At 74.0% G+C, this 56684-nt stretch carries 54 protein-coding genes and 1 tRNA gene (1 of these 55 cut by a window edge); 18 read left to right on the top strand and 37 right to left on the bottom strand.

The features are described from left to right. The 9 genes from BJ983_RS14870 to rpmE form a co-directional block, all read right to left on the bottom strand. Positions 1-119, bottom strand: the start of a protein-coding gene (locus tag BJ983_RS14870; RefSeq protein ID WP_179794497.1) for an MraY family glycosyltransferase. The gene continues 1036 nt to the left of window position 1, outside the view; the window shows 119 of its 1155 coding nt (coding positions 1-119); it begins with the start codon at positions 117-119; the stop codon falls past the left edge of the window. A 14-nt stretch (positions 120-133) separates the two neighbouring features. Next, entirely contained in the window at positions 134-1420 is a 1287-nt protein-coding gene (locus tag BJ983_RS14875; protein ID WP_343054175.1) for a serine hydroxymethyltransferase, read from the bottom strand. 89 nt (positions 1421-1509) lie between these two features. Continuing rightward, positions 1510-2502, bottom strand: a complete 993-nt coding sequence (tsaD, locus tag BJ983_RS14880; RefSeq protein WP_179794498.1) for a tRNA (adenosine(37)-N6)-threonylcarbamoyltransferase complex transferase subunit TsaD — start codon at positions 2500-2502, stop codon at positions 1510-1512. Then, entirely contained in the window at positions 2495-3754 is a 1260-nt protein-coding gene (locus BJ983_RS14885; RefSeq protein ID WP_179794499.1) for an L-threonylcarbamoyladenylate synthase, read from the bottom strand. Before BJ983_RS14885 ends, tsaD begins: the two co-directional genes overlap by 8 nt. Continuing rightward, complete coding sequence (gene tsaE, locus BJ983_RS14890; RefSeq protein WP_179794500.1) at positions 3751-4212, bottom strand: tRNA (adenosine(37)-N6)-threonylcarbamoyltransferase complex ATPase subunit type 1 TsaE; 462 nt, start codon at positions 4210-4212, stop codon at positions 3751-3753. Before tsaE ends, BJ983_RS14885 begins: the two co-directional genes overlap by 4 nt. 66 nt (positions 4213-4278) lie before the next feature. Next, a complete protein-coding gene (locus BJ983_RS14895) occupies positions 4279-4923 on the bottom strand; it encodes an L-threonylcarbamoyladenylate synthase (protein WP_179794501.1) in 645 nt (214 codons plus the stop codon). A 98-nt stretch (positions 4924-5021) separates the two neighbouring features. Next, complete coding sequence (gene prmC / locus BJ983_RS14900) at positions 5022-5873, bottom strand: peptide chain release factor N(5)-glutamine methyltransferase (RefSeq protein ID WP_179794502.1); 852 nt, start codon at positions 5871-5873, stop codon at positions 5022-5024. Continuing rightward, positions 5870-6967 carry a peptide chain release factor 1 gene (gene prfA, locus BJ983_RS14905; protein WP_218890286.1) on the bottom strand — a complete coding sequence of 366 codons (1098 nt, stop codon included), beginning with the start codon at positions 6965-6967 and terminating at the stop codon, positions 5870-5872. Before prfA ends, prmC begins: the two co-directional genes overlap by 4 nt. 87 nt (positions 6968-7054) lie before the next feature. Beyond that, the gene (gene rpmE, locus BJ983_RS14910; RefSeq protein WP_179794503.1) at positions 7055-7267 is read right to left on the bottom strand and encodes a 50S ribosomal protein L31; all 213 of its coding nucleotides are present in this window, start codon (positions 7265-7267) and stop codon (positions 7055-7057) included. A gap of 285 nt (positions 7268-7552) precedes the next feature. Here rpmE and BJ983_RS14915 point away from each other — a divergent pair, with 285 nt between their 5' ends. Together BJ983_RS14915 and BJ983_RS14920 are read left to right on the top strand one after the other, a co-directional pair. Continuing rightward, positions 7553-8359, top strand: a complete 807-nt coding sequence (locus tag BJ983_RS14915) for a hypothetical protein (protein ID WP_179794504.1) — start codon at positions 7553-7555, stop codon at positions 8357-8359. 145 nt (positions 8360-8504) lie between these two features. Beyond that, positions 8505-9182 carry a class F sortase gene (locus BJ983_RS14920; protein ID WP_179794505.1) on the top strand — a complete coding sequence of 226 codons (678 nt, stop codon included), beginning with the start codon at positions 8505-8507 and terminating at the stop codon, positions 9180-9182. Between the two features lie 108 nt (positions 9183-9290). Here BJ983_RS14920 and rho read toward each other — a convergent pair whose 3' ends face one another. The 6 genes from rho to argS form a co-directional block, all read right to left on the bottom strand. Then, the gene (gene rho, locus BJ983_RS14925) at positions 9291-11630 is read right to left on the bottom strand and encodes a transcription termination factor Rho (RefSeq protein WP_343054179.1); all 2340 of its coding nucleotides are present in this window, start codon (positions 11628-11630) and stop codon (positions 9291-9293) included. Between the two features lie 324 nt (positions 11631-11954). After that, on the bottom strand, positions 11955-12839 hold the full coding sequence (gene thrB / locus BJ983_RS14930) for a homoserine kinase (RefSeq protein WP_343054180.1): 885 nt from the start codon (positions 12837-12839) through the stop codon (positions 11955-11957). A 12-nt stretch (positions 12840-12851) separates the two neighbouring features. After that, positions 12852-13868: a threonine synthase gene (thrC, locus tag BJ983_RS14935; RefSeq protein ID WP_218891158.1), complete on the bottom strand. Its 1017-nt coding sequence runs from the start codon at positions 13866-13868 to the stop codon at positions 12852-12854. A gap of 56 nt (positions 13869-13924) precedes the next feature. After that, a complete protein-coding gene (locus BJ983_RS14940) occupies positions 13925-15343 on the bottom strand; it encodes a homoserine dehydrogenase (RefSeq protein WP_246326206.1) in 1419 nt (472 codons plus the stop codon). A gap of 5 nt (positions 15344-15348) precedes the next feature. Further along, positions 15349-16818 (bottom strand): diaminopimelate decarboxylase, encoded by a 1470-nt coding sequence (lysA, locus tag BJ983_RS14945; RefSeq protein WP_179794508.1) that lies wholly within the window; start codon positions 16816-16818, stop codon positions 15349-15351. Positions 16819-16822: 4 nt separating this feature from the next. Continuing rightward, positions 16823-18475 (bottom strand): arginine--tRNA ligase, encoded by a 1653-nt coding sequence (gene argS / locus BJ983_RS14950; protein ID WP_179794509.1) that lies wholly within the window; start codon positions 18473-18475, stop codon positions 16823-16825. Between the two features lie 239 nt (positions 18476-18714). Here argS and BJ983_RS14955 point away from each other — a divergent pair, with 239 nt between their 5' ends. The 4 genes from BJ983_RS14955 (at position 18715) to BJ983_RS14970 (ending at position 21587) form a co-directional block, all read left to right on the top strand. Beyond that, on the top strand, positions 18715-19410 hold the full coding sequence (locus tag BJ983_RS14955; protein ID WP_179797843.1) for a thioredoxin-like domain-containing protein: 696 nt from the start codon (positions 18715-18717) through the stop codon (positions 19408-19410). Then, complete coding sequence (locus BJ983_RS14960) at positions 19407-20111, top strand: DUF305 domain-containing protein (protein WP_179794510.1); 705 nt, start codon at positions 19407-19409, stop codon at positions 20109-20111. Before BJ983_RS14955 ends, BJ983_RS14960 begins: the two co-directional genes overlap by 4 nt. 34 nt (positions 20112-20145) lie before the next feature. After that, positions 20146-20217 (top strand) — tRNA-Arg (locus BJ983_RS14965). 29 nt (positions 20218-20246) lie between these two features. Beyond that, a complete protein-coding gene (locus tag BJ983_RS14970) occupies positions 20247-21587 on the top strand; it encodes a glycosyltransferase (RefSeq protein ID WP_179794511.1) in 1341 nt (446 codons plus the stop codon). Positions 21588-21652: 65 nt separating this feature from the next. Here BJ983_RS14970 and BJ983_RS14975 read toward each other — a convergent pair whose 3' ends face one another. Then, a complete protein-coding gene (locus BJ983_RS14975; protein ID WP_179794512.1) occupies positions 21653-22087 on the bottom strand; it encodes a PPOX class F420-dependent oxidoreductase in 435 nt (144 codons plus the stop codon). Positions 22088-22117: 30 nt separating this feature from the next. Further along, entirely contained in the window at positions 22118-23086 is a 969-nt protein-coding gene (locus BJ983_RS14980; RefSeq protein ID WP_179794513.1) for an alpha/beta fold hydrolase, read from the bottom strand. A gap of 61 nt (positions 23087-23147) precedes the next feature. On the opposite strand from BJ983_RS14980, the gene BJ983_RS14985 reads away from it, so the two are divergent. Continuing rightward, a complete protein-coding gene (locus tag BJ983_RS14985) occupies positions 23148-24050 on the top strand; it encodes an SAM-dependent methyltransferase (RefSeq protein WP_179794514.1) in 903 nt (300 codons plus the stop codon). Position 24051: 1 nt separating this feature from the next. On the opposite strand, the gene BJ983_RS14990 is transcribed toward BJ983_RS14985, so the two are convergent. The 3 genes from BJ983_RS14990 to BJ983_RS32295 are packed head-to-tail and all read right to left on the bottom strand — an operon-like array spanning position 24052 to position 26330. Next, positions 24052-24249: a hypothetical protein gene (locus BJ983_RS14990; RefSeq protein ID WP_179794515.1), complete on the bottom strand. Its 198-nt coding sequence runs from the start codon at positions 24247-24249 to the stop codon at positions 24052-24054. A gap of 60 nt (positions 24250-24309) precedes the next feature. Further along, on the bottom strand, positions 24310-25266 hold the full coding sequence (locus BJ983_RS14995) for a DNA polymerase domain-containing protein (protein ID WP_343054182.1): 957 nt from the start codon (positions 25264-25266) through the stop codon (positions 24310-24312). Positions 25267-25298: 32 nt separating this feature from the next. Further along, positions 25299-26330 (bottom strand): GTP-binding protein, encoded by a 1032-nt coding sequence (locus tag BJ983_RS32295; RefSeq protein WP_179794517.1) that lies wholly within the window; start codon positions 26328-26330, stop codon positions 25299-25301. Between the two features lie 26 nt (positions 26331-26356). On the opposite strand from BJ983_RS32295, the gene BJ983_RS15005 reads away from it, so the two are divergent. Beyond that, complete coding sequence (locus tag BJ983_RS15005; RefSeq protein ID WP_179794518.1) at positions 26357-27541, top strand: CoA transferase; 1185 nt, start codon at positions 26357-26359, stop codon at positions 27539-27541. On the opposite strand, the gene BJ983_RS15010 is transcribed toward BJ983_RS15005, so the two are convergent. Both BJ983_RS15010 and BJ983_RS15015 read right to left on the bottom strand, forming a co-directional pair. Then, the gene (locus BJ983_RS15010; RefSeq protein ID WP_218890287.1) at positions 27511-28821 is read right to left on the bottom strand and encodes an MFS transporter; all 1311 of its coding nucleotides are present in this window, start codon (positions 28819-28821) and stop codon (positions 27511-27513) included. The two genes, BJ983_RS15005 and BJ983_RS15010, sit on opposite strands and share 31 nt — an antisense overlap. A gap of 58 nt (positions 28822-28879) precedes the next feature. After that, on the bottom strand, positions 28880-29743 hold the full coding sequence (locus tag BJ983_RS15015; RefSeq protein ID WP_179794520.1) for an amidohydrolase family protein: 864 nt from the start codon (positions 29741-29743) through the stop codon (positions 28880-28882). A 63-nt stretch (positions 29744-29806) separates the two neighbouring features. Here BJ983_RS15015 and BJ983_RS15020 point away from each other — a divergent pair, with 63 nt between their 5' ends. Then, positions 29807-30622: an IclR family transcriptional regulator gene (locus BJ983_RS15020; RefSeq protein ID WP_179794521.1), complete on the top strand. Its 816-nt coding sequence runs from the start codon at positions 29807-29809 to the stop codon at positions 30620-30622. On the opposite strand, the gene BJ983_RS15025 is transcribed toward BJ983_RS15020, so the two are convergent. Next, complete coding sequence (locus tag BJ983_RS15025) at positions 30623-30772, bottom strand: hypothetical protein (RefSeq protein ID WP_179794522.1); 150 nt, start codon at positions 30770-30772, stop codon at positions 30623-30625. Positions 30773-30898: 126 nt separating this feature from the next. Beyond that, positions 30899-32578: a P-loop domain-containing protein gene (locus BJ983_RS15030; RefSeq protein ID WP_179794523.1), complete on the bottom strand. Its 1680-nt coding sequence runs from the start codon at positions 32576-32578 to the stop codon at positions 30899-30901. A 44-nt stretch (positions 32579-32622) separates the two neighbouring features. On the opposite strand from BJ983_RS15030, the gene BJ983_RS15035 reads away from it, so the two are divergent. The 3 genes from BJ983_RS15035 to BJ983_RS15045 are packed head-to-tail and all read left to right on the top strand — an operon-like array spanning position 32623 to position 34237. Beyond that, a complete protein-coding gene (locus BJ983_RS15035) occupies positions 32623-32994 on the top strand; it encodes a hypothetical protein (RefSeq protein ID WP_179794524.1) in 372 nt (123 codons plus the stop codon). After that, positions 32987-33376: a hypothetical protein gene (locus tag BJ983_RS15040; protein ID WP_179794525.1), complete on the top strand. Its 390-nt coding sequence runs from the start codon at positions 32987-32989 to the stop codon at positions 33374-33376. Before BJ983_RS15035 ends, BJ983_RS15040 begins: the two co-directional genes overlap by 8 nt. Positions 33377-33388: 12 nt before the next feature. After that, complete coding sequence (locus tag BJ983_RS15045; protein ID WP_179794526.1) at positions 33389-34237, top strand: alpha/beta fold hydrolase; 849 nt, start codon at positions 33389-33391, stop codon at positions 34235-34237. 320 nt (positions 34238-34557) lie between these two features. On the opposite strand, the gene BJ983_RS15050 is transcribed toward BJ983_RS15045, so the two are convergent. Beyond that, positions 34558-35343 (bottom strand): siderophore-interacting protein, encoded by a 786-nt coding sequence (locus BJ983_RS15050; RefSeq protein WP_179794527.1) that lies wholly within the window; start codon positions 35341-35343, stop codon positions 34558-34560. A 63-nt stretch (positions 35344-35406) separates the two neighbouring features. Between BJ983_RS15050 and BJ983_RS30865 the strand changes: the two genes are divergently transcribed. Both BJ983_RS30865 and BJ983_RS15055 read left to right on the top strand, forming a co-directional pair. Next, positions 35407-35769: a trehalase-like domain-containing protein gene (locus tag BJ983_RS30865; protein ID WP_246325595.1), complete on the top strand. Its 363-nt coding sequence runs from the start codon at positions 35407-35409 to the stop codon at positions 35767-35769. Between the two features lie 58 nt (positions 35770-35827). Continuing rightward, entirely contained in the window at positions 35828-37273 is a 1446-nt protein-coding gene (locus BJ983_RS15055) for a glycoside hydrolase family 15 protein (protein WP_246325596.1), read from the top strand. Between the two features lie 75 nt (positions 37274-37348). On the opposite strand, the gene BJ983_RS15060 is transcribed toward BJ983_RS15055, so the two are convergent. After that, complete coding sequence (locus BJ983_RS15060) at positions 37349-38602, bottom strand: CoA transferase (protein ID WP_343054183.1); 1254 nt, start codon at positions 38600-38602, stop codon at positions 37349-37351. Between the two features lie 71 nt (positions 38603-38673). Here BJ983_RS15060 and BJ983_RS15065 point away from each other — a divergent pair, with 71 nt between their 5' ends. Then, complete coding sequence (locus BJ983_RS15065) at positions 38674-40047, top strand: FAD-binding oxidoreductase (RefSeq protein WP_179794528.1); 1374 nt, start codon at positions 38674-38676, stop codon at positions 40045-40047. A gap of 58 nt (positions 40048-40105) precedes the next feature. Here BJ983_RS15065 and BJ983_RS15070 read toward each other — a convergent pair whose 3' ends face one another. The 6 genes from BJ983_RS15070 to BJ983_RS15095 form a co-directional block, all read right to left on the bottom strand. Continuing rightward, on the bottom strand, positions 40106-40768 hold the full coding sequence (locus BJ983_RS15070) for a nucleoside/nucleotide kinase family protein (protein ID WP_179794529.1): 663 nt from the start codon (positions 40766-40768) through the stop codon (positions 40106-40108). An 85-nt stretch (positions 40769-40853) separates the two neighbouring features. Further along, positions 40854-42206 (bottom strand): MFS transporter, encoded by a 1353-nt coding sequence (locus tag BJ983_RS15075; RefSeq protein ID WP_246325597.1) that lies wholly within the window; start codon positions 42204-42206, stop codon positions 40854-40856. Positions 42207-42268: 62 nt separating this feature from the next. Next, positions 42269-42892 carry a hypothetical protein gene (locus BJ983_RS15080; protein ID WP_179794530.1) on the bottom strand — a complete coding sequence of 208 codons (624 nt, stop codon included), beginning with the start codon at positions 42890-42892 and terminating at the stop codon, positions 42269-42271. Continuing rightward, positions 42838-43389 (bottom strand): hypothetical protein, encoded by a 552-nt coding sequence (locus BJ983_RS15085; protein WP_179794531.1) that lies wholly within the window; start codon positions 43387-43389, stop codon positions 42838-42840. Before BJ983_RS15085 ends, BJ983_RS15080 begins: the two co-directional genes overlap by 55 nt. Positions 43390-43529: 140 nt before the next feature. Continuing rightward, the gene (locus tag BJ983_RS15090; protein ID WP_179794532.1) at positions 43530-45188 is read right to left on the bottom strand and encodes an acyl--CoA ligase family protein; all 1659 of its coding nucleotides are present in this window, start codon (positions 45186-45188) and stop codon (positions 43530-43532) included. Then, on the bottom strand, positions 45185-45646 hold the full coding sequence (locus tag BJ983_RS15095; protein ID WP_179794533.1) for an Lrp/AsnC ligand binding domain-containing protein: 462 nt from the start codon (positions 45644-45646) through the stop codon (positions 45185-45187). Before BJ983_RS15095 ends, BJ983_RS15090 begins: the two co-directional genes overlap by 4 nt. A 208-nt stretch (positions 45647-45854) precedes the next feature. Here BJ983_RS15095 and BJ983_RS15100 point away from each other — a divergent pair, with 208 nt between their 5' ends. Then, entirely contained in the window at positions 45855-48179 is a 2325-nt protein-coding gene (locus BJ983_RS15100; RefSeq protein WP_179794534.1) for a transketolase-like TK C-terminal-containing protein, read from the top strand. Between the two features lie 13 nt (positions 48180-48192). On the opposite strand, the gene BJ983_RS15105 is transcribed toward BJ983_RS15100, so the two are convergent. Then, positions 48193-48798: a TetR family transcriptional regulator gene (locus BJ983_RS15105; protein WP_179794535.1), complete on the bottom strand. Its 606-nt coding sequence runs from the start codon at positions 48796-48798 to the stop codon at positions 48193-48195. Between the two features lie 53 nt (positions 48799-48851). Between BJ983_RS15105 and BJ983_RS15110 the strand changes: the two genes are divergently transcribed. Next, positions 48852-50249 carry an FAD-dependent oxidoreductase gene (locus BJ983_RS15110; protein ID WP_179794536.1) on the top strand — a complete coding sequence of 466 codons (1398 nt, stop codon included), beginning with the start codon at positions 48852-48854 and terminating at the stop codon, positions 50247-50249. Between the two features lie 13 nt (positions 50250-50262). On the opposite strand, the gene BJ983_RS15115 is transcribed toward BJ983_RS15110, so the two are convergent. Together BJ983_RS15115 and BJ983_RS15120 are read right to left on the bottom strand one after the other, a co-directional pair. After that, positions 50263-50697 carry a rhodanese-like domain-containing protein gene (locus BJ983_RS15115; RefSeq protein ID WP_179794537.1) on the bottom strand — a complete coding sequence of 145 codons (435 nt, stop codon included), beginning with the start codon at positions 50695-50697 and terminating at the stop codon, positions 50263-50265. Continuing rightward, complete coding sequence (locus tag BJ983_RS15120) at positions 50694-51284, bottom strand: cysteine dioxygenase (RefSeq protein WP_246325598.1); 591 nt, start codon at positions 51282-51284, stop codon at positions 50694-50696. Before BJ983_RS15120 ends, BJ983_RS15115 begins: the two co-directional genes overlap by 4 nt. Before the next feature lie 273 nt (positions 51285-51557). Here BJ983_RS15120 and BJ983_RS15125 point away from each other — a divergent pair, with 273 nt between their 5' ends. Continuing rightward, positions 51558-55292 (top strand): ABC transporter ATP-binding protein, encoded by a 3735-nt coding sequence (locus tag BJ983_RS15125; RefSeq protein ID WP_343054185.1) that lies wholly within the window; start codon positions 51558-51560, stop codon positions 55290-55292. Between the two features lie 59 nt (positions 55293-55351). Here BJ983_RS15125 and BJ983_RS15130 read toward each other — a convergent pair whose 3' ends face one another. Further along, a complete protein-coding gene (locus BJ983_RS15130) occupies positions 55352-55939 on the bottom strand; it encodes a sortase domain-containing protein (protein ID WP_218890288.1) in 588 nt (195 codons plus the stop codon). Positions 55940-55941: 2 nt separating this feature from the next. Then, complete coding sequence (locus BJ983_RS15135) at positions 55942-56631, bottom strand: CHRD domain-containing protein (RefSeq protein ID WP_343054186.1); 690 nt, start codon at positions 56629-56631, stop codon at positions 55942-55944. Between the last annotated feature and the right edge of the window lie 53 nt (positions 56632-56684).

Consider the following 56684-nt stretch of genomic DNA (forward strand, 5'->3'; position numbering starts at 1 on the left):
ATGGCGAGCCGCCGGACGACGCCGGTGACCAGGAACGTCACCACCGCCGCGCAGAGCGCCACCAGGAGGTACTCCCGGATCGGCAGGCCCTGCGGGGCAAACGGTGGCGACGGGTCCACACCGTCAGACTAGGTCAGCCCCGCGGGTAGGCCGGGAAGCGCCCCACCAGCGAGGACACGGCGTCGCGGGTGTCGGCCAGCGTGCGCTTGCCGTCCTCGGTCGTCTCGTCCGCGGTCACCGCGGTCGCGATGAGGCGCGCGACCTCCGGCATCTCGGCCGGCGTCATCCCCTGCGTGGTGATCGACGGGGAGCCGACGCGGATGCCCGAGGCCACCATCGGCGGCTGCGTGTCGTACGGGATCGCGTTCTTGTTCAGCGTGATGGCCGCGAGCCCGCTGCGGGCCTCGGCCTCCTTGCCGGTGACGCCGAGCGGGGACAGGTCGAGCAGCGCGAGGTGGGTGTCGGTGCCGCCGGAGATCGCGCGCATCCCGTGCTCCACCAGGCCCGACGTCAGGGCCTGCGCGTTCTCGATGACGGTGCGCGCGTACTGCTGGTACTCCGGCGTCGCGGCCTCGGCCAGCGCCACCGCCTTGCCGGCGACCGCGTGCATCAGCGGCCCGCCCTGCAGGAACGGGAAGACGGCCTTGTCGAGGGCCTTGGCGTGCTCGGCCTTCGAGACGAGCATGCCGCCGCGCGGGCCGCGCAGGACCTTGTGCGTGGTGAAGGTGACGACGTCGGCGTAGGGCACCGGGCTGGGGATGGCCTGCCCGGCGACGAGGCCGATGAAGTGCGCCGCGTCGACCCAGAGGATCGCGCCGACCTCGTCGGCGATCTCGCGGAAGCGCGCGAAGTCGATGAGGCGCGGGTAGGCGGTGGCGCCCGCGACGATCATCTTCGGGCGGTGCTCGAGGGCGAGGTCGCGCACCTGGTCGTAGTCGATGCGGTGGTCGTCCTCGCGCACGGTGTAGGGCACCGGCTCGAACCACTTGCCCGAGAAGCTGACCTTGGCGCCGTGGGTGAGGTGGCCGCCGTGCGGCAGCGACATGGCGAGCACCTTGTCGCCCGGCTGGCAGAACGCCGCGTAGACCGCGAGGTTCGCATTCGCGCCGGAGTGCGGCTGCAGGTTCGCGTGCTCGGCGCCGAACAGGGCCTTGGCCCGCTCGATGCCGATCTCCTCGGCGCGGTCGACGACCTCGCAGCCGCCGTAGTAGCGGCGGCCGGGGTAGCCCTCGGCGTACTTGTTCGACAGCGTCGAGCCGAGCGCCGCGAGGACCGCGGGACTGGTCAGGTTCTCGCTGGCGATGAGCTGGAGACCGCCGCGGAGCCGACCGAGCTCGTCGTCGAGGACCTGCGCGATCTCGGGGTCGACGGCGGACAGGGCCTGGTAGTCCGGGCCCCAGAAGTGGTCGGTGCTTGCCACGATGCAGAACCTCACTCAGGTCGGGATGTCGGGCGTGGATCGACGCTACCCGCCGTTCGGCGGAGGCACCGGGTGCTTTGTGCGCCCTGTCACCAGTCGGCGATCGTCAGTGACGTGGTCGGTCTCGGGCGTTCCTGCAGGCCACGGGCCCGGTAGTCCCAGGCCGCGAGCCCGATCATCGCGCCGTTGTCGGTGGACCAGCGCAGGGGCGGCAGGCAGAGCTCGACGCCCGTCTCCGCGCACAGCGCCGCGGCCCGCTCCCGCAGCTGCGGGCTGGCCGCGACCCCGCCCACGACGACGAGGCAGCGGCTCGGGTGCTGCTCCAGCGCCCGGCGGCACTTCGTCAGGAGCACGTCGAGGCAGGCCTCGACGAAGCTCGCCGCCACGTTCTCCGGCGGGTGGTCCGGGTTCGCCGCGAGGAACCGCGACACCGCCGACTTGAGCCCGGAGAACGAGAAGTCGAGCTCCAGGTCCTTCGCCGGGCGCGGGAAGTCGACGTCGGGCGTGCCGGTCTTCGCGAGCCGGTCGATCGCGGGCCCGCCGGGGTAGCCGAGACCGAGCATCCGGGCGACCTTGTCGTAGGCCTCCCCCACCGAGTCGTCCCGCGTCGACCCGACGAGCGTGACGTCGCCGTTCTCCTGCACGTGCGCGAGCAGCGTGTGGCCGCCGGAGACGAGCAGGACCATCGCCGGGTACGTCACGCGCTTCTCGTCGAGGTCCGCGGACCGCAGGTGCCCGCGCAGGTGGTTCACGCCGTACACCGGCAGGCCCCAGCCGTCGCCCAGCCCCACCGCGGAGTTCGTCCCGACGACGAGGCTGCCGATCAGCCCGGGCCCGCGGGTCACGCCGATGGCGGTGAGGTCCTCGGGCGCGAGCCCCGCGTCGTCGAGCACCTTGCGCACCGTCGGCAGGATCGCGTCGACGTGCGCGCGGCTCGCCATCTCCGGGTAGACGCCGCCGTAGCGGTCGTGCAGCTCGACCTGGCTCGCGACGGCGGACGCGACGACCGTGCCGTCGGGCCGGACGATCGCGACGCCGGTGTCGTCGCACGAGGTCTCGATGCCCAACATGAGGTCAGCCATGCAGCACTCTCTCGATCTCGGCCGCCGGGATCGCGCCCTCGCGCTCGATGCGTGGCGTGTCCAGGTGGCAGTTGACGACCGTCGAGGGGACACCGGAGCGGGTGCCCCCGTCCACGACCGCGTCGGGGTGCCCGGCGAGCTGCGCGAGGATGGGGTCGACCGCCTGGGCGGTGGGTTCGCCGTGGGCGTTCGCGCTGGTCACGAGCAGGGCGCCGACGTCGGAGAGCAGCGCACGCAGGTCGGGGTCGGACGGCACGCGCACGCCGACCTCCTCCCGACCGGCCAGCCACGCCGGCGCAGTGTCGTCGACGCCGAGCGCGACCGTGATCGGCCCCGGGGAGAAGGCACCCAACAGGCGCCGCGCGGTGTCGGGCACCTGCACGCCCAGGCTGGGCAGCTCGTCCGGCGTGGCCACCATGATCGGCAGCTCCCGGGTGCGCGGCCGGGCCTTGAGCGCGAACAGCGCGTCGATCGCCTCCCGACGACGGGGATGGACGGCCAGCCCGTACACCGTGTCGGTCGGCAGCAGCGCCACCCCGCCGTCGAGCAGCGCCTCCCGGGCGGCCGCCCACGCGTCGCCGCGGAACCGCACGCTCGACTCGGTCAACGGGGCGGCGCTGACCACCGCCGGGTCGTGGTCCCCGCGGCGCAGCGCGGCGACGACGTCGTCGATGTCCGGCGCGTCGGTCCCGGCGTCGGTCGCATCGACCCCGAGGCCGGCCAGCAGCTCCAGGGCCTGCGGCCGCTTGGCGCCCGCGACGCGGAGGGGGGTGCCTCCGGAGGTGACCGGACCGGCGGAGGTGACCGCACCCGGCGTCGGGAAGAGGTCCTTGAGCACGACGGCGAGGTCGCCGTGCCGGGTGGCGACGGTGCCGTCCGCCTTGGTCAGCGCCGCGTACACGGCGGTACCGCCGGCCATCCGCAGGGCGAGGGCCGGCCCGTCGTGGTGGTTCAGCAGCGCGAGGGCGTCGAGCCCGATGACGGGGATGCCGCGGGCGAAGGCCACGGCGTTCACGTAGGCGATGCCGGCGCGCACCGAGGCGAGGTTGCCGGGGCCGACGTCGACGGCGAGGCGGTCGAGGTCGGCGACCGTGCGGCCGCCCTCGGCGATGACCGAGCCCGCGAGCACGCCGACGTCGACGAACCCGGGGTCGGAGCGGTCGGCGCTCGCCTGCGCCAGGACCACGTCGTCGTCGAGCAGTGCGGCGCCGTAGGTGCGGGACGAGGTCTCGACGGCGAGGGTGAGGATCACGCGTGCACCGCCAGCTCGGTCAGCACCGCGTCCCAGCGGCCGTCGCCAGAGAGCGTGATCGTCCGTCCGCTCTCCCCCGTCTTCGTGAAGGTGAGGCGCAGTGGCTCGGGGAACTCCGAGGCGACGAGACCGGCCCACTCGATCACGGCGATCACCTCGTCGAGGTACTCGTCGAGCCCGAGGTCGCGGAACTCGGCGACGTCGTCGAGCCGGTAGGTGTCGACGTGCAGCACCCGCGGGCCGGGGGTGTCGTAGAAGTTGGCGAGCGAGAAGGTCGGGCTGGTCACCGCCGCCGCCGACCCCAGGGCGGCCACCAGGGCACGCGTGAAGGTCGTCTTGCCGGCCGCCAGGTCACCGGTCAGCAGCAGCGCGTCGCCCGCCCGCAGGTGGGGGGCGATGGCCGTCGCCACCCGGGCCGTGTCGTCCGGCCCCCCGCTCGAGAAAGTCACCTCGTCCATCGCGGTTCCATGATAGGAGCCACCGGTGACCGTCCGGACGGGGATCCGGCAGCGCGAGCACCTGGGTCAGGCGACGACCGGCTGACGCCCGAGCACCTCGGCGATCTGGGCGGCGCTGACGGCACCCTCGCGGCGGACGGTCGGCTCCGCGCCGGTGAGGTCGACGATGGTCGAGCCGGCGTCGGCGGTGAGCGGCCCGCCGTCGAGGTAGACCTCCACCAGGTCGCCGAGCTGGGAGTACGCGTCGGCGGTGGTGTGCGGCACCGATCCCCCGGCGGCGTTCGCCCCGGTGATCGCCATCGGGCCGCACTCGCGCAGCAGCTCCAGCGCCACCGGGTGCAGCGGCATGCGCAGGACCACGGTGCCCCGGGTACGGCCGAGGTCCCAGGACAGCGACGGGGCGTGCGGGAGGACCAGGCTCAGCCCGCCGGGCCAGAACGCCTCGATGAGGTCGCGCGCAGCGCTCGGGACGACCGGCACCAGGCCGTCGATCGTCGACCAGCTGCCCACCAGCACCGGCACCGGCGTCTCGGGTCCGCGCCGTTTCGCCGCGAGCAGTTCGCGCACGGCGTCCTGGTCGAACGCGTCCGCCCCGATCCCGTAGGAGGTGTCGGTGGGGACGACGACGAGCCGGCCCGCCCGCACCGCCGACGTGGCCGCCGCGAGGCCGGCCGCTCGGGTGTCGGGGACGCGGCAGTCGAACGTGGTCACGGACCGACCCTAGCGATCACCGCCGGTGTGGCGCCCTGCTGACCCTGGTCGTCGGCCGTGTGCCACCGCTGACGTCGGGCCCCCGGATCAGGCCCACGTCAGGCGCGCGTCGCCACCGCGACCCGCGGCCGACCGGCCAGGTCGACCCGTGTGCCGCGGTCGGTGAACCCCGCGTGCGCGAGCACCGTGAGCACCTCCGCGGCGTGCGACTCGTCGTGCTCCACGGCCAGCCGGCCGCCCGGGCGGAGCAGCCGCGCGGCGGTGCCGGCGAGGGGGCGGATCACGTCCAGCCCGTCCGGGCCGGCGAAGACGGCGTGCGCCGGGTCGTGACCGACCTCGGCGGACACCGGGGTGTCGGCCGGGACGTAGGGCGGGTTCGCGACCAGCAGGTCCACCGTGCCGTCGAGCGCCGCCAGCGTGGCGGGGGCCGTCACGTCGCCCTCGACGAGCTCGACCCCGGAGCCGGCGAGGTTGCGGGCGGCCCAGGCGAGCGCGTCCGGATCGGCCTCGACCGCCCACACCCGGGCGTCCGGCCGGGCGACGGCCAGGGCGAGGGCCAGCGCGCCGGAGCCGGTGCAGAGATCGACGACGACCGGGGCCGCCGTCCCGCGCAGGCTCGCGACGCCCTCGGTGAGCAGCAGCTCGGTCTCCGGACGGGGCACGAACACGCCGGGTCCGACGGCGACCGACACCGGTCCGAGCACCGCCGACCCCACGAGGTGCTGCAGCGGTTCGCGGGCCGCCCGGCGCTCCACCAGCTCGTCGAGGCGCCGGGAGGCCTCGTCGTCGAGATCGGGGGCGAGGACCAGCCGCGTGCGGGGGACGCCGAGCACGTGGGCGGCGAGCAGTTCGGCGTCCACTCGTGGGCTGTCGACACCCGCGTCCGCCAGGCGCCGCGCGGCCGCGGCCACCCGCGTGCGGGTCGTCCGCGTCCCCGTCGAGGGGGTCACCCCCGGGCCTCCTCGCTCGCGGCCGTGGCGAGCCGTTCGGCGCGGTCGGCGGCCCGCAGCGCGTCGAGGACCCCGCCGAGTTCGCCGTCGAGCACGCGGTCGAGGTCGTGGGACTTGTAGCCGATGCGGTGGTCGGAGATGCGGTTCTCCGGGAAGTTGTAGGTGCGCACCCGCTCGGAGCGGTCGACGGTGCGGACCTGGCTGCGGCGGTCGGCGGAGGCCGCCTCGGCCTGCTGCTCGTCGGCGATCGCCTGCAGCCGGGAGCGCAGCACGTCCATCGCGCGCGCCTTGTTCTGCAGCTGGGAGCGCTCGTTCTGGCAGCTCACGACCACGCCCGTGGGCAGGTGGGTGATCCGGACGGCGGAGTCGGTGGTGTTGACGCCCTGGCCGCCCTTGCCCGACGAGCGGAAGACGTCGATGCGCAGGTCCTTGTCGTCGATCTCGACGTCGGGGGCCTCCTCGGCCTCCGGGTACACGAGGACGCCGGCGGCGGAGGTGTGGATGCGGCCCTGTGACTCGGTGACCGGCACCCGCTGGACGCGGTGCACGCCGCCCTCGTACTTGAACCAGGCCCAGACGCCGTCGGGCTCGTTGCCCGGGGCGGTGACGGTGACGGTGACGTCCTTGAACCCGCCGAGGTCGGACTCGGTGGCGGAGAGGACCGCGACCTTCCAGCCGCGCCGCTCCGCATACCGCGAGTACATCCGCAGCAGGTCGCCCGCGAACAGCGCGGACTCCTCCCCGCCCTCCCCGGACTTCACCTCGACGACGACGTCGTGCGCGTCGGCGGGGTCGCGCGGAACGAGCAGCTCGGAGAGCCGGTCGCGCAGCGACCCGACCGTGGCCGCGAGGCTGTCGGCCTCCGCCTCGAACGCCGGGTCCTCCCCGGCGAGCTCGCGGGCGTCGGCGAGGTCGGCCTCGGCGCGCTCCAGCTCACCGGCGGTGGTGACGATGGGGGCCAGCTCGGCGTAGCGCCGCCCGAGCCGCCGGGCCAGGGCCTGATCGGCGTGCACGTCGGGATCGGCGAGGCGCGCCTCCAGCCCGGCGTGCTCCTCCACGAGCGCCCGCACCGAGTTCTCGGCCACCGAGGTCATCGTCGTCTCCTGCTCCGTCGGATCGTCAGAACGCACGAACGCCCGCCGCCGTCCGCGCGAGGCGGACGACGACGGGCGTCGGTGGAGCTACTTGGAGCGCTTGCCGTAGCGCGCCTCGAACCGGGCGATGCGACCGCCGGTGTCCAGGATGCGCTGCTTGCCGGTGTAGAAGGGGTGGCAGGCCGAGCAGGTCTCGACGGTGATGTTCCCGCCGGACTTGGTGCTGCGCGTGGTGAACGAGCTCCCACAGCTGCAGAGCACCGAGGTCTCGACGTACTCGGGGTGGATCCCGGACTTCATGTGGCTGGTCCTCTCATCGTGGGCCGCCGGGTCCCCGTCGTGCTGGTGGGGTGAACCGGAGGCATCTGTGCCACCGGGCATTCTCTCAGGACTGCCCGCTGGTCCGTGTAACCGGCCCGCCCCCGACGTTGTTCCCGCTCCGACCGCCGTCCTTGGAGCGTCTTCGCCGGAGGGAGTGAAGTCCCTGTTTGGCGGAAAATATTGGTCTGAACAGATCAGCGTCCGCTCACGGAGGTGGGGTCAGATCCGGCAATTCGGCCGGTCGACACCAGAGGGAGCACCTCCATGAAGCTGCGCATGATGGCGGTGGCCGGCGCGGCCGCGCTGGCCCTGACCGGGGTCGGTGTGGGCACGGCACTCGCCCAGACGCCCCCGCCGGTCGCCACGATCCCGAGCCTCACCGGGCAGAGCACGTCGGTGAAGCTCGACAGCGGGTTCACCGACGCCCTGAAGTCGCTCGACGTCACCCCGGCGCCGACCGGCGAGGCGACCGTCACCGACGGCACCGCGAAGTTCCCGATCACCGGCGGCAACGTCACCGTCTACAAGCCGGGCGAGGTCACCCCCTACGTCCAGGGCACGATCATGCACGACGGGTCGGGCCTGTCCCTGACCAAGGGCGACACCAAGGTCACCCTCGAGAACTTCGTGATCGACCCGGGTCAGCCGGCCACGCTCAAGGGCAAGGTCTCGGCCAACGGCTCCGTCGTCGCCGACTCGGTGACCCTGTTCGACCTCGACGGCTCGACCCTCAAGCCGATCACCACCGACGCCTCGGCCGGCACCGCGACGCTGACCGGCACCACGGTGAAGCTCTCGAACGACGCCGCGGCAGCGCTCAACAAGGCGTTCTCCACCGACGCGCTCAAGGGCGGCACCACCGTCGGCATCGCGACGATCGTCGTGAACCTGCCCGGCCAGGGTGGTAGCGCGATGCCCGGCACCATGCCGAAGGGCGGCGCCGAGACCGGCGCCGGCAGCACCGCCACCGGTGGCATCGACGGCACCCTCGTCGGCGCCGGTGTCCTCGCCCTCGCCCTCGCGGGTGGCGCGCTCGTGGTCGTCCGGCGACGCGCCGGCGCCCGCGGCTGATCGTTCCCGACGACGGGCGCTCCGGCCGGGGCGCCCGTCCTCCTGTTCATGATCAACGAGCACCTGCGGAGGTCTCCGGGGTCGTCCCGGCACCGAGGGTGCTCGTTGATCATGGCGGGTCCTCCGACCTCCTCGAGGAGCACCGATGACGGCACCACCGACCCGGCCGAGTGCGACCGGCCGGTCCCGGAGTCGGTCGCTACTGCTGGTCGGGATCGCCCTGGTCGCGGCGGTCGGCGTGGTCCTGGTCGTCCTCGGGCTCGCGGGCACCGGCGGGACCCGCTCCGCCGCCCCGATCGCCGCCCCGGACGCCCGTCCCCCGGTCACCGTGTCGGCGACCCCGGCGCCGGCCGCGCCCGGCGTGCCGCCCTCGCCTCCCGTGAGCATCGACATCCCGGCCATCGGGGTGCGCTCGGTGGTCAACGCGAGCGGGCTCAACCCCGACGGGACCATCGCGGTCCCGGCGCCGGGGCCGCAGTACGACCAGGCGTCCTGGTACACCGGGTCGGCGCAGGCGGGCCAGGACGGTCCCTCGGTCATCCTGGGCCACATCGACTCGGCGAAGAACGGTCCCTCGGTGTTCTACCGGCTCTCCGCACTCCGGCCGCTCGACGAGTTCACCGTCACCGCCGCCGACGGCCGGACCCTGGTCTACAAGGTGAACTCCGTGCAGACCTATCCGAAGGACGCGTTCCCCTCCGAGGCCGTCTACGGGCCGACCACGCGACCCGAGATGCGACTGATCACGTGCGGCGGGCCGTTCGACGACAGCGCGCGCTCCTATCGCGACAACACGGTGGTCTTCGCGAACCAGATCGCCTGATCACGTCGGCCACGACGTGGCGTTCCTGCCACTGGACGACGCTTTCCTGCCACATGAGAACGGGCCCTGCCGCAGCTGCGGCAGGGCCCGTCGTCGTGATCGGGACGGTCAGTCGTCGTCCTTCGTCGGCATCGTCTTCGCGACCGACATGAGGAACTCGATGTTGGTGCGCGTCTTGCGGAGTCGGTCGAGGATCAGCTCGATCGCCTGCTGCGAGTCCAGCGCGGCCAGCACCCGACGCAGCTTGTGCGTCACGGCGCGCTCGTCCGGCGAGAGGAGCAGCTCCTCCTTGCGCGTGGACGAGGCGTCGGCGTCGATCGCCGGGAAGATCCGCTTGTCGGCGAGCTTCCGGTCGAGCTTGAGCTCGGCGTTGCCGGTGCCCTTGAACTCCTCGAAGATCACCGTGTCCATCGTCGAGCCGGTCTCGACCAGCGCCGTCGCGAAGATGGTGAGCGACCCGCCGTCCTCGATGTTGCGCGCCGCGCCGAGGAACCGCTTCGGCGGGTAGAGCGCCGTCGAGTCGACGCCGCCGGACAGGATGCGGCCCGACGCCGGCGCGGCCAGGTTGTAGGCCCGGCCGAGGCGGGTGATCGAGTCGAGCAGCACGACGACGTCGTGGCCCTGCTCCACCAGGCGCTTCGCGCGCTCGATCGACAGCTCGGCGACCGAGGTGTGGTCCGACGGCGGCCGGTCGAAGGTCGAGGCGATGACCTCGCCCTTCACGGTCCGCTGCATGTCGGTGACCTCCTCCGGGCGCTCGTCGACGAGCACGACCATGAGGTGGACCTCGGGGTTGTTCGTGGTGATCGCGTTGGCGATCGCCTGCAGCACCATCGTCTTGCCGGCCTTCGGCGGCGACACGATGAGGGCGCGCTGTCCCTTGCCGACCGGCATGACCAGGTCGATCACGCGGGTGGACAGCAGGTGCGGCTCGGTCTCGAGGCGCAGCCGCTCGTTGGGGTAGAGCGGCGTCAGCTTGGTGAACTCGGGACGGCGCTTCGCCTGCTCCGGGTCCAGCCCGTTGATCGAGTCGACGCGCACCAGCGGATTGAACTTCTGCCGGTTCTGCTCGTTCTCGCGCTGCTGGCGGACCTGGCCGGTGACGGCGTCGCCACGGCGCAGCCCGTACTTGCGCACGAGCGAGAGCGACACGTAGACGTCGTTCGGGCCGGCCATGTAGCCCGAGGTGCGGACGAACGCGTAGTTGTCCAGCACGTCGAGGATGCCGGCGACCGGGATGAGGACGTCGTCGTCCCGGACCTCCGGCTCGCGGGTGTCCTGCGGGGCGCCCTGGCCGCTGCCGTTCCCGGTCCCGTTGCCGCCGCGCTCGTTGCGGTTGCGGCGACGGTCGCGGAAGCGCCGGCCGCGGCGACGGCCGCCGCCGTCCTCGTCGTCGTCGTCCTCGTCGGCGCGCGGCTGGCCCTGCTGCTGCCCCTGGCCCTGCTGGTCGCGGCCGCCCTGGTCACGGCCCTGCTGGTCACGTCCCTGGTCGCGCTGCTGACGGTCGCGGCCGTTGCGGCGGCGTCCGCCGCGGTCACCGTCGGCGTCGTCGTCGGCGTCGCGGTCCTGCTGGTCGCGGCCGCCCTGGTCGCGGTCCTGCTGCTGGTCACGGTCCTGCTGGTCCCGGCCGCCCCGGTCGCGGTCGCCGCGGCCCTGACGGTCGCGGCCACCCCGCTCGTCCCGACCCTGACGGTCGGTGTCCTGGCGGTCGGTGTCCTGGCGGTCGCCGTCCGACTGCTCGGTGTCCGGCTGCCCGGTGGCCTGACGGTCGGTGTCCTGGCGCTCGTCCTGCCGGCCGGACCGGCGGTCGCGTCGACCGCCGTCCTCGCGGGGGGCCTGCTCCGGGGCCTCGGCCGGAGCCGCGACGGTGGCCTCCGCGGCCTCGGGCGCCTCGGTGGCGGCGTCGTCGGAGCCGGCCGCGGGGCCGGCGTCACGCCGGGCGCTGCGACGGCGGCGCGCGGGCTTCTCCGTCGGCGCGTCCTCGGCGACCGGTGCGGTGCCGGGCTGCTCGGTGGCCGGCTCGGTCGGCGCCTGCCCGACGGCCGCGTCGGCGTCCGCCGCGGGCGCGTCGGTGGCGGCGGTGACCGCCTCGGCCGTGCTCAGGGCCTCGGTGGGCTCCTCCGCGCCGGCCTCGGGCGTGCCGGCGCGACGACGGGCGGAGCGCCGGCGGGGCTTCTCCTCGGCCGGGGCCGCCTCGACGGCGGTCTCCTCGGCCGCGGCGGCCTCCTCGGCCGGTCCCTCGCCGAGGGGGAGCTGCGCGGCACCGGACTGCCGCTTCTTGATCTCCTCGATGAGGTCGCCGCGGCGCATGCCGGTGGTGTCGGCGATGCCGAGCGTCCCGGCGAGCTCGCGCAGCTCGGCGAGCACCATCCCGGACACACCTCCACGGCGGCGGCGTTCGGTGCCGGCGGGGGCGGCGTCGGAGGTGATGACGTCGGTTTCGGTCACGCAGGTCCTTCCTGGACCGGCCGGGGACTCCTGATCCCGGGCCAGCGGACGTGTCCGCACGCCTGCGGGCGCGCGAATCCACTGCAACGCCGCGTCACGGGGAGCAGAACAGGTGGATCGGCGTCCCGGGAGCAGGGCACGTTGCGGAACATCTGGGAGGCAACGACCGGGCAGACCCGTCCGAGAAGCGGAGCGGGGAAGATCGTCCCGGAAACCCGGGACGTGGCACCGGCGCGGATCACGCTGGTCGCTGTCGACCCTCACACTAGCCCCAGCCGCACACGCGGGCAACAACCGGGTGGTCCGCGGCGGGCCGACGGACGATCAGCCCGTGACGACGGCCCCGGCGGTGTCGATCGGGAGGCGGACCGTCTCGAACCCGCTGGTGGGGAGGCCCTCCGGGAGCGGCTCCCCCGTCGTCAGCGCGAGCACGGTCGGACCGGCGCCCGACACCGTGGCGGGCACCCCCGCCGACCGCAGCGCGTCGACCAGCTCGGCCGTCGCCGGGTAGGCCGGACGGCGATAGGGCTGGTGCAACCGGTCCTCGGTCGCGGGGAGCAGCAGGTCCGGTGCCCGCGTGAGCGCGTGCACCACCAGCGCGGCGCGGGACGCGGTGAACGCGGCGTCGCCGTGGGGCACCCGGTCCGGCAGCAGGCCGCGGGTCGCCTCGGTCGAGCTGGAGTGCGCGGAGACGAACGCGACCGGCACCACGTCCGGGTGCGGCTCGAGGTGCGCGGCGCGGAAGGACCCCGCGCTGCACCAGGTGACGACGAGGCCGCCGTACAGGCAGGCCGCGACGTTGTCCGCGTGGCCGTCGAAACGTGCCGCCAGGTCGAGCACGGCCTCGTCGTCGGGAGCCTTGCCGGGGCCGAGCAGCGCGCAGGCGGCGACGATCCCGGCGACCGCGGCGGACGCGGAGGACCCGAGGCCGCGGCTGTGCGGGATGGCGTTGTGGCAGGTCAGGTGCAGGGGCGGCCGGTCCACGCCGGCCAGCTCGTAGGTGGCGCAGGCCGCCTTGAGCACGAGGTGCCGCTCGTCGCGCGGCACCCGTCCGACCCCCTCGCCGTGCACCTCGACGACGCTGCGACCGCCGTCGAGCTCGGTCAGCTCGATCTCGTCGTGCAGACCCAGGGCGAGTCCGAGCGAGTCGAACCCCGGCCCCAGGTTGGCCGAGGTGGCCGGGACGCGGACCCGGACGCTGCCCGACACGCTGCCCGACACTCAGCCCAGCCCGAGGGCGTCGGCCACGGCGTCGACCCGCTCCGGGACGACGACGGGCTCGGGCACGTCGGCGAGCGCCGTCCCCGGGTCCTTGAGGCCGTGCCCGGTCACGGTGCAGACGACCAGGCGACCCGCCGTGAGCTCCCCCGCGGCGGAGCGCGCGAGCAGCCCCGCCACCGACGCCGCCGACGCGGGCTCGACGAACACGCCCTCGCGGGCGGCGAGCAGGCGGTACGCGGCGAGGATCGCGTCGTCGTCGACGGCCGTGATGCGCCCGCCGGACTCGTCCCGCGCGGCGACGGCGCCGTCCCAGGAGGCGGGCGAGCCGATCCGGATGGCGGTCGCGATGGTCTCCGGCTGACGCACCGGCGCCCCGTTCACCAGCGGCGCGGCGCCCGCCGCCTGCACCCCGTGCATCTCGGGCGTGGCCTCGACGACGCCGTCGCGGTGGTACTCGGTGTAGCCGCGCCAGTAGGCGGTGATGTTGCCGGCGTTGCCGACCGGGAGGACGTGCAGGTCGGGAGCGCGGCCGAGCTGGTCGCAGATCTCGAACGACGCCGTCTTCTGGCCCTCGATGCGCGCGGGGTTGACCGAGTTCACCAGGGCGATCGGGTGCTCCTCGGCCGCCTTGCGGGCGAGCTCGAGACAGGCGTCGAAGTTGCCCTCGAGCTGCAGGATGCGCGCCCCGTGCGCGGTCGCCTGGGCGAGCTTGCCCAGCGCGATCTTGCCCTGCGGCACGAGCACCGCGCAGGTCATGTCGGTGCGGGCGGCGTAGGCGGCGGCCGACGCGGAGGTGTTGCCGGTCGAGGCGCAGATGACGGCCTTCGCCCCGCTCGCGGCGGCCTCGGTCATGGCGACCGTCATCCCGCGGTCCTTGAACGACCCGGTGGGGTTCGCGCCCTCGACCTTGAGGTGGACCTCGCAGCCGGTCAGCGCGGACAGGTGCGGCGCGGGGAGCAGCGGCGTCCCGCCCTCGCGGAGGGTGATGACGTCCCAGCCGTCCTGCACGTTCGGCATGCGGTCCCGGTAGGCGCGGATGACGCCGGGCCACTCGACGCGGGTACCGAGCAGGCTCACTGGGGTCCTCCGAGGGCGCTCACGGGACGGCCGAGGTCCTCCACGCGCAGGATGCTGGCGACACCGCGGACCGATTCCAGGCCCGACAGGGCCTCCACGGTGGCCCGCAGGGCCGCGTCGGGGGCCTCGTGGGTCACGACGACGAGTGTGGCGGGCGAGGCGTCCCCGTCGCCATGATCCGCGTCATCCCCGCCGCGCCCCTCCTGCTTCACGGTCGCGATCGAGACGTCGTGGTCGGCGAACACGGTGGCGACCGCGGCCAGCACCCCGGCGCGGTCGTGCACGTCGACGTTCACGTGGTAGCGGGTGCGGACGTCGCCCATGGGCTGCACCGGCAGGTGGGCGTAGGCCGAGTCACGCGGGCCACGACCGCCGATCACCTTGTTCCGGGCGGCGGCGACGAGGTCGCCGAGCACGGCGCTCGCCGTCTGCGGGCCGCCCGCGCCCTGGCCGTAGAACATCAGCGGGCCCGCGGCGTCCGCCTCGACGAACACGGCGTTGAAGGCCCCGGACACCGAGGCCAGCGGGTGCGACCGCGGGATCATCGCCGGGTACACCCGCGCCGACACGGCGGCGCCGTCGGCGGTGTCGACCTGCTCGCAGATCGCCAGCAGCTTGACCGTGCACCCGAGGGCGCGGGCCGAGGCGATGTCGGCGGCCGTGACGTCGCGGATGCCCTCGCGGTACACGTCGGCGGCGGTCACCCGCGTGTGGAAGGCGAGGCTCGCGAGGATGGCGGCCTTCGAGGCGGCGTCGTAGCCGTCGACGTCGGCGGTCGGGTCGGCCTCGGCGTACCCCAGCCGGCCCGCCTCCTCCAGCGCGTCCGCGTAGCCCGCGCCCGTCGACTCCATCGCCGAGAGGATGAAGTTTGTGGTGCCGTTGACGATCCCGGCCACCCGCCGGATGCGGTCGCCCGCCAACGACTGCTGGATCGGGCGCAGCAGCGGGATCGCGCCCGCCACCGAGGCCTCGTAGTAGAGGTCCGCGCCCGACTCGCGGGCGGCGGCGGCGAGGGCCTCGCCCTCCTCGGCGAGCAGGGCCTTGTTCGCGCTGACCACGGACCGGCCGTTCTTCAACGCGTCCAGCAGCAGGTCCCGGGCCGGCTCGATCCCGCCCATGAGCTCGACGACGACGTCGACGTCGGGGCGCGAGACCAGCCCGGCCGCATCCGTCGTCAGGAGCTCGGCCGGGACCTCCGGGTGGCGCTGCGGGCGCCGGACGGCGATGCCCGCGAGCTCCACGGGCGCGCCGACGCGCGCCGCCAGCTCGTCGGCCTGCTCGTCGAGCAGCCGCACGACCTGCGAGCCGACGACCCCGCAGCCGAGCAGGGCGACCTTGACTGCCCCGATCTCGCCGGTCCGGCTCCGCTCCGCTGCGGCACCCCCCGTCGCTCCGCTCGCCCCGCTGCGTCCCATGTCGCTCACAGCACCTCCAGGCGCGCCAGGTCGTCGAGGGTCTCGCGGCGCAGCATCGTGCGGTCCGCGCCGTCGCGCACCGCGACCACGGCCGGTCGCGGCACCTTGTTGTACGCGCTCGCCATGGCGTAGCAGTAGGCCCCGGTCGCGCCGACGGCGAGCAGGTCGCCGGGCGCGAGGTCGGCGGGCAGCCAGCAGTCGCGGACCACGACGTCCCCGGACTCGCAGTGCTTGCCGACCACCCGGCACAGCACCGGCGCGTCCCCGCCCGGGTTCGCGGCGCCGCTGCCGGACCCACCCGCCGCGGCCGTCGCGGACCGCGACACCAGCCGGCAGTCGTAGGCAGCGTCGTAGAGCGCCGTCCGGATGTTGTCGCTCATCCCGCCGTCGACCGACACGTAGCGCCGCCGCGCTCCCCCGCCCAGCTCGACGTCCTTGACGGTGCCGACGGTGTACAGCGTGACCGTGCCCGGTCCGGCGATCGCCCGGCCCGGCTCGACCGCGATCCGCGGCACCGGGATCCCGGCCCGCGTGCACTCCCGCTCGACGATCGCGCGCAGCTCGCCGGCCAGCCACGCGGCGGTACGCGGCTGGTCGGCGGTGGTGTAGGCGATGCCCATCCCGCCGCCGAGGTCGATCAGGGCGCTCGCGGTGTCGGCGAGGTCCCCGTGCTCGGCGCGGATCTCGGCGAGCAGGCCCACCACACGGCGCGCGGCGAGTTCGAAGCCGCCGGCGTCGAAGATCTGGGACCCGATGTGCGAGTGCAGCCCCACCAGACGCAGCCCACGCGACTTCAGCACGCGGCGGGCGGCCTCGGCCGCGTCGCCGCCGGCGAGCGAGAAGCCGAACTTCTGGTCCTCGTGGGCGGTGGCGATGAACTCGTGGGTGTGGGCCTCGACGCCCACCGTCACCCGCACCATCACGTCCGCGACGCGGTCCCGACGACGGGCGAGGTCGTCCAGGCGCGCGATCTCGGCGAACGAGTCCACGACGATCTTCCCGACGCCCGCCTCGAGGGCGGCGTCGAGCTCGGCGACCGACTTGTTGTTGCCGTGCATCGCAATGCGCCCGGCCGGGAAGTCGGCCCGCAGCGCCGTCGCGAGCTCGCCCTCGCTGCAGACGTCGAGGCCCAGGCCCTCGTCGTCGACCCAGCGGGCGACCTCGGTGCAGAGGAAGGCCTTCGAGGCGTAGTGCACCAGCGCCGGGTCGCCGTAGGCCTGCGCGTGGTCGCGGCAGCGGGAACGGAAGTCCGCCTCGTCGACGACGAACAGCGGCGTGCCGTGCCGCTCGGCGAGGTCCCGGACGTCGACGCCGGCGAGCCGGACGACCCCGTCGTCGTGCCGGGCGGCGTGGCGGGGCCAGACCACCTCGGCCAGCGCGTCGAGGTCGGCGGCGGTGCGCGGGAGGGGGCCGGGGACGTCGTGCGCGGGCAGGACGTCGGCGTGGCGGGGCCCGGCGGGGTGGGCGCGGGTCATCAGGTCACATCCGTTCCGGGGCGGAGACACCGAGCAAGCCGAGGCCGGACGCGAGCACCGTGCGGGCCGCCTCGCACAGGCCCAGCCGGGCCGTGTGCAGCGGACCGGGCTCCTCGTCGCCCTGGGGCAGCACGCGGCAGGTGTCGTAGAAGCGGTGGTAGGCGCCCGCCAGCTCCTCGAGGAAGCGGGCGACGCGGTGCGGTTCACGCAGCGCGGCCGCGGAGGTCAGCACCCGGGGGAACTCGCCGAGGGTGCGGATCAGGTCGCCCTCGCGGGGCTCGACGAGCAGGGCGAGGTCCGGGTCCGTGCGGCTCACGCCGAGGTCCGCCGCGTTGCGCAGGAGGGCGGAGAGCCGGGCGTGGGCGTACTGCACGTAGAACACGGGGTTCTCGTTGGTGCGCCGACTGATCAGGTCCAGGTCGATGTCGAGCACCTGGTCCACGCTCGAGCGGGTCAGCGTGTAGCGGGCGGCGTCCACGCCGACCGCGTCGACGAGGTCCTCGAGCGTGATGATCGTGCCCGCACGCTTCGACATCTTCACCGGCTCGCCGTCGCGCAGCAGGTTCACCAGCTGCCCGATGAGCACCTCGACCCGCGCCGGGTCGTCGCCGAACGCGGCCGCCACCGCCTTGAGCCGGTGGATGTAGCCGTGATGGTCGGCGCCGAGCATGTAGATCGCCAGGTCGGCGCCGCGCGCCCGCTTGTCGCGGTAGTAGGCGATGTCGCCCGCGATGTAGGCGGGCCGGCCGTCGGACTTGATGACGACCCGGTCCTTGTCGTCGCCGTGCTCGGTGGAGCGCAGCCACCAGGCGCCGTCGGCGAAGTAGAGCGCGTCGTCGTCCTTGAGCTTCTGCACCGAGTCCTCGACCGCCCCGGAGGCGTGCAGCGCCGCCTCGGAGGACCAGACGTCGAAGTGCGTGCCGAAGGACTCCAGCGACGTGCGCATCTCGTCGAGCATCACCGCGACGCCGAGCCGCTTGAACGCCTGCAGCTGCTGGTCCTCCGGCTGCTCCAGCAGCCCGGGCTCGGTCTCGACGACCCGCCCCGCCACCTCCGCGACGTAGGCGCCGCCGTACCCGTTCTCCGGGACGGGGCGGCCCTGGGCCGCGGCGATGAGCGACTCGGCGAACCGGTCGATCTGCGCGCCGGCGTCGTTGACGTAGTACTCCCGCGTCACGGCCGCGCCCTGGGCCTCCAGCACCCGCCCGAGCGCGTCGCCCACCGCGGCCCAGCGCGTCCCGCCCAGGTGGATCGGGCCCGTCGGGTTCGCGGAGACGAACTCGAGGTTGATCGCCTGCCCGGTCAGCGCGTCGCCGTGGCCGTAGCCGGCGCCCCGCTCCAGGATCTCCGCGACGATGCCCGCCTGCGCGTCGGCCGCCAGGCGCAGGTTGAGGAAGCCGGGCCCGGCGACCTCCGCGGCCGCGACACCGTCGGTCCCCTCGAGCTTCTCGGCCAGCCAGCCGGCGAGGTCGGCGGGCTTCACGCCGGCCTTCTTCGCGCTGCGCATCGCGAGGTTGGTGGCGTAGTCGCCGTGCTCGGGGTTGCGCGGGCGCTCGATGGTGACCTCGTCGGGGAGCGCCGAGGTGTCCAGGCCGCGCTCGGTCAGCACGTCGACGGCGACGGCGTGCAGGAGATCGGCGAGCGCAGCGGGGGTCACGTGGACCGAGTCTAGGGAGGAGGACCGACGGCGGGGTCCGGGCAGGGGTCGATCACCCCGGGTAGGGGGAACTCACAGACAGCTCATCCCTAGAATCGGATGACATGGCGAGTGGACGTTCCGCGGGGACCCCTCAGCGTGGCAAGGGCGGTCGTCCGCCGCAACGGGGCAGGAACCCGGTGGCGGGGGCCCGGAAGCGGACCACCTCGGCGGGCCGTGCGGCGCCGAAGAACCGCCAGGTGCCCTGGCTGCTGATCGGGGCCGTGGTCGTCGTCCTCGCCCTGATCGGCGGCATCGGCTTCTTCCTGTTCGACCGGTCCTCGCAGATCAGCCCGTGGCGGCCGAGCGACTCGAACCGTGATCCGTCGCTGGCCATCCCGGGGATCGTCACCCAGGCCTACGAGGGCAGCCACCACGTCACGCCGCAGCAGCGTGTCGCCTACGACCGGTTCCCGGCCTTCGGCGGCCCGCACGACGGCTACTGGGCGGCGTGCAACGGCCAGGTCTATCCGCAGCCGGTCCGCAACGAGAACATGGTCCACTCGCTGGAGCACGGCGCCGTGTGGATCGCCTACGACCCGACGCGCGTCACCGGGGCCGCCCTCGACACCCTGTCCGCGAAGGTGCAGGGGCAGAACCAGATGATGATGTCGCCCTACCCGGGCCTCGACCAGCCGATCTCGCTGCAGTCGTGGGGGCACCAGCTCAAGGTGTCCGACCCGACCGACCCGCGGATCGACCAGTTCATCACCTCGCTCAAGGGCAACCCCTACGGCGTGTACCCCGAGGTCGGCGCGAGCTGCGACGCCCTCGGCCCGGGCGCCTTCGACCCGGCGAACCCGCCCCCGTTCGACCCGCCGCCGTACCCGCGCGACGCGCTCCCGATGGACTACAAGGGCACCTCGGGCGCCGGCGGCATGGGTGGTACCGGATGACCGCCTCCTCCGTGACCTCCCCGCCCGAACCACCCGACGTCGACGACGGGTACGACGACGACGGCGGGGGTTGGTGGTCGGACTCCCCCGGCTGGGCCAAGGGCGTGCTCGCCGTCGGCCTCGTGCTGATCCTGCTGCTGGCCGGCGGGCTCGTGGGCGCGCTCGTCGGGCAGCGCACCACGACGACCTACGGCCCCGCCGCGGGTTCGGTCGACGTCGGGTTCCTGCAGGACATGAGCGTCCACCACCGTCAGGCGATCCAGATGGCGGTGTGGGAGCGGTCGAACACGACCGACCCGGCGCTGCGCCAGATGGCGTTCGACATCGAGTCCTCGCAGACCCAGCAGCTCGGCATGATGCAGGGCTGGCTGCAGCTCTGGGACCGGCCGACCGAGACCGCGCCCGGGCAGTACATGGCGTGGATGGGCATGCCGATGACCTCGATGCCGGGCATGGCCTCGGAGGCGGACCTGCAGCGGTTCCGGTCGACGACCGGCCGGGCGCTCGACGTCGAGTTCCTGCAGCTCATGCTGCGCCACCACCGGGGCGGGCTCTCGATGATGGAGACGGCCGCCGCACAGGCGTCGGTGTCCCCGGTGCGCGCCCTCTCCTCCTCGATGGTGACCACCCAGACCGCCGAGGCGCAGACGATGACGCAGATGCTCGCGGAGCGTGGGGCGGCACCCCTGCCGATGAACTAGACCGCGGGCATGCAGTAGGCTCGTCCGCGGTACCGCCCCCGTAGCTCAGGGGATAGAGCGCCGCCCTCCGGAGGCGGAAGCGCAGGTTCGAATCCTGCCGGGGGCACCCATTCGGACCTTCTCTACGATCGCTCCATGGGCGACCGGTTGATCTTCCAGCTCGGGACCAACAACTGGCAGCGCGGCGGTGAGTTCGCCCCCGGGTCCGGAATCCTCCACGAGGCGCACCACCGGGCGTACAACGAGATCGAGGGCGTCCGCGCCTATTCGATGTACCCCTCGCGCGTGCAGCGGTTCCGCGAGGAGGACGTGCGAGTCTTCGAACTCGACCACGACATCCCGATCTGCGAGTCGGTCTCCCCCGTCTCCAGCTACCGCTGGCACGCGATGGGCCCCGACGAGGTCGACGCGTACCGCGCCCGGCTGACCCGCGAGGTCACGGCGTTCATGGACGAGGTCGAGGCCTCGACCGGCGACGAGTTCACGCTCGCGATCGCCCACCACGCGTTCATGAACCCCGTCGTCATGCGCGACGTCATCGCCGCGCGCGTCGAGGCGGGGAAGCCGCGCATCCCGCTGGTGTGCTTCGTCCACGGCACCGAACTCAAGATGTTCCACAAGGAGCAGGCCGGGACGGAGCCCGAGGAGTTCCCGTGGCGCTTCCTGCCGTTCATGCAGGAGGAGCACATCTTCGCGGCGGGAGACGCAGCGCAGCGGAGCTCGACCCCATGGGTGGGCGTGGACGTCGTCGCCTCGATCTCCTCGGAGCAGATCGAGGCCTTCACCGAGGTGTTCCCGGAGTTCCCGCGCGACCGCGTCGTGCTCTCGCACAACGGCTACAACGACCTCGTCTTCCGCGAGTCCGACACCGACCCGGCCACCGCACTCGCCGGCCTCGCCGACGACGTGCCGGAGTTCGACGCGGTGGTGGCCTTCTGCGGCAAGTTCGCCGACTGGAAGCGCCTCGATGCCCTGCTGCGCGCGGCCGCGCAGTACGAGCAGGAGGAGCGCCGCATCGTCACGGTCGTCGCCGGCGGTGGACCGGAGGCGCAGCAGCAGGCGATGCGTGACCTCGTCGCCGAGCTCGGGCTGGCGCGGGTCGTGTTCCTCGGCCCGCGCCAGCAGGAGGACCTGGCGACGATGTTCGCCGCCGCCGACGTCGGCGTGTTCCCCTCCTGGCGCGAGCCGTTCGGTCTCGTGTTCCTCGAGTGCATGGCGTGCGGCACCCCGGTGATCGGCGCCGACTCCGGGGGGCCGCGCGACTTCGTCACCCCCGAGGTCGGCGTCCTGGTCCCGGAGACCGACGACCGGCAGGCCCTCGCCGACTCCCTCGTCGCCGCCATCGACCGAGCGCTGGACGAGGACTGGAAGCAGACGTTGGGCCCCGGCGCCGCCGAGTACGCCCGCGAGAAGTTCAGCGTCGTCCGTCAGGTCACCGACCTGCTCGCGGAGGTGGACCGGCTGACCGGGACCTGATCGTGAGGGGAGGATCCGAGCGCTCTCGTGGTGCGAGGGTTCCCCTCACGACGGGTGGAGACGGGTCAGTCGCTCGTGTCGACGTTCTGGTCGACGATCGTCTGACGCTCGGGGGTGATCCAGAGGATCACGCGCTCGGACTTGATCGCCTCGGGCGGGTAGTCGCCGCCGGTGTACTTCTGGGCGACCTCGTCGATGTGCTTGCGGGCCTCGTCGCCGGTAGTGAAGTCGTTGACCTCGCCACGGACCTCGGCGTAGCGGTAGGGGTCGTTCTCGTCACGGATGAGGACGGTGATCCGCGGGTCGCGCTGCAGGTTCTGGTACCGCTTGCGGTGGGTCTCGGTGTTGAGGACCAGTCGGCCGTCCTTGATGCCGACCCACAGGATCTGCGTCTGGATCAGACCGCTCGGCAGGATCGTCGAGACCGACGCGAAGTTGGCGCCGGACGCGAGCTCCTCGGTCATCGGGTGCAGGTCGGGACCATTGCGGGTGTCAGCCATGCGGTCCGGGTGCCCACCGACGCGGGTGATTCACCCGAGCCGTTCGAGCAGTGGTGCGATCGCGGCCGTGAATCGCTCGGGTTCGCCGAGCAGGGCCAGGTGGCGGGCACCGGGCAGCCCGGTGACCAGGGGCGTGCGCACCCGCTGCGCCATCGCCGCGGCGTCGTCGGCGTCGAAGCTCGTGTCGAGTTCCGAGTACACGATCGCCACCGGCACCCGGATCCGGCGCTCCTCGTCGTCGGTGAGCCCGATGAGCGGTTGCCGCGCGATCGCGAGCAGCGAGGTGACCCCGCCCGGCGTCAGGAAGGGGGCGCGCCAGCGGTCGATCGCGGCGTCGTCGACCGGGCAGCCCGGCCCGCACTGGCTCTCGACGAGGCTGCGGACCGGCCCGCGGTGCCGCACGATCGCGGTGACGACGGCGGGTCCGACGGGTGGGAGCGTCAGGACCGTTCGCAGGCCTCCCCCGCCGCCCGCGCTGCTGCGGTCGGCCCCGAAGTAGGGCGTCCCGTCGCCGTTCGCGGCGATGACCCCGGTGACCGCCGTAGGGTCGCGCAGCGCCAGCGAGAGGGCTATCGCGGCGCCGAGGGAGTGGCCGAGGACGACCGGGCGCGTCAGGTGCAGGGCACCGATGACACCCGCGAGCTGGTCGGTGTCGGCGGCGAGCGTGTACGGCGGGACGTGGGCGGTGAAGCCGTAGCCCCGCACGTCGTAGGCGTAGACGTCACGGTCGGCCGCGAGGCGCGGTGCGAGGCGGGAGAAGACGGAGGTCGACTCCGCGAAGCCCGGCACCAGCACGAGGGGTGGTCGGCCCGACGGCCGCAGTGCCGGCCAGTGCTCGACGTGGGTGGGGACGCCGACCGCGTCGACGGTGGTCCCGGGGTCGTCGACGGTGACCCGGACGGGCGCCAGGTCGTCCCACGCGAGGTAGAGGGCGGACCCCGCGAGGACCACGACGACGAGCGCCGCCAGGACGATCCCCGCCCGCCGCAGCCACCGCACCGGGCCACTCTGTCAGGGCCGGTGCTCGTTAGGCTGCACAAGTACCGGGTATCCGGCGATCATGCGGACCGCGAACGACCGGTGGGACATCGTCTCGAGCGTGGGCTGGACCGCCCTCATGGTGGCGGCCGGACGAGCCGTCGAGAGTCACCGCCCGGACCCTCTCGTCGATGACCCCTACGCCGAGCTGTTCGTGCAGCGGGCGGACACCGCGCAGCCGGTGCCGACCCGGCCCGACCAGCCCTGGCCGGATCCCGAGCGCGTCGACGGGGAGACGACCCCCGTCGACGAGTTCTGGTCGCTCATGACCACCTACCAGGGCCTGCGCTCGCGGTTCTTCGACCGGGCCCTGCTCGACGCCGGGGTCGACCAGGTCGTCCTCCTCGCCGCCGGACTCGACGCACGGGCGTACCGCCTGGACTGGCCCGCCGGCACCACCGTCTTCGAGGTCGACCAGGAGCAGGTCCTCGCGTTCAAGGACGAGGTCCTGACGGCGGCGGGAGCGCAGGAGCGCTGTCGCCGCGTGCCGGTGCCCGTCGACCTGCGTGACGACTGGGTGGGCGCGCTGCGGAGCGCGGGCTTCGACCCCGGTCGCCCGTCGGCCTTCCTCGCGGAGGGGCTGCTGCCGTTCCTGCCCGCGGACGCCGAGGCCGACCTCCTGCGGGTGGTCGGCACCGTGACCGCACCGGGGAGCACCTTCGTCGTCGAGAACTTCGCGAGCGCGTTCGCGCAGCTCCAGCAGGACCCGGCCCTGCCCCGGTTCGGGCGGCCCTTCGGGGTCGAGATGACCGGACTGGTCGACCTGGGCGAACAGCGCCCGCACCCGGCGGACGAGCTCCGGCGCGACGGGTGGGACGCCCGGGTGACCCGGACGCTGGACGTCGCCGCGCAGTGGGGTCGCCCGCTCCCGACGATGTCGACGGGGACCACCCTGGACAACGACTTCGTCGTGGCCCGTCGCTGAGCTACCCGACCTTCGGCAGGTCCTTCTGCAGGTCGACGAGACGGTCGACCGACTCGCGGACCGCGCGCAGCTCGGTGACGACCGCGTCGAGCTGCGTCACGTTGGTGACCTTGAGTTCCGCGAGCACCCGCTCGAGCAGGGCGTTGGTGACGGTGAGCGCGTCCTTGACGGGTCCGATCCCGGCGATGTCTCCGAGCACGGTTCCTCCTGGGTCCGACGTTGTTGTCGGTACCGACGGTACCTGATACTCCGGGTTCCGTCAGCCCTCGCCCCGCTCGGCCGCCCGCTTCCGGCGCTTGCCCTCGTGCATCGCCGCGACCCGGGCGACCGGGATGGTGTGGCCCTCGTCGACGAGGTCCTGCGGGATCGCGCGGGCCTCGCCGAGCCGTTCGGTCCAGGTGAGCCCCTCGAGGAACCGCTCGGGTGTGCTCACCGTGATCTCGCGCGGGACGACGTCGTCGAGGTCGTCCCAGTCGACCGGACAGCTCACCGGCAGGCCCGGTCGCACGCGCGGGCTGTAGGCGGCGACGACCGTGGCTCCCCCGGCGCGCGTGGCGTCGAGGAACACCTTGCCGCCACGGTCGGCCCGGATGAACGCGGACGTCGTGGTGTCGGGCTCGAGCCGTTCGGCGCGGGCGGCGACGGCCCGGGTCGCCGCGTGGACGTCCTCCATCGCGGCGGGCCGGATCGGGGTCACCACGTGCAGTCCCTTCGCCCCCGACGTCTTGACGGCGGGCTCGAACCCGGCCTCCTGCAGCACGCGGCGGACGGCGCGGGCGGCCGTGACGACGGGCGCGAGGTCGGCGCCCTCCGGCGGGTCGAGGTCGATGACGAGGTGCGTCGGCGTGCCCGGCTCGTCCGCCGTGGTGAGCGGGACGTGGTACTCGATCGCCCGCTGGTTGCCGAACCACAGAAGGGTCGCCCGGTCCTCCGCGAGCGCGTAGTGCACGTCGCGCTGCGAGCTCTCCGACCAGAACGTGACGGACCGGATCCAGTCCGGCGCGCCCTTGGGCAGGTTCTTCTGCATGAACCGCTGGTCGCCCCGGGCGCGCACGACCGACAGCGGCCGGTTCGTCAGCAGCGGCAGCATCCGCTCCGCCACGGCGTCGAGGTGGTCGACGAGCTGCCGCTTCGTCGTCGGGTCGTCCGCGAGCAGCGCCTGGTCGAGATGGGTCAGCCCGACGCCGTCGCGCGTCTCGTCCGGTTCGCTCGCCACCTCGGAGACGGTGGACGGCGGGGCGGAGCGGGTCAAGCCGAGGTCAGGTCGATCCGGTAGCGGGTCAGGGCGAGGGCCGCGTGCTCGGACGGCGCCGGCTCGTCCTCGCGCACCGCGCAGTCCTCGAGCGCGGCCCGCAGGGCGGGCTCGTCGAGGTCGGTGCCGATGAGCACCAGCCGGGCGCCGCGGGTGGTCAGGCGGCCGGGAGCGGGGCGCACGCGGATCGCGGTGCCGACGGTCTGCACCTCCCAGACGTCGGGGGTCTCGATGAGAACGCCACCCCCGCGCTCCTCGTCCTCCCCCGTCGCTCCGCTCGCCCCGACGGGAAGGCGCACGATGCCCTTCATCCGCACGACGCCTGCCGGGCCCGACTCGAGGAACGCGGCGAGCCGGCCGGCGTCCAGCGGGCGCTCCGACGCGAAGGACACGCTGGAGGCGGCCACGTGCGGGTGCTCGCCGTCGGCCTCGCGGAGCAGCGCGTCGAGGGTGAGCTGCGCGGGCTGGGGGCGGCGGACCGGGTCGACGAGCAGCGCCGGGTCGAGCGCGCCGTGCGAGGTCCCGACGACCGCCCCGGGCGCCACCGCGCGGACGGCCTCGACGGCCGCCGGCCCGCACCGGTCCAGCCCGTTGACGACGGCGAGGTCGGCGAGGCGGGCGTGGTCGAGGTCGGGCGCGCAGGCGTCGAGCACGGCGACGAGGCCGCCGTAGACGGCGTGCGGGTCGGACGAGGCGAGCAGCAGACGCACGAGCTCGCGGGGCTCGGCGAGCCCGCTGGCCTCGACGACGACGAGGTCGAGGCCGGTCGCGGGGGCGACGAGGTCGGCCAGGACCGCAGACAGTCCGTCGGCGTCGGTGACGCAGCACAGGCAGCCGTTCGACAGCGCCGTCACCGACGACGCCTGCCCGGCGACGAGCATCGCGTCGATGCCGAGCGCGCCGAAGTCGTTGACCACGACGCCGATCCGCGTCCCGTCGGCGTGCCGCAGCAGGTGGTTGACCAGCGAGGACTTCCCGACCCCGAGGTGCCCCGCCACGAGGACCACCGGCACCGTCCGCACTGTCACGGACGCCGAGCATAGGGTCGGTGATCGTGCGCCCTCTGGAAGGCATCCGTGTCCTGGACCTGTCGAGGGTGCTCGCGGGCCCCTTCGCCACGCAGTGGCTGGGCGAGATGGGCGCCGACGTCGTCAAGGTCGAGCCGCCGAACGGCGACGACACGCGCGGGTGGGGCCCGCCGTTCCTCGGCGACGACGGGCACCGGCAGTCGCTCTACTACCTGTCGACGAACCGCAACAAGCGCGGGATCGTGCTCGACCTGTCGACCGAGCAGGGCCAGGAGGTCGCGCGCCGCCTCGCCGACCGCGCCGACGTCCTCGTCGAGAACTTCCGGCCCGGAACGCTGGAGCGCTGGGGCCTCGACTACGCGACCCTGAGCGCCCGGAACGAGCGCCTGATCCACGTCGCGATCTCCGGCTTCGGGCAGACGGGGCCGCACCGCGACAAGCCCGGCTACGACATCCTCGCCCAGGCCATGGGCGGGATCATGAGCCTCACCGGCCAGCCCGACGGCCCGCCGACCAAGATCGGGCTGCCGGTCGCGGACCTCAACGCGGGCACGTGGGCGATCGTCGGCGTGCTCATGGCCCTGCACGCCCGGCACACCACGGGCCGAGGCCAGTACCTCGACGTGTCCCTGCTCGACGCGCAGACGGTGTGGCACACCTACGCCGCGCAGGCCGTCTTCCACGACGAGAAGCGGGCGCGCCGGCTCGGCGTGGCGCACCCGACGGTCGTGCCCTACCAGCCGATGGACTGCGCCGACGGCACGCTCGTGGTCGCCGTCGGCAGCGAGCGGCTGTGGGCCCGGTTCTGCGGGGTGCTCGGGCTCGACGAGCTCGTGGCCGACCCGCGCTTCGCCGACAACGCCGCCCGTTCGACCAACCGCGACGAGCTGATGGCGCGCGTCGAGGAGGTGATGACCACCGAGCCGGTCGCGCACTGGGCGGAGCGGTTCGAGGCGGCCGGGGTGCCCTGCGGCCCGATCAACACCCTCGACGACCTGTACGCCGACCCGTGGTCGCACGAGCGCGGCCACCACGTGACGTTGGAGCAGCCCGGCGTCGGGACGTACGTGGGCACCGGGTTCCCGGTGCAGGTCGCGGGCGAGGCGGCCACCCCGCCCGCCCCGTCCGGCCCGCCCCCGACGATGGGGCAGCACACCTCCGAGGTGCTGCGCGAGCTCGGCTACACCGACGAGGAGATCGCCCGCTTCTGAAGGAGGCGGGCGGCAAGCACCGCGCCGATCCCCGACAGGACGACGATCGCGACGAGGTAGACCGACGCCCCGACCATCCCCAGCGGGCTGGCGAGCAGCAGCGTCGTCAGGATCGGGGCGAGGGCGCCACCGGTGATCGAGCCGAGCTGGTAGCCGACCGACGCTCCGCTGTAGCGGACCTCCGCCGGGTAGGCCTGCGCCGCCAATGCCCCGGACGGCCCCCACATCGGTGCCGACCCCCACCGGGCCCCGGCGATCGCGACGGCCGCGAGGACCAGCGAGGCCGAGGCGAGGAGCGGGAGGAACACTGCCATGACGACGGCCGTCGCCACGGCGCCCCCGAGGATCGTGCGCGAGAGCCCCCAGCGGTCGGCCGCGGCGGAGAACCACAGGATGATCGGCACCTCGATCACCGCGACGACGAGCACCACCGCGATGAGCCCGGTCCGGGGCATCCCGTAGGCGCTCGCGCCGTACTGGATGGAGAACGTCGCGGCCATGTACCCGACGCCGGTGATGCCGGTGAACAGCGCGATCCCGCACAGCACCTGCGGCAGGTGGTGGCGCAGCACCCCGGCGATCGGCAGCACCATCGACTGACCCGCCGAGCGCACCTCCGTGAACTCCTCGCTCTCGGTGACCTGCAGGCGCACCCACAGCCCGACGATCACGAGCAGCGCCGAGGCGAGGAACGGCACCCGCCAGCCCCAGGAGGAGAACGCCTCGGGCGACAGACCCGCCGTCAGGACGAGGAAGACCGCGTTCGAGGCGATGAGCCCGATCGGGACGCCGAGCTGCGGGAAGCTGCCGTAGAACCCCCGCTTCCCGCCGGGGGCGTGCTCGGTCGAGAGCAGCACCGCGCCGCCCCACTCACCGCCGACCGCGAAGCCCTGCACCAGCCGCAGCACGACGAGCAGCACCGGTGCAGCGACGCCGATCGTCGCGTAGGACGGGAGCAGGCCGATGAGGAACGTGGCGAGGCCCATCGTCACGAGCGTGATGACCAGCGTGTTCCGGCGCCCCACCCGGTCGCCGAGGTGGCCGAACAGCACGCCGCCGATCGGTCGGGCGATGAACCCGACCGCGAACGTGCCGAACGCGGCGAGGCTGCCGGCCAGCGGGGACGAGCCGGGGAAGAACTGCGGCGCGAACACGGTCACGGCCGCGAGCCCGTAGATGTAGAAGTCGTACCACTCGATGCTGGTGCCGACGAGGCTCGCGAGCGCGACCTTCCTCGGGCTCGATCCCGACGACGGGTGGGTGCGGGTCTGCTCGCTCACGTCCCGCACCGTCCCGGGAGGGCACGAACCGGACAAGCAGGCCACCGTCAGGCGGAAGTCAGATCCCCAGCAGCCGGCGGGCGTTGTCCTTGAGGATGCGCGGGCGCACGTCGTCCGGGACGTCCAGCGTCGCGAAGTCGCGGCGCCATCGGTCGGGCGTGAGCACCGGGTAGTCGGACCCGAACAGGACCTTGTCGGAGAGCCACCGTCCGGCCGCCCGGACGAGCTGCGGCGGGAAGTACGTCGGGGACCAGCCGGAGAGGTCGATGAACACGTTGGCCTTGTGCGTGGCGATCGAGATGGCGGCGTCCTGCCAGGGCACGCTCGGGTGGGCCATGACGATGGTGAGTTCGGCGAAGTCGGCGGCGACGTCGTCGAGCAGCATCGGGTCGGAGTAGCGCAGCTTGATCCCGCGCCCACCGGGCAGGCCTGCGCCGATCCCCGTCTGTCCGGTGTGGAACACGACCGGCACGCCGAGCTCGGTGATCGCGTCGTAGAGCGGGTAGTGGCGCCGGTCGTGCGGCTCGAAGCCCTGCAGGCTCGGGTGGAACTTGAACCCGCGCACCCCGTGGTCCGCGACGAGCGAGCGGATGCGTCGGACCGCGGCGGCGCCGCCGTGGGGGTCGACCGACCCGAACGGGATCAGCACGTCGGCGTGGGCGGCGGCGCGGTCGGCGATCTCCTCGCTGGACAGGGCGGGGTGCCCCGTCGCGCTCGTGGCGTCCACGGTGAACACGACCGCCGCGGTGTTGCGCTCGCGGTAGTACGCGGCGATGTCCTCGACCGTCGGCGTCCGGTTCTCGCCGGCCTTGAAGTAGCCGGCCGAGGCGTCGAGCAGTTCGGGGTCGAGCGAGCAGTGGCCGTGGGCGTCGGCCTCGACGTGCACGTGCACGTCGATCGCGTCCAGCGCGTCGATGTCCATGGCGTCACCGAACCATCAAGGTCCCTTGTGATCCACCTCTCCGGTGTGGTGACATCGGGAGCGATGTCCCATCGCACCGCTGCGAGCCGCGTCCTCGACGTGCTCGGCGCCTTCGGGCCCGACCACCGCGCCCTGAGCCTCTCCGAGATCGGACGCCGGGCCGGTCTGTCCCTCTCGACGACCCACCGTCTGGTGGGCGAGCTGTCGGCCTGGGGCGGGCTGGAGCGCGGCGAGGACGGCCGGTTCTCCATCGGCCTGCGCCTGCTGGAGCTCTCCGCCCTCGCACCGCGTGGTCTCGGGCTGCGCGAGATCGCGTTCCCGCACCTCGACGACCTGCACCGGGCGACGTCGGGCAACGTGCACCTCGGGGTGCTCGACGGGCACGAGGTGGTCTACGTCGAGGCCCTGCGCTCGCGGCGCAGTGCGCCGGTGTCGAGCCGGGTCGGCGACCGGTGGCCGCTGCACGCCACCGGCACGGGCACGGTGCTGCTCGCGCACGCCGACCCCGCCGACGTCGACGAGGTCCTCGCCCGCCCCCTCGGCCGCTACACGACGCGCACCCAGGTCGACCCGTGCCTGCTGCGGGTCCGCCTCGCGCAGGTGCGCCGGGACGGCGTCGCGATCCTGCGCGGCGAGCTCACCGACGGCGCCCTGGCCGTCGCGGTCCCCGTCCACGACCGGCACGGCGGCGTCGCCGCGGCCCTGAGCCTCGTCGTCCACGACGACGGGTCGGGCCCCGGCGAGCTGCCCGCCCTCCTCACCGCGGTGGCGGCGCGCATCCGCCGCGCGCTCGAGGCCGCGGGACACGGTCGTCCGACCGGACCCGTCGTCGGGAACACCCCCGTGCGTCCCGTCGAGCGCCCGCTGCGCGTCGGCTGATCAGCGCGGGACGCGGCCGTCCCGTTCCTCCGGCGAGGTGCGCGGTGCGGGGACGGGCGCGCGTCCGGCCGCCTCGACCCAGGCCGCCATCGCCGAGCGGTAGAACTCCCACCGCAGCTCGTCGTCCCTGGTGTCCGTCGTCGTGCTCACGGCCCGCCCCCTCCGCGTCCTGATCGGCCCCCCGCCGTAGCGCAGCGTTCCACACGGTTGCGCCCTACTGGTCGGTTGTCACCCGTTGAGCGCAACAGCTCTGGATCATCTACACACGGAGCGTTTCTACTGCTCCCGCTGCAGCGTCAGCACGCGGAGCGACCGCAGCCGGTTCACCGCCGCCGCCACCTCGTGCCGGCGCGGCAGGGCGAGGTCGGCCGGGTCGCGGGGACCGTCGCGCAGGGCCTCGACGCCCTCGCGGGCGATCTGCGCGTCGAGCACGTCGAGCCCTTCGGCGAGGGTGATCCCGCCGTCGAGGACGTGGTCGCCGAGCAACGCCATGGCCCGCCCGATGCCCGTCACCTGCGACCGGTCGACGACCTGCCCCACGGCCGACAGGTCGACGTCGTCCTCGCCGAAGGTCAGGGTGTCGGTGCCGCGCGCGGTGATGCGCCGCTTGCCCTGCCGGCCCGCCGGGTCCAGCGAGCCCGGATCGACCACCCGGGCGGCGACCGCCGGGAACCCGGAGTGCTCCTCGGTGCGCCCCGGGGTCGACGCGGCGATCTCGTGGGCCCGCGTGGTGACCTCGTCGGCCGCGTAGGACGACATCATGATCACCGTGTCGGCCACCCCGAGGTAGTCGCCCGACCCGCCCATCACCAGCACCGACGACACCCCGCGCTCGGCGTGCAGCGGGCGGATGCGCTCGACGAAGGGCACGAGCGGTTCGGTCGCGATGAGCTGCTGCATGCGGGCGTCGCGGATCATCATGTTGGTCGCCGACGTGTCCTCGTCGACGAGGAGCACGCCCGCCCCGGCCTCGATCGCCTCCACCATCGAGGCGGCCTGGCTCGTCGAGCCCGACGCGTTGGTGGTGCTGAAGTCGTCGGTGGGTTCTCCCGACGGCAGGTGCGAGACGAACGCCGACACGTCGCTGCGCACCACGCTGCGGCCGTCCTCGGCGCGCACCTTGACGGCGTCCACCCGTGCGACGACCCGTTCGCGACCGTCCCCCGGCCCGTGGTCGTGTACGCCGGCTTCGATCGCGCGCAGCAGCGTCGACTTGCCGTGGTACCCGCCGCCGACGATCAGGGTCACGCCCTCCGGGATCCCCATCCCGACGACGGGTCCCGCGTTCGGCGTCCCCAACGTCACCCGGAGACCCTCCGGGGCGGCGAAGGGGGTCGCGCGCTCGAGCGGCCGGTCGTCGATCCCCGAGCGGCGGGGCAGCACGGCGCCGTCGGCGACGAAGGCGACCAGTCCCCGGTCGGCGAGGGCGCCACGGAGCGCGACCGCGTCCTCGACGGTCTCGGCGAACCGCGTCGCCGCACCACGCCCGTCGTCGGGAAGAGCCTCCCAGCGCAGCCCGGCGACCGCGGCCGGCAACGTCTCCCCCAGCAACGTCGCGGCCTCCCGGCCGAGGATGCGGCGCTTCGGCCCGGGGAGCGGGGCGCCGAGCTCGACGACGACGGTGCCGTCGGGGAGCACGCGACCCGCCGTGCGGTCGAGGACCTCCTGGCCGCCCGCGTCCAGCTGCAACGGCGTGCCACGCAGCGCACGGTGGAGGCGCCGGAGCAGGAAGGTCGCGTGGGCGCGACGGCGGTCCGCCGTGGTCGTCAGGTGCTCCGGCGCGGCGTCGGGCAGCGTGATCCGGACCCGGGACGGCGGGGCGAACGGGTCGGCCTGGGTGCGGACGACCTCGAGCGTGCCGTGCGGGATCGGCCACTCGCCCACCAGCGAGCGGTAGCGGGCATAGCTCTGTCCGTCGAGGTCGCGGAGCGTGGCGGCGAGATCGCGTCGGGACACGGGCGCGAGAGTGCCCGACGTCGGGCGCGGCCATACTGGGAACCGTGATCGTTCTCCTCGCCTGGGTCCTCGGCGTGGCGGGCCTGGCCTGGGCGCTCTGGTGCGCGGTGTCGGCCGCGGTGGACCAGGCGCCGACCTACCCCCACCGGCTCGGCCTCGTGGTGCTCGAGGTGCTCGCGCTCGTGCAGGCCGTGATCGCGGTCGTGCTGCTGGTCGTGTCGCCGGGGCGGGCGGCCGGGGCGGTCGCGGAGATCGTCGGGTACCTGATCGCCCTGCTCGTGGTGCTGCCGATCGGTGCCGCCCTGGCGTATGGCGAACGGAACCGGTACGGGTCGGTGGTGCTGGCGATCGCGGGCGTGACCTACGCGGTCCTGGTGCTGCGCACCACGCAGGTGTGGGACGTGACCGGTGTCTGAGCGCCGTATCGACAGCGGCCCGGGGAAGGTCCTGCTGGCCGTCTACGTGCTGTTCGCGATCTCGGCCGGTGCGCGGGCGCTCTACCAGATCGCGACCCAGTTCTCGGTCGCTCCGCTGGCCTACCTGCTGTCGGCGTTCTCGGCGGCGGTGTACATCCTCGCGGCGGTCGCGATCGGGCGCCGGCAGCGGCGACTGGCGCTGGTGGCGGTGTGGATCGAGCTGGTCGGGGTGATCGGGATCGGGTTGTTCACGCTGCTCGCACCGCAGGACTTCGCCGACGACACGGTGTGGACCGACTTCGGCATCGGCTACGGCCTCTTCCCGCTGATCCTGCCGATCCTGGGCCTCCTCTGGTTGTTCCGCTCTACCGATCGGTCCTGATACCGTACTGATGTGACCACGCACACGCTGTCGTTGCCCGGGGTCGAGCTCGTGTACGACGTGCTGGGCCCCGCCGGGGGTCGTCCCCTGGTGATGATCGGCCAGCCGATGACGGCGGAGGGCTTCCACTCCCTGGCGTCGCACCTCCCCGATCTCCGCGTCGTGCTCTACGACCCCCGCGGTCTGGGCCGCTCGGTCCGCTCGGACGGCGACGACACCTCCGTGCCCGAGGTCCAGGCCGAGGACCTGCACGCCCTCGTGGCCGAACTCGGCGGCGGGCCGGTCGACGTGTTCGCCTCCAGCGGCGGGGCGGTCACGGCCCTGGCCTGGGTGACGGCCCACCCCGACGACGTCGCGACCCTCGTCGCCCACGAGCCGCCGATCATCGGCGTGCTGCCCGACGCCGAGGCCGCGGAGCGTGGCTTCGACGGGTGGCGCAGGATCTACGCGGAGCGCGGCTGGGGTGCGGGGATGGCCGCGTTCATCGCCTACACGTCCTGGTCCGGCGAGTACACCGACGACTGGTTCGCGCAGCCCGACCCCGACCCGGCCATGTTCGGCATGCCGACCGAGGACGACGGCTCCCGCGACGACCCGCTGCTCAGCGACCGCGCGGTCGCGGTCGTCCGGTACCGGCCGGACCTCGAGGCGTTGCGGGCGGCGCCGACCCGCGTACTCCTCGCGGTCGGCGAGGAGACCGGTGACGCCTTCACCGCGCGCACGACGCGGGCCCTCGCCGAGCAGCTCGGTCAGGAGCCGGTCGTCTTCCCCGGCGGCCACGGCGGTTTCGGCGACGAGAACGGGCCGTGGCCCGGGCAGGCGAAGGCCTTCGCCGTGCGTCTCCGCGAGGTCCTGGCCTGACGCCGGCTCGGTGTGCGTCCCGCACACGGCCGGCGCGGGTCGTCCTCCATCTGCTCGCGCGTTGCGCCCCACATACGCGCCGCCGCCGAAGTGCACACCACGCATGCTCGCGGCGCCGTGGACCTGCCCCACGTGAATCTCGCGAACGCGACGAGCGCTGCTCCGCCCGCGAGGTCTACACCAGGCACGCGCGCAGCCCCCGGAACCTGCCCCTTGTGAACCTCGGCGCTTCGTCCCCACCGTGTGCGTCCCGCTATGCGCGCGCAGATGGAGGACGACCGACGCGGACCGTGTGCGCGCCGCAACGCAGCAGCCCGGGGTCAGCCGAGGCCGGTGCCCTCCACCCCGCGGCGCCAGTAGCCGTCGAGGTCGATCCACTCGGTCGGCATCAGGTCACGCAGGCGCCGACGGACGGGGCGCAGCGCCGACGCCTCGGCGCCCATCCACACCAGCCCCTCCCCCTCGGGCCGGGTCCACCCGTCCACGGCGTCGCCGAGCAGGGTCGTCGTCCCGGGTTCGGCGCCGTCCCGGTGCAACCACTGCACCGACATCCCCGCCGGTCCGTCCAGCGCCTGCTCCTCCGCGGCGTCCGCGACCTCGACGAACACGGTGCCCACGGCGTCCGACGGCAACGAACGCAGCCACCGCCCGAGCGCCGGCAGCGCGGTCTCGTCGCCGCCGAGGAGGTACCAGTCGCGCGGGTCGTGGCGCAGCGAGGAGCGCGGCCCGTACAGCCAGAGCGCCCCGCGCGGGTCCTCCACCCACGAGCCCGCGAGCCCGTGACCGTGCCGCACGAAGTCGACCTCGACGACCCCGTCGGACACCGACCGCAGCGTGTACTCCCGGTACGGACGCGGCCGTCCCGGCAGCGGAGCCGCCAGCCCCCGCGGGCCGATCTCGGGCCGCGCAGCCTCCGCACCCGCCGTCGGGAAGAAGAGCTTGGCGTGGTCGGTGGGGCCGGAGACCGGCAGGCCGTCGACGTCCCCCGCGAACCGCACGCGCCGCATCCGGGGGGTAACCTCGGAGACGTCGACGACCTCGACCCGCACCGGCTCGACGTCGTCGTGGGCCTGCGAGGAGATCACGGGAGCATTGCGGACGACCATGTCGGGTCACCGTAATCGGTGACGCAGCGCGACGAGGCGGCCACGTCGAGGCATCCTCCCGCCATGAACGTCGAGCCCCACGCGGGGAGCGCCTTCCCGCCGATCGCCGACTACGGGTTCCTCTCCGACTGCGAGACGACCGCGCTGATCGCCCCGAACGGCGCCGTCGAGTGGCTGTGCCTGCCGCGGATGGACTCGCCGAGCGTGTTCGGGGCGGTCCTCGACCGCGACGCGGGCACGTTCCGGCTGCACCCCGACGGTGCCGACGTCCCGGCCGCCCGCCGCTACGTGCCGGGCACGATGGTGCTGGAGACGACGTGGTGCACGCGGTCGGGCTGGCTGCAGGTGCTCGACGTCCTGCTGATGGGGCCGTGGCACCACGAGACGGAACGGTCGGGATCGCACCGGCGGGCGCCCACGGATTGACGCCGACCACGTCCTGCTCCGCGTCGCCCGCTGCATCTCCGGGCAGGTGCAGCTGCGGATGGAGTGTGCGCCGGTCTTCGACTACGGCCGCGAGCCCGCGCACTGGACCTATCCCGACGGCGGGTACCGCGCGGCCCGCGCGACCGGCGGCGGCACCGACCTGCTGCTGACCACCGACACCAACATCGGCTTCGAGGGCTCGCTCGCCACGTCGCGGACGCTGCTCAAGGAGGGCGAGTGGCGCTACGTCGCGCTCTCGTGGAGCGAGCACGCGCCGCCGGCCGACGTCGACGAGGCGCTCGAACGGCTCACCTGGACCGAGCACCACTGGCGGCACTGGCTCGACCGCGGCGACTTCCCCGACCACCGCTGGCTGCCCTACCTCCAGCGCTCCGCCCTGACGCTCAAGGGCCTGACGTTCGCCCCGACCGGCGCGATCGCGGCCGCGGCGACGACGTCGCTGCCGGAGACGCCGGGCGGCGGGCGGAACTGGGACTACCGGTACTCCTGGATCCGTGACTCGGCGCTCGCGCTGTGGGCGCTGTACGCGCTGGGCTTCGACTGGGAGGCCAACGACTTCTTCTACTTCGTCGCCGAGGCCGCCGAGGCCGCGGGCGGGCACCTGCAGATCATGTACGGGGTCGACGGGCGCTCGACCCTCGACGAGGAGGTGCTCCCCCACCTCGACGGGTACGAGGGCGCGTACCCGGTGCGGATCGGGAACGGGGCCTACGACCAGGCCCAGCACGACGTCTGGGGCGCCGCCGTCGGCGCGATCTACCAGTACGTCCGCAGCCGGGACCGGCTCGACGACCGTCTGTGGTCCATCGTCGTGACGCAGGTCGAGGCGGCGCTGGAGCACTGGCGCGGCCCCGGCCGCGGACCGTGGGAGGTGCGCGGCGAGCCGCAGCACTTCACCACGTCGAAGATCGCGTGCTGGCTCGCCGCCGACCGTGGGGCGCGCCTCGCCGTGCTGCGCGGCGACGCCAAGCGGGAGGACCGGTGGCGCCGGGCGGCGGAGGAGATCCGGGAGGACGTCCTCGCGCACGCCGTCGACGACCGCGGCGTGCTCTGCCAGCACTACGCGACGACGGGGCTGGACGCGTCGCTGCTGCTCATGCCGATCGTCGGCTTCCTCTCCCCCGACGACCCCCGCTGCCGCGCGACCGTGCTCGCGATCGCCGACGAGCTCACGCAGGACGACCTGGTGCTGCGCTACCTCGTCGAGGACACCGACGACGGGCTCTCCGGCGAGGAGGGCACGTTCACGATCTGCTCGTTCGCGCTGGTGTCGGCGCTGGCGGTGATCGGCGAGGTGGACCGCGCGACCGCACTGTGCGAGAAGCTGCTGTCGTCCGCCTCGTCGCTGCACCTCTACGCCGAGGAGATCGACCCGCACTCCGGGCGGCACCTGGGCAACTTCCCGCAGGCGTTCACCCACCTCGGCCTCATCCAGGCGGTGATGAACATCGTGCGCGCGGAGCGTCGGGCGGCGCGGCGCTGACCCCCTCGTGGCAGGAAAGCGTCGTTGCCGGCGTGTAGTGACAGCAACGACGCTTTCCTGCCACCGGGGCGAGGGTCAGGCCCACTCCGGGGTGTCCGCACCGAGCTCGTGCGCCGGCGCGGACCACGTCCCGCCGAACACCGGCGGCGGCACCTCGACGGCGTCGAGCGACTGCCGGACCGGCTCGACCGGCGGCGCGTCGGTGACCAGCTCCGGGTGCGCCCACAACCACTCGGCGGTGCGCGCGAGGGACAGCTCCCGGATCGAGCCGCCCCGCGTCGACCGCTCCGCGAGCCCGAGCAGCGCGGACGCGGCGACGAGGTAGCCCGTGGCGTGGTCGAGCGCCTGTGCGGGCAGGGCGCCGGGCCGTCCGTCGGTGCCGCACGCGACGGCGATCCCGCCCGCGGCCTGGACGATCGAGTCGAACCCGCGTCGCCCGGCCCAGGGACCGGTCCACCCCCACGCGTCGAGCCGCACGACGACGAGCCCCGGACGGCGGGCGAGCAGGTCCTCGGGCGCGAGGCCGAACCGGTCGAGCGCGCCGGGGCGGTAGCCGGTGACCACGACGTCCGCGCTCTCGGCCAGCTCCCGCAACCGCGGGTCGGACGCGTCGAGGACCGTCGTGCGCTTCCCGAGCCCCGTGTCGAGGTGCTGCGCCGGCAGCTCCGGCATCGACGGCGGGTCGACGCGCAGGACGTCCGCGCCGAAGAACGCCAGCGTGCGCGTCGCGACCGGTCCGGCGATCACGCGCGTCAGATCCAGCACCCGGGCCTTCCCGACGACGGGTGCGGCTCGCCCCTCGCGGCGCACGCGGACCAGCGGCTCGGCCGCGACCGCGCGATCCTGCTCCGTGGCCGCCCAGCTCGCCCGGTCGCGCACCGCCACCGCGATGCCGCCCCTCCCGACGACGAGCTCCTCCACCTCGAGGGCCGGGCGCGCGGCGATGGCCGCCGCGACCCCGTCGTCGTGAACACCGAGGGCGTCGAGCAGGTGGGCGCGGTGGTGGGGGTAGTTCGCGTGGGTGCGGACCCAGCCGTCGGCGGCGGGCCAGAAGCCCGAGAGCGGGGCGAAGCCGCCCGGCGTCGTGCCGTCGACGCGCAGCAGCTGGTCGGCGCGGAAGGAGCTGCCGACGCGGGCGGGATCGATCTCGGGCGCGCGCTGCCCGGCGGCCCCGGCCGCCGCGGCGACGGCGCCGAGCGCGAGCGCCTCGACCGGCAGCGGGCAGGCGAGCCCGGTGGAGGCGCCGGTCCAGCGCGGCTCCGGGGCCGGGCGGTCGGTGTCGAGGGAGCGCCAGAGGTCCTGCAGGGCCGCGTCAGCCGCGTCGATCACGCCGACGACGATGTGGCTTTCCCGGCGTTCAGTGCAAGCAGTGACGCAGTGCTTGCATCAGGATGCACGGCATGAGCGACCTGGGGCACCGGCTGGTCGAGCTGCTCGGCGCGGCACACGTCCTCGAGGGGACCGACTCCCCCGACGACGCGCACGACGAGTCGCTCGCCGTCGCGCACGGGACCCCGGCGTTCGTGGTGCGGCCGGCGAGCACGGCGGACGTCGTCGGGATCGTGGCCGCGTGCCGGGAGAGCGGGACGCCGATCGTCGCGCGGGGGTCGGGGACCGGGCTCTCGGGCGGGGCGAACGCCCCGGACGGTGCCGTGGTGGTCTGCTTCGACCGGCTCACCGACGTGACCATCGACGACGTCGACCACGTGGCGGTCGTCGGGCCCGGGGTCACCCTCGCGCAGCTCGACACGGCGGCGCGCGAGCACGGCCTGACCTACCCCGTCCGCCCCGGGGAGCAGAGCGCGTCGCTGGGCGGGACGGTCGCGACGAACGCGGGCGGCATGCACGCGGTGCGCTACGGGGTGACCCGCGCGCACGTGCTCGGGCTGGAGGCCGTGCTCGTGGACGGCACCGTGGTGCGGGCCGGCGGGCGCCTCGCGAAGGTGTCGTCGGGCTACGACGTGGTGCAGCTGCTCACCGGCTCCGAGGGCACGTTGGCGCTGGTCACGGCGGTGGTGGTGCGCCTCCAGCCGTTCCTGCCGGTGCGCCGGACCGTGCTCGCACCGTTCCCCGACCTCCCGACGACGACGGCGGCCGTCGCCCGCGTCGTCGGCTCCGGGCTGGCGCCCGCGCTCTGCGAGTACCTCGACGACCCGACGATGGAGGCCATCTGCGCCGCCGCCGACCTGTCGCTGGGCATCCCCGACGACGTCCGGGCCGAGGCCGACGCCTACCTCGTCGTCGAGCTCGTGGGCCGCCGGGCGGAGCGGGTGGACGAGGACCTCGCGGAGCTGGGCGAGCTGCTCACCGCTCTCGGCGCACCCGACGTGTACGCCCTGCCCGAGGGGTCCGCGCGCCGGCTCGTCGAGGCCCGCGAGCAGACGTTCTGGACGATCAAGGCGCGGGGTGCGGACGAGATCGTCGACGTCGTCGTCCCGCGCTCGGCGATGGCGGAGTTCATCGGGCGCTCCCGCGAGATCGGCGCCGCGTACGGGTCGCGGGTGCTCGGCTGCGGGCACGCCGGCGACGGCAACGTGCACTTCGCGGTGTTCCAGCCCGACCCCGACGCGTTGGAGAGCACGCTGCACGAGATCCTCGCGGCGGGCGTGGCGCTCGGCGGGGCCGTCTCCGGCGAGCACGGCGTCGGGCGGGCGAAGGCGGCGGCGCTGGCCGAGCTCGGCGACCCCGGCGCGCTCGCCGTGATGCGCCGCGTCCGGGCCGCGCTCGACCCGGACGGGCTGCTCAACCCGGGATGCGGGGTCACCCCCACGTGACAGGAGAGCGTCGTTGCTGCCACCGGACGACAGCAACGACGCTTTCCTGCCACGGGGGTCAGGGCGTCTTGAGCGCCGGCCGGTCCGGGTGGTCGGCCAGGATCACGAACGGCACCAGGTCCTGCGGGGCGACCTCGTCGTCGTACCGCGCGTAGGCGGGCAGCGTCCACGCCTCGTCGTCGGGAGTGCGGCGGGCGAGAGCGGCCGCCGACATCGCGACGTGCACCTCCAGCTCGGCCGGGAGACCCCGCCCGAGCAGCAGCGGGCCGTCGACGAGCACGACGCCGCCCGGACCGAGCGGCACCCGCTCGGCGCGCACGGCGCGGTCGGTCGCCACGTCCCACAGCCGCGGCAGCACCGGCTTCCCGACGACGGCGGGGGCGAGGACCTCGCGCACGAGGGCGCCGGCGTCGAGCCAGTCGTCGTAGAAGGAGTCCGGGTCGGTGCGGCCGCGTTCGAGCCGCACCGACGCGGGGCGCAGGAAGTCCCACGCCGACACCCGCAACACCGGCCGGGACAGCCGTTGCAGGCGGTCGACCAGCCCGTCGGCCCACCGGTCCGGCCGGGCCGCGGCCGCGCCGTCCACGAGGACCCGCACCGCTCCCGGGGTCGAGCTCCGCTGCGCTCCGTCTCCCGACCCGCCGTCGGGAAGGGGCAGCGCGTGCACGGCCTCGACGAGCCGGTCGAGCAGGACGTCCGGGGCGAGGGGGGCGATCGACATCGCCTCCACGATCCCAGGCCACCGCCGTGGCGACCTGCTGACGTCGGGTGTCAGCGGTGGCACACCGCTGACACCCGCGCGCCGCTCAGGCCTGCGCCCGCTCCCCCTCGACCACCGGCACGGTCGACCCGTCCTCGGAGTGCTCGTCGTACTCGTCCGGCGGCTTCGGGTGCATCAGGAGGAGCGCGATCAGCGACACCACCGCGCAGCCGATGATGTAGATCGAGATCCAGAACGTGCCACCGGTGGCGGCGAGCACCGCCGTCGCGATCAGGGGCGCCGGACCGCCCGCCGTGATCGAGGCGAGCTGGTAGCCGAGGCCGGCACCGGTGTAGCGGACGCCGGTGCCGAACGACTCCGAGATCAGCGCCGCCTGGGGTCCGTACATCATGTCGTGGAAGACCAGGCCCAGGATCATCCCGAGGACGACCAGTGCCCCGACCCGCGTATCGAGCAGCGCGAAGTACGGGAACGCGTAGAGCCCGGTCAGCACGACCCCCGCGCCGTAGACCAGCCGACGGCCGAGCACGTCGGAGAGCCACCCGAAGAACGGCACGCTCACGATGCCGATCAGGGCGGCGACGATGAGGTAGAGCAGCAGGTCGGCGCGCTGCAGCTTCAGCTGCTGCGTGCCGTAGACCAGCACGAACGAGGTGAACAGGTAGAACGGGGCCTGCTCGGCGGTGCGGACGAACAACGCCTTGAGCACGTCGCGCCACTGGTACTTGAGCGTCTCGACCAGCGGCAGCTTCACCACCTTGCCGCTCGAGCGCACGGCGGCGAACGCGGGTGACTCGAGCACCGTCAGGCGCACGACCAGGCCGATCGCGATGAGCACGATCGAGGCGATGAACGGCCACCGCCACCCGCCGTTCAGGAAGTCCGGGCCGGCGAACGCCCAGACGACGAAGGTGCCGGTCGCGAGCCCGATCGGCACGCCCGCCTGCGGCCAGGCCGCCATCAGGCCGCGCTGGCGCCGGTGCCCCCACTCCATCGCCATGAGCACCGAGCCGCCCCACTCGCCGCCGACGCCGATGCCCTGCAGCACGCGCAGCACCGTCAGCAGGACGGGCGCCCAGACGCCGATCGTGTCGTAGGTCGGCAGCAGCCCGATGAGCACGGTCGCGCCACCCATGATCAGCAGCGTCGCGACGAGCGAGTACTTGCGGCCGATCCGATCGCCGTAGTGCCCGAAGATCGCCGCTCCGAGGGGACGGGCGGCGAAGCCGACGAACTGGGTGGAGAACGCGAGCAGGACGCCGCCCGAGGACGAGTTGTTGAAGAACAACGGGCCGAACACGAGGGCGGCCGCGGTGTTGTAGAGGAAGAAGTCGTACCACTCGATGGTGGTGCCGACGGTGCTGGCGACGACGGCACGGCGCTTGATGCGCCGTCGGGCGACGGGATCGTTCAGCTGGGCTGCTGCAGCATCGGCCATGGCGAAGCATGGTGCGCGTCACACCCACACGGATGCAACGGGAACTTCACAGGACGGAAGAGTCAGATCACCGCGAAGCGGTCGGTCAGCTTCTGACCGTCCGAACGGCTGATCACGCACGAGACCAACCGGCCGCCGGACGAGCCCGAAGCCGTGCCGTTGGGCTCGTCGAACACGGCCTGCGCCGGCACCACCGCCGCGACCCGCAGGTCGGACTTGTCGACCCCGCCCGACGACTCCGCCACCTGCCCGGAGGCGACCACCATCGCGCAGAACGCCCGCCCGTAGTCCGCGAACGCCGCGGCGCCGGGGTAGCTCACCTCGCGGCTGGAGTTCAGCGGCGTGCCGGTGCCGACCACCTCGACGTCGTGCGGATCGCCGCAGGGAGTGTTCGTCGAGTCCGTGTAGGCGGTCCCGGCCCCGAGGGTGCCCGTGGCGCACTGCCCGTCGAACAGCGTGAACGCGGGCAGGTCGCCGCCCGGCCCGAAGGTGTAGACGTCGGGCTGCGAGGAGAACGGCCGCCAGCCCCCCACCAGCGCGCCCGCGGCGAACACCACGAGGACCAGCAGGACCGCCGCCGCCCCCGTGAGGAGGCGGCGGTCGCGGAGGGCGCCGGGGAGCTCCAGTGGTCTCAGCTCTCCTGGTCCACGTGCAGCGCCTGCTGCTCGGCGCCCTCGGTCGGCCACTCGTTCTCCACCGCGGAGACCTCGCCGATCCGGTCGTCGGCCGGCAGACCGGTCTCCTCGGCGGCGTCCGCCGCGGACGACAGCCCGACCTGCACCTCGCCCTCGACCTGCGCCTCGACGGCACCGTCGGGGTCGAGCGGGTCGGCGATCGGGGCGCCCGAGGTGCCGAGGTCGCCCACACCGTCGACGGCGTTCTCCGGGTCGTCGACCGACTCGTCGAGCTCCATCGCCGGGGTCGCCGCGACGGGGCGGCCCGGGGGCTCCTCGATGCCGTCGGTGACGTCGGGCTCCTCCTGCGGGAGGCGGTACGCGATGGTGTCGCGCTCCTCGGCGTTGTCGTCCCCGCCGAGCTTGACGTCGCGGCTGTAGTCCTCCGCGGTGTCCATGCCGTCCTCGAGCGGGTCGGCGCCCATCCGGTCCTCGTCGAGCACGACCGACGGCTCGTCGTCGAGGGGGCTGGTGTCGTTGTCGACGACGGCCTCGTACTGCTCACTCACGGCGGTTCTCGCTCCCGGTAGGTCGAGTGCATCGTGCACGGTCGGGAGTGCGTTCCCCACAGGGGGTGTGGCTAACGCCAGGTGAGCAGAAAGTGGGCCTATAGCCCCACTTTCTGCTCACCTGCGCTTCGCGCACACGGCTAGATCTTCCGCTCCCGCCCGCCCCACTCCTTGGCCCGCAGCTCGAACTTCTGGATCTTGCCGGTGGAGGTCTTCGGGAGCTCGTCGATCACCTCGACCTCGCGGGGCGCCTTGTAGCGCGCGATCTGCGTCTTCACGTGCTCGACGACGTCGTCCGGCTCGACCGACTGCCCCTGCCGCAGGGTGATGAACGCCTTGGGCCGCTCGCCCCAGCGCTCGTCGGGGACGCCGACGACGGCCGCCTCGAGCACGGCCGGGTGCGAGAGCACCGCCTGCTCCACCTCGACGGTCGAGATGTTCTCGCCACCGGAGATGATCACGTCCTTGGCGCGGTCGCGGAGCTCGACGTAGCCGTCCGGGTGCATCACGCCGAGGTCGCCGGAGTGGTACCAGCCGCCGGCGAACGCCTTCGCCGTCGCCTCGTCGTCGCGGTAGTAGCCGCTCATCACGTTGTTGCCGCGCATGACGATCTCGCCCATCGTCGTGCCGTCGGCCGGCACGTCGACCAGCTGCACCGACGCCCAGTCGGGGACGTCCTCGTCGAGGGTCTCCACCACCCGCACCGGGTCGGCCTGCACCATCGCGACGCCCTGGCGGGCCTGCAGCCTCGCGCGCTCGGTCGGCTCGAGCGACGCCCAGTCGTCCTGCCACTGGCACACCGTGTAGGGCCCGTAGACCTCGGTGAGCCCGTAGACGTGCACCACGCGGAACCCGAGGCGCTCCATCTCGAGGATCGTCGTCGGGCTGGGCGGCGCACCCGCCGTCGTGACGACGAGCTGGTAGTCGAGCTGGCGCGCCTCGGCCGCGTTCATGATCGTCGTGACGACGGTCGGGGCGCCGTTGAGGTGGGTGACGCGGTGCTCGCCGATGAGCGCCCAGATCGCGTCGCCGCGCACCTCGCGCAGGCAGACGTGGGTGCCGCCGATCGCGGTGATCGCCCACGGCGTGCACCAGCCGTTGCAGTGGAACATCGGCAGCGTCCAGAGGTAGACGCTCGACGGGTCGTGGTAGCTGTGCACGATCTCGCCGAAGGAGTTCAGGTACGCACCGCGGTGGTGGTACTGCACGCCCTTGGGCTTGCCGGTGGTGCCGGACGTGTAGTTGATCGTGATGGTCGAGCGCTCGTCGTCGATCTCCCACGAGAGGTCCCCGCCGTCGCTGCCCTCGTCGCCGCGCGCGAGCAGCCCGGCGTAGCCGTCGTCGGAGGACCCGGCGTCCGGGCCCTCCGGGTCGGTGTGGACGACGATCTCGCGGACCGTCTCCAGCGACTCGCGGATCGGGTCGACCGCTCCCAGCAGCGTCGAGTCGACCACCAGCACCGTCGCGCCGGAGTGGTCGAGGATGTAGCGGACCTCCTCGGCGGAGAGCCGCGTGTTCACCGCGACGAGGATCGCGCCGGCCAGCGGCACCCCGAAGTGGGCGTGCAGCATCGCCGGGACGTTCGGCAGCAGGCACGCGACCCGGTCGCCCGGCTGCACCCCCGAGGCCCGCAGCCCGCGCGCCAACCGCTGCGCGTCCCGGGCGAACTCGGCGTAGGTCCAGTGCGACGCCCCGTGGACGATCGCGGTCTTGTCCGGGTACACGGACGCCGACCGCTGCAGGAACGACAACGGCGTCAGTTCGGTGATCCACGTCTGGCTCGTCACGCCCGGAATCATGCCCGCGTCCAGCGCCCCAGCACCATCAGTGTCTTCGTGCCGGTGATCGTCCCTGCGCGGCGTAGCCGGTCGATCACGCGCTGCAGGTCGGCGAGGTCGCGGGCCCGGACCTGCACGAGCGCGTCGGGGTCACCCGCGATCGTGTAAACGGCCTGCACCTCGGGGACGGTCGACGCCGTGGAGACGATGTCCCCGACCGGCGTGCTCCCCGCGTAGCGCACCTCCGTGAACGCCTCGACCGCCCAGCCCAGCCGGGCCGCGTCGACCTGCACGGTGAACCCGGTGATCACGCCGATCTCGCGGAGCCGGTCCACCCGCCGCTTCACCGCCGCGACCGACAGCCCGAGGCGGGGCGCCATGTCGGAGAACGTGCGGCGTCCGTCCTCGCGCAGCAGGGCTAACAGGCGGTGGTCGGTGTCGTCGACGTCGGCGGTACCGGCACTGCGGGGCTCGTCCACGCAACGAATCCTCGCCGAACGCCCCGATCGGCGTCGAGCTTTGCGCGTGGAGGGGGTCCGGCTTGTCCGAAGGTGCGGCCGATGGGTTCGATGACGATCCGACGCGCCGTCCCACCGGAGCCGGCCGTCGGTGAACGGTCGCCCGCGGGGTCACCTCCCCGCCGGCCCACCGTCCGTCCCGCCCTCCCACGTCCTCCGGAGCCCTGCGATGACCGCGCGCGTCACCGAGCCGACCACGACGACCCCGACGCTCGAGGCCCTCGCCGACGTGGAACGCCGCGTGCTCTGGCTCGCGACCGCGATCGTCGACCACGCCAACCGCGTGCGCCCCAACCCGGGCGGGCTCAAGGTCGGCGGTCACCAGGCGTCGTCGGCGTCGATCGTCTCGATCATGACGTCGCTGTGGTTCGGGAAGCTGCGCGCCGAGGACCGGGTCTCGGTCAAGCCGCACGCCTCCCCGGTGCTGCACGCGATCAACCACCTGCTCGGCCGCCTCGACGAGGGCTTCCTGACGACGTTGCGCGAGCGGGGCGGCCTGCAGTCCTACCCGTCGCGCTCGAAGGACCCCGACCCCGTCGACTACTCCACCGGCTCGGTCGGCATCGGCGCGACCGCCCCGATCTGGGGCGCGATCGCCCGCCGCTACGCCGAGGGCGTCGGCGGCCGCGCCGGCACCGGCCGGCAGTTCTCCCTGGTCGGCGACGCGGAGCTCGACGAGGGCGCGGTCTGGGAGGCCGTGCTCGACCCCATGGTCCGCGAACTCGGCGAGATCACCTGGATCGTCGACTTCAACCGCCAGTCCCTCGACCGCGTCGTCCCCGACATCTCCGCCACCCGCCTGCAGGGCCTGTTCGAGGCCGCCGGATGGCAGGTCCTCACCGTCAAGTACGGCCGCGTGCTCACCGAGCTGTTCGCCCGCGAGGGCGGCGACGCGCTGCGCCGCCGCATCGACACGATGACCAACCCCGAGTACCAGCGCCTGCTGCGCTGCACCCCCGCGCAGCTGCGCGAACGGCTCCCCCAGGGCCTTCCCGACGACGGGCCGCGCCTGGCAGCGCTGCTGGAGACGATCGACGACGACGGGGTCCACGCCGCGATCCGCAACCTCGGCGGCCACGACCTGGGCGCCCTGCTCGACGCCTACGCCCGCATCGACGACACCCGCCCCACGGTGATCTTCGCCTACACCGTGAAGGGCTACGGCCTCGCGACCCAGGGCCACCCGCAGAATCACTCCTCGCTGCTGTCCGAGCCGCAGATGCGCGAGCTCGCCGCCCACCTCGGCGCCGACCTCGACGACCCGTGGGCGCCCCTGCCCCGGGGCGGCGCGGCCGCCGAGCTCGCCGCCGCCGTCGCGGCCCGACTGGAGCGACCCGGCGTCGGGACTGCCCCGGCGGTGAGCGTCCCGGCCGACCTGGGGCGCCCGCCGTCGGGAACGGGCAACACCCAGCAGGCCCTCGGCCGCGCCCTGCTCGATCTCACCCGCTCCGCTCCCGAGGCTGCCCGCCGCGTCGTCACCTGCTCGCCGGACGTCGCGTCGTCGACCAACCTCGGCGGCTGGCTGAACAAGGTCGGCTCGTGGGCGGCCTCGGAGCGGCGGGACTGGTTCGACGACGACGCCGAGACGATCCTGCACTGGCGCGAGCGGCCCACCGGGCAGCACATCGAGCTGGGGATCGCCGAGACGAACCTGGTCGGGCTGCTGGGCGAGCTGGGCGCGACGTGGTCGCGGTGGGGCGAACCGCTGCTGCCGATCGGGGTGCTCTACGACCCGTTCGTCTCCCGCGCCCTGGAACCGTGGTCGTTCGGGATGTACGCGGGCGGGCAGTCGATCCTGGTCGGGACGCCGAGCGGGGTGTCGCTCGCGCCCGAGGGCGGGGCGCACCAGTCGATCTCCACGCCGTCGATCGGGCTGGAGCAGCCGGGCTGCGTCGCGTTCGAGCCGGCGTTCGCGATCGAGGTGACGTGGTGTCTGCTCGACGGGCTGTCCCGGCTCGGGCGCCCCGACGGCTCGTCGTCGTACCTGCGGCTGTCGACGGCGCCGGTCGACCAGTCGCTCGCCGCGGTCCCCGAGGACCCAGCGGCGCGGGAGGAGCGGCGGCGGCAGGTCGTGGCGGGCGGGTACGTGCTGCGGCGCTCCCCCGAGCGACCGCGCGTGACGATCGCCGCCATGGGCCCGACGGTGCCGAACGCGCTCGCGGCCGCCGACCGGCTCGGTGCGCTCGGCATCCCGGCCGACGTCGTCGTTGTCACGAGCGCCGACCGGCTGTTCCGCGCCGTGCGGGCGCGGCGCTCCGACACCGGCGACCCGTCGTGGATCCTCGACGCCTGCTTCCCGGTCGACCGGGCGGCACCGCTGATCACGGTGCTCGACGGGCACCCGCACACCCTCGCATTCCTCGCGGGCGTGCACGGGGTGCGCGCGGAGCACCTCGGCGTCAGCGGCTTCGGGCAGTCCTCCGACCTCGCCTCGGCGCACGCCCTGCACGACATCGACGCGGACGCGATCGTCAGGTGCGCTGCGCGCCTGTGAGCACTTCCGGTCGCTATCGCGACCGGAAGTGCTCACATGCGGCCTGCCGCACCCGCTCCAGGACCGCCTCCTCGGGCTCGCCGGCGATCACCCGGCCCACCAGCTCGGCGACGAGCACGCGCACGATCCCGGCGAGCCGGGCCGCCTCGAGGCGGGCGTCGAGCCCGTCGTCGTCGGGATCGGCCTCCTGCGCCTCCGCCACGAGGACCGCCGCGAGGGCCGCCTCCTGGTCGGCGAGCATCGACCGGCCGCGGGCCTGCAGCGCGGGGCTCGCCGCGATCGCGTGCACGAAGTCGGCGCTGCCGAAGCCGAGCGGCGGCCAGCGGGCGTCGAGCCCCTCCAGGTACGCCTCGCGCACCGCCCCCGCCGGCGTCGTCCCGGCTGGGCGGCGGGAAACCACCTCCGCGAGCAGGGCGACGATCTCCGGCGCCCGGTCGAAGAACAGGTCCTCCTTGAGCGGGAAGTAGTTCGTCACCGTCATCTTCGCGACCTCGGCCCGCTCCGCGATCTGCGCGATCGTCGTCGCCTCGAAGCCCTGCTCGATGAACAGCTGCGTCGCGACGGCCGAGATGTGCGCGCGCGTCGCCTGCTTCTTCCGCTCCCGCAGCCCCTGCACCACGTCCCGACTCTATCTGCTTGACCTATCGTTAGGTCGAGCCTAATTTCAGGTTCATGACAACCACGCACGAGGTCCTCGTCGTCGGCGGCGGCCCGGTCGGGCTCCTGACGGCGGCCGAGCTCGCCCTGGCGGGGGTCGACGTCGCCGTCCTCGAACGGCGCACCGAGCCGGACCGGACGATCAAGGCGGGCTCCGTCGTCGCCACCGCGGTGCACGCAATGGACCGCCGCGGCCTGCTCGAGCGGGGACTGGAGGTCCAGCAGCGGTTCCTCGCCGGCCTCCTGCGCCCGACGACGGGCCGCGGACCGAGGTTCGCGGGGCACCTCGCCGGGATCCCGCTGCGGCTCGACCTCATGGACCTCCCCGACGCCGGACACGGCCCGGTCCCGATGCTCCTCGCGATCCCGCAGCACGAGCTCGAGGCGATCCTGCTCGACCACGCGACCGCCCTCGGCGTGCCGATCCACCGCGGGCTCACGACGACGGACGTGGTCGAGTCGGCCTCGGGCGTCACCGTCGCGACCGACCGCGGGGAGTGGACGGCCTCCTGGGTGGTGGGCGCGGACGGCGGGCGCAGCGTCGTCCGCCGCGCGGTCGGGGTCGGGTTCCCGGGCACCGACCCGGAGATCACCGGCCGCCAGGCCCTCGTCGACCTCGCCGACGCCGACGGCCTGGAGTTCGGCTGGCAGCACGGCCCGCACGGGGTGTGGTGCGTCGGCCCGCAGCCCGGACGCATCCTCACCGTGGAGTTCGACGGCCCGCCCGCCGACCGGGACGCGCCCGTCACGGCCGAGGAGCTGGAGAAGTCGCTGCAGCACGTGTCGGGCACGCAGGTGCGGGTCACCGCCGTCCACAGTGCGACCCGGTGGACCGACAACACCCGGCAGGTCGACGCCTACCGGCACGGCCGGGTGCTCCTCGCCGGGGACGCCGCGCACGTGCACCCGCCGTTCGGTGGCCAGGGGCTCGGGCTGGGCCTGTCCGACGCGATGAACCTGGGCTGGAAACTCGCCGCCGTCGTCCGCGGGCAGGACCCGGAGTCGCTGCTCGACACCTACGACGCCGAGCGCCGTCCGGCGGCCGCCGCGGTCCTCGACCTGACCCGGGCGCAGGTCGCCCTGATGCGGCCCGACCCGAAGACGATCGCGCTGCGTCGGTTCGTGGGTGACGCGCTGGCCACCCGTCCCGGGGCGACCGCCGCGGCCCGCCTGCTCGCCGGCCCCGAGGTGCACGCCCCGATCGCGCAGCCGGGCGACGACCCGCTCGTCGGCCGGCTGGCGCCCGAGACGGTGCTCGACGACGGCCGTCGGCTCGCCGAGGTCGCGCGGGACGGCCGGTGGACGCGCGTGGTGACCGCGGAGGGCCCGGCGTCGGACGAGCGCACCACGGTCGTCCGCGGTCCGCGGGCGATGCTGGTCCGCCCGGACGGGGTGTGCGCTGCGCGCAGGTGAGCAGAAAGTGGGGCTATGACCCCACTGAGTGCTCACCTGCGCGCAGCGCATAGTCCGGGGGCTCGCCGGTCCCGGGGGCGCTCGGGAGGCCGGCCTCCTGCCAGGCCCGGAAGCCGCCGACGACGTCGGTCGCGCGGTGGATGCCGAGGTCCTGCAGCGCCGCCGCCGCCAGGGAGGACGTGTAGCCCTCCGAGCACAGGACGACCCAGGCGACGTCGTGGTCGGTGGCCTCGGGGATCCGGGCCTCCGACGTCGGGTCGAGGCGCCACTCGAGGTGGTTGCGCTCGATGACGACGGCGCCGGGCACCTCGCCCTCCGCGACCCGTTGCCAGCCCGGGCGGATGTCGACGAGCTTCCCGCCCTCGGCCACCACGCGGGCGGCCTCGGCCGCCTCCAGACGGTTCAGCCGGGCGCGGGCGGCCGCGAGGACGTCGGCGATCGTGGTCACTCGGGTGATGCTCCCGGTTCGACGAGCTCGGAGCGCGTCCGGGTGAGGGTGCCGCGCTCGACGCCGTAGTAGGACATCGCCGAGAGCGGCGGCGAGTACGCGTGCACGCTGACGGCGGCCTCGGTGCGGCGGTTGGACACGTCGTGGACGTGCCCCAGCGGGAAGGCCGCGCCGGAACCCGCCGTCAGGACCCGGCGGCGCAGCCCGGGGCCGCGCGAGGCGATCTCCTCCGCGGTGGCGAGGTGGTCGTCGGCCTGCCCGGCGCTCCAGCGCCATTCGGTCAGCTCACCGCTGACCACGGTGAGGGCACCGATCGAGCCGCCGTGGTCGTGGAGCTCCGCGGCCTGCTCGGTGGCCCAGCTGATCAGCCAGACGTCGAGGTGCGGGTCGGCGTGCAGCCGCCGCGACCAGCGGTTCGCCGCGTCGATCTGGACGGCGTGGTGGCCGGCCACGACCTCGGCGGCGACCTGGCGGGTCAGCGAGGTGAGGTCCGCGAGGCTCACCGGGGTGGGGCCGTCGTGCCAGCGGCGACGGTCGCCGTGGAGGGTGCGGGGCAGGAAGGACGGGGCAGGCAGCACTGCGGTCATGACGACGCCTCACGGGGGTGCGCGGCGGGGTGGACCCGGCCGCGGGAGACGTTCCCCGGGGCAGACGGCCGCGCAGGGAACGGAGGGCGTTCGTCAGCGACAGAACTGGTCGAACATGTGCGCGCGCCGGCTGACCCAGAACGGGTCGATGCGGACGCGGAGCTGCACGTGACATTGTTACCACGATCTCCGACGAGCACGCTGTCGGACCCCCCACCTAGCCTGGCTGATGTGCCGGACTCCGAGAGACCCAGCGACGGGACCACCGGATGGGTGTCCCGTCTCGCGCGGGACTGCTGGCGCCACCGCGGGCTGACCGTCGCGTCGGTGGGCGCGTCGGTGCTGGGGGTGAGCCTGGAGTCGGTCGGCCCGCTGCTCACCGCCGTGGCGGTCGACCGGGCGGTCCGGGGCTCCACCGAGGGGCTCGGGCTGATCGTCGGGGCCGTCGTCGCGCTGGCGGTCGTCAAGTTCGGCATGGCCTTCCTGCGGCGCTACCTCGGCGGACGGCTCTCGCTGTCGGTGCAGCACGACCTGCGCCGGCGGGTGTTCGGGTCGATCTCGCGCCTCGACGGGCCCCGCCAGGACGCCCTGCGCACCGGCCAGGTGGTATCCCGTGCGAACTCCGACCTGCAGCAGGTCCAGGGCCTGCTCGGGATGGTGCCGTACTCGGTGGGCACGCTCGCGCAGGTCGTCGTGTCCGTGGTGATCATGCTGTTCCTGTCCCCGCTGCTCACGCTGGTCGCCCTGGTGACGCTGCCGGTGGCGCTCGCCTTCACCACCGTGATGCGCCGCAAGCTCTACCCCGCCACCTGGGCCGCGCAGCAGCGCGCCGCCGAGGTCGCGCAGGGCGTGGAGGAGACGGTCACCGGGGTCCGGGTGGTCAAGGGCTTCGGGCAGGAGGAGCGGGAGACCGCGCGGCTGGCCCGGCTCGCGGGCGAGCTGTACGGCGACCGGCTGCGGGCCGCCCGTCTCACCGCGCGCCTCACCCCCACGCTCGCCGCGCTGCCGACGGTCGGCCAGCTCGTGGTGTTCGCCCTCGGCGGCGGGCTCGCGCTGACCGGGCAGATCACCGTCGGCGTGTTCCTCGCCTTCACCACCTACATCGCCGCCCTGATCGGGCCCGCCCGGATGGTCGCGGGCCTCGTCGTCGTCGGCCAGCTCGCCCGCTCCGGGGTCGAGCGCGTGTACGAGCTGATCGACTCGCAGCCGGACATCGTCGCCGACGCCGAGGCGCCGCAGCGCGTGCCCGTCCCGGCCGGTCCGGTGCCGGTCGAGCTCGACGACGTCCGGTTCGGGTACGCCCGCTCGGAGCCGGTGCTCGACGGGCTCTCGCTGCGGGTCGAGCCGGGCGAGACCCTCGCGGTGATCGGGACGGCGGGCTCGGGCAAGTCGACGATCGCCCTGCTCATCCCCCGGTTCTACGACGTGCAGCAGGGGGCGGTGCGCGTCGGCGGGACCGACGTGCGGGACCTGTCGCTCGCGTCGCTGCGGCGCACCGTCGGCGTCGTGTTCGAGGAGGCGTTCCTCTTCTCCGACACGGTGCGCGCGAACATCGCCTACGGCTGCCCGGACGGGACCGACGAGCAGGTCCGCGCCGCGGCCGTCGCCGCCCAGGCCGACGGCTTCGTCTCCGAGCTCCCCGACGGCTACGACACCCGGGTCGGCGAGCGGGGGCTGACGCTCTCCGGCGGTCAGCGCCAGCGGATCGCCCTCGCCCGGGCGCTGCTCTACGACCCCCGCGTGCTCGTCCTCGACGACGCGACCAGCGCCGTCGACGCCACCACCGAGGCCGCCATCGGCGAGACGCTGCGCGCCGTCACGGCCACGCGCACCACCCTGGTGATCGCCCACCGCCGCTCCACGCTCGCCCTCGCCGACCGCATCGCGGTCCTCGACGCGGGCCGGGTGGTCGACGTCGGCACCACCGCGGAACTCACCGAGCGGTGCCCGCTGTTCACCGCCCTGCTGGCCGGTCCCGGCGAGCGGATCGACGAGGCCGTCCGCCGCCCGGAGCCCGACCTGCCGGGTCCGGACGGGGTGACCCCGGCGCTGTGGCCGGACGCCCCGCCCCCGGACGGCGCGGACGCCCCGGCCGGCGACCGCGGGGTCGCCAGCGGGCTCGACGGCAGCGTCGCCTCGCCGGAGATGGAGTCCGCGCTGGCGAAGCTGCCGGCCGCCGACGAACGCCCGGACCTGCACGGCGAGGACCCGACGGCGCCCGACCCGGGGTTCCGCCTCGGCCGTCTGCTGCGCCCCGTCCGGTGGGCGCTCGCGGGGGTCATCGGCCTGGTCGCGCTCGACGCCCTCGCGACGCTCGCCTTCCCCACCCTCGCGCGGGTCGCGGTCGACGGCGGCATCAACGGCCGCTCCCCCACGGTGCTGGCCGTCGCGGTCGGCATCGGGCTGGCGGTGGTGCTCGTCGACTGGGTCGTCGTCTGGTTCCAGACGGTGCTGACCGCGCGGGTCGGCGAGAGCCGGCTCTACCTGCTGCGCGTCCGCAGCTTCGCCCACCTGCAGCGTCTGGGCCTCGACTTCTACGAGCGCGAGCTCGGCGGCCGGATCATGACGCGGATGACGACGGACGTCGACGCCCTGTCGTCGTTCCTGCAGACGGGGCTGGCGCAGGCCGTGGTGGCCCTGCTGACCGTGCTCGGGGTGGCCACCGCCCTGCTGCTCACCGACGTGGAGCTCGCCCTCGTGGCGCTGTCGGTGATGCCGGTGCTCATCGTCGCGACGCTGGTCTTCCGGCGCCTGTCGTCGCGGGCCTACACCGAGGCCCGGGAGCGGGTCAGCGTCGTCAACGCCGACCTGCAGGAGAACGTCGCCGGGCTGCGCGTCGCCCAGGCCCACACCCACGAGGAGCGCTCGGCGGCCGACTTCGCCGACCGCTCCGACGCCTACCGCCGGGCCCGGCTGCGGGCCCAGCGGCTGATCGCCACCTACTTCCCGGGCGCGAACCTGCTCTCCGACGTGGCCCAGGCGGCCGTGCTCGGGGTGGGCGCGGCGCGCGTGGCCGGCGGCGACCTGTCGTCGGGCGTGCTGGTCGCGTTCCTGCTCTACCTCGCGATGTTCTTCGGGCCGGTCCAGCAGCTCTCGCAGGTCTTCGACGGCTACCAGCAGGCCCGCGTCGGCCTCACCCGGATCTCCGAGCTCCTGCGCACGCCGACCACCGTGCCGGCGCCCGCCGACCCGGTGCCGGTGCGGTCGCTGCGCGGCGACGTCGAGCTGCGCGACGTCGGGTTCTCCTACGCCGGCTCCGACGGCACGCCCGCCCTGACCGGGGTGTCGCTGCACGTCCCGGCCGGCCGCACGGTCGCCCTGGTCGGCGCGACGGGTGCGGGCAAGTCGACGGTGGTGAAGCTCGTGGCGCGGTTCTACGACGCGACCGCGGGCGCCGTGCTGATCGACGGGGTCGACGTCCGCGACTACGACCTCGCGGGCCTGCGCCGCCGGCTCGGGGTGGTGCCCCAGGAGGCGCACCTGTTCGTCGGGGACGTGGCGTCCAACATCGCCTACGGGCGTCCCGACGCCACGCCCGCCGAGATCGAGGAGGCGGCCCGCCGGGTCGGCGCGCTCGACGTGGTGTCCTCGCTGCCCGCGGGCTTCCACCAGCCGGTGGGTGAGCGGGGCGGCGGGCTCTCGGCCGGGCAGCGCCAGCTCGTCGCCCTGGCCCGCGCCGAGCTGGTCGACCCGGCGCTCCTGCTGCTCGACGAGGCCACCGCGGCGCTCGACCCGGCCACGGAGTCGGCCGTGCTCGCCGCGGGCGACCGCGTCGCCGCCCGCCGGACGACCTTCGTGGTCGCCCACCGGCTCGCCACCGCCGCGCGGGCCGACCACATCGTGGTGCTGCACGACGGCCGCATCGTCGAGGAGGGCGGCCACGACGAGCTGCTGGCCCGCGACGGGCGCTACGCGCTGCTGTGGCGGACGGGCGCGGCGACCGCGGACGACGCGGAGGAGCTCGTGGAGCGCGACACCGTGGAGGTGGGCTCGGGAACGGGGTCGTGACGCCCCCTCGACGCCACGACCCCGTCACCCAGGCCTCCGCACGCACCCCCGGTGACGGTTCAGATGCGGACCGTGTGCACGACGAGGTTGTCGGTGTAGCTGCGCGCGCCCCGGTCGAAGGACCCGGCACACGTCACCAGGCGCACCACGTCGTCGGCGGTGGCGCCGAAGACCGCGAACGTCGGGAACCGGTCCTTCGCCACCTGCTCGCTCCGGGTCACCGCGTAGCGGGCGAGGGTGCCGTCGGCCCGGCCCACCTCGACGACGTCCCCGGGCCGCAGGTCGCGCAGGCGGTAGAACACGGCGGGCCCGGAGCGGGAGTCGACGTGCCCGAGCAGCACGGTCGGCCCACGACCGGCCGCGCCGTCGAACCAGCCGACGCGGGCGAAGTCGGCCGGGACCTCCGCCGTGCCGTCCCCGGCGAGGCCGAGGCGCTGCACGTCGTCGCGCTCCACCCCGATGGCGGGCACCCGCACCGACACGGGCGCGGACCCGTCGACGGGCCCCGGGGCCGTCCCGACGGCGGCTGGGGCACCACCCGTCGTCGGGACCGGGCCGGAACAGGCCGCGAGGAGCAGCACCGCTCCGAGCACCGCACCGAGGAGCGGCCGGACGCCCGCCGCGACCCGTCGTCGGGACGGGCTCACGCTCAGGCCCTCGACCGCCGGTAGGCGACCGCACCGGCCGCGCCGGCCGCGACGATCGCCGCGGCACCGAGGGCGATCGGGGCGGCGGAGTCGTCGCCACCGCCGGCGCCGGTCTCGACCCCACCCATCGGCACGGGGGTGAGCTGGCCGCGCACGGTGCCCGCGGTGAAGTCGGCGGTGTGCGTGTCACCGAAGAACGCGGCCGGGTTCGCCTCGATCTGCTTGAGCGAGAACCCGGTGCCGCTGTCCTGGCCGTTCGCCATCACCCCGGTGGTGAACGGGCCCTGCAGGCAGCCGGAGCTGGTGCGGACCTCACCGTCGCCCTGCGGGTTCGGGAACGCGACCCGCGGCGGGCCGGAGGCGCCGGCCGCGGCCTCGTGGATGTGCGTCGCCGTGCGGGCCGGGCTCTGGTACTCGCCGGTGACGCCGGAGAGCCGCAGGTCGTAGCAGATGACCTCCTCGTCGGAGTTGATCCGGTAGTCGAAGGTGCCGGTCGCGCCCGGCTGACCGGGGGCGGGCTGGCCGTTCTGCCCGATCACCGTGTCGGGGGTCGCCATGACGGTGAACATGCTCGTGAAGCTCGAGGGCTCGTCGACCTGGCCGTCCTGGGCGAGCGCCGCGCCACCGGAGAGCGCGAGCGCGCCGACGGTGAGGGCGGACAGGGCGGCGAGCCTGACGGGAGTGCGGCGCACGGGTCCTCCTGGGGTGTTCGTCCGTTTCCTCCCGTCCCTACGGACCGTCCGCC

It is taken from the genome of Actinomycetospora corticicola (genome assembly GCF_013409505.1).
Lineage (GTDB): Bacteria > Actinomycetota > Actinomycetes > Mycobacteriales > Pseudonocardiaceae > Actinomycetospora > Actinomycetospora corticicola.

Bases quoted from the DNA above. Each gene is read 5' to 3' on its own strand.
- BJ983_RS15055 (WP_246325596.1), top strand. From the start codon at position 35,828: ATGGAGTGTGCGCCGGTCTTCGACTACGGCCGCGAGCCCGCGCACTGG.
- BJ983_RS15020 (WP_179794521.1), top strand. From the start codon at position 29,807: ATGTCCCATCGCACCGCTGCGAGCCGCGTCCTCGACGTGCTCGGCGCC.
- BJ983_RS15050 (WP_179794527.1), bottom strand. From the start codon at position 35,343: ATGGTCGTCCGCAATGCTCCCGTGATCTCCTCGCAGGCCCACGACGAC.
- BJ983_RS15070 (WP_179794529.1), bottom strand. From the start codon at position 40,768: ATGTCGATCGCCCCCCTCGCCCCGGACGTCCTGCTCGACCGGCTCGTC.
- rpmE (WP_179794503.1), bottom strand. From the start codon at position 7,267: ATGAAGTCCGGGATCCACCCCGAGTACGTCGAGACCTCGGTGCTCTGC.
- BJ983_RS15015 (WP_179794520.1), bottom strand. From the start codon at position 29,743: ATGGACATCGACGCGCTGGACGCGATCGACGTGCACGTGCACGTCGAG.
- BJ983_RS14915 (WP_179794504.1), top strand. From the start codon at position 7,553: ATGAAGCTGCGCATGATGGCGGTGGCCGGCGCGGCCGCGCTGGCCCTG.
- BJ983_RS14985 (WP_179794514.1), top strand. From the start codon at position 23,148: ATGCGGACCGCGAACGACCGGTGGGACATCGTCTCGAGCGTGGGCTGG.
- BJ983_RS30865 (WP_246325595.1), top strand. From the start codon at position 35,407: ATGAACGTCGAGCCCCACGCGGGGAGCGCCTTCCCGCCGATCGCCGAC.
- BJ983_RS15100 (WP_179794534.1), top strand. From the start codon at position 45,855: ATGACCGCGCGCGTCACCGAGCCGACCACGACGACCCCGACGCTCGAG.
- BJ983_RS14975 (WP_179794512.1), bottom strand. From the start codon at position 22,087: ATGGCTGACACCCGCAATGGTCCCGACCTGCACCCGATGACCGAGGAG.
- prfA (WP_218890286.1), bottom strand. From the start codon at position 6,967: ATGACCTCGGTGGCCGAGAACTCGGTGCGGGCGCTCGTGGAGGAGCAC.
- BJ983_RS15075 (WP_246325597.1), bottom strand. From the start codon at position 42,206: ATGGCCGATGCTGCAGCAGCCCAGCTGAACGATCCCGTCGCCCGACGG.
- BJ983_RS14960 (WP_179794510.1), top strand. From the start codon at position 19,407: ATGACCGCCTCCTCCGTGACCTCCCCGCCCGAACCACCCGACGTCGAC.
- BJ983_RS14970 (WP_179794511.1), top strand. From the start codon at position 20,247: ATGGGCGACCGGTTGATCTTCCAGCTCGGGACCAACAACTGGCAGCGC.
- BJ983_RS14940 (WP_246326206.1), bottom strand. From the start codon at position 15,343: ATGGGACGCAGCGGGGCGAGCGGAGCGACGGGGGGTGCCGCAGCGGAG.
- tsaD (WP_179794498.1), bottom strand. From the start codon at position 2,502: ATGGCTGACCTCATGTTGGGCATCGAGACCTCGTGCGACGACACCGGC.
- BJ983_RS15065 (WP_179794528.1), top strand. From the start codon at position 38,674: ATGAGCGACCTGGGGCACCGGCTGGTCGAGCTGCTCGGCGCGGCACAC.
- BJ983_RS14920 (WP_179794505.1), top strand. From the start codon at position 8,505: ATGACGGCACCACCGACCCGGCCGAGTGCGACCGGCCGGTCCCGGAGT.
- thrC (WP_218891158.1), bottom strand. From the start codon at position 13,868: ATGCCGAACGTGCAGGACGGCTGGGACGTCATCACCCTCCGCGAGGGC.
- BJ983_RS15090 (WP_179794532.1), bottom strand. From the start codon at position 45,188: ATGATTCCGGGCGTGACGAGCCAGACGTGGATCACCGAACTGACGCCG.
- BJ983_RS15110 (WP_179794536.1), top strand. From the start codon at position 48,852: ATGACAACCACGCACGAGGTCCTCGTCGTCGGCGGCGGCCCGGTCGGG.
- BJ983_RS15120 (WP_246325598.1), bottom strand. From the start codon at position 51,284: ATGACCGCAGTGCTGCCTGCCCCGTCCTTCCTGCCCCGCACCCTCCAC.
- tsaE (WP_179794500.1), bottom strand. From the start codon at position 4,212: ATGGACGAGGTGACTTTCTCGAGCGGGGGGCCGGACGACACGGCCCGG.
- lysA (WP_179794508.1), bottom strand. From the start codon at position 16,818: ATGACCCGCGCCCACCCCGCCGGGCCCCGCCACGCCGACGTCCTGCCC.